The organism is Leeuwenhoekiella aequorea, assembly GCF_004104375.1.
Classification (GTDB): domain Bacteria; phylum Bacteroidota; class Bacteroidia; order Flavobacteriales; family Flavobacteriaceae; genus Leeuwenhoekiella; species Leeuwenhoekiella aequorea.
Genome location: NZ_QOVM01000005.1, coordinates 173,015 through 230,685, shown reverse-complemented (window position 1 = coordinate 230,685; position 57,671 = coordinate 173,015). Strand labels below are relative to the sequence as shown.

General features: G+C 36.5%; 50 protein-coding genes and 1 pseudogene (2 of these 51 running past the window's edge). 14 read left to right on the top strand and 37 right to left on the bottom strand.

Annotation, left to right across the window (positions count from 1 at the left end):
• The 4 genes in view from DSM00_RS12160 to DSM00_RS12145 are tightly spaced (at most 9 nt apart) and all read left to right on the top strand, a layout consistent with a single transcriptional unit that may run on beyond the window.
• Positions 1-3,316 carry the 3' portion of a VCBS repeat-containing protein gene (locus DSM00_RS12160; RefSeq protein ID WP_128758240.1) on the top strand. Its footprint begins 35 nt before the window's first position, so the window shows 3,316 of its 3,351 coding nt (coding positions 36-3,351); the start codon falls outside the window, past its left edge; its stop codon occupies positions 3,314-3,316.
• Positions 3,309-6,560 (top strand): VCBS repeat-containing protein, encoded by a 3,252-nt coding sequence (locus DSM00_RS12155; protein ID WP_128758239.1) that lies wholly within the window; start codon positions 3,309-3,311, stop codon positions 6,558-6,560. Before DSM00_RS12160 ends, DSM00_RS12155 begins: the two co-directional genes overlap by 8 nt.
• Positions 6,561-6,569: 9 nt before the next feature.
• Positions 6,570-7,919 (top strand): vanadium-dependent haloperoxidase, encoded by a 1,350-nt coding sequence (locus tag DSM00_RS12150; protein ID WP_128758238.1) that lies wholly within the window; start codon positions 6,570-6,572, stop codon positions 7,917-7,919.
• Between the two features lies 1 nt (position 7,920).
• A complete protein-coding gene (locus DSM00_RS12145; RefSeq protein WP_128758237.1) occupies positions 7,921-8,823 on the top strand; it encodes a GyrI-like domain-containing protein in 903 nt (300 codons plus the stop codon).
• Between the two features lie 25 nt (positions 8,824-8,848).
• Here DSM00_RS12145 and DSM00_RS12140 read toward each other — a convergent pair whose 3' ends face one another.
• From DSM00_RS12140 to DSM00_RS12125, 4 genes are all read right to left on the bottom strand, one after another.
• The gene (locus DSM00_RS12140; RefSeq protein ID WP_128758236.1) at positions 8,849-9,469 is read right to left on the bottom strand and encodes a MarC family protein; all 621 of its coding nucleotides are present in this window, start codon (positions 9,467-9,469) and stop codon (positions 8,849-8,851) included.
• Between the two features lie 110 nt (positions 9,470-9,579).
• Entirely contained in the window at positions 9,580-11,886 is a 2,307-nt protein-coding gene (locus DSM00_RS12135; protein ID WP_128758235.1) for a glycoside hydrolase family 65 protein, read from the bottom strand.
• A 4-nt stretch (positions 11,887-11,890) separates the two neighbouring features.
• Positions 11,891-12,547: a beta-phosphoglucomutase gene (gene pgmB / locus DSM00_RS12130; RefSeq protein ID WP_128758234.1), complete on the bottom strand. Its 657-nt coding sequence runs from the start codon at positions 12,545-12,547 to the stop codon at positions 11,891-11,893.
• A 6-nt stretch (positions 12,548-12,553) separates the two neighbouring features.
• Positions 12,554-13,597, bottom strand: coding sequence for a LacI family DNA-binding transcriptional regulator (locus DSM00_RS12125; protein ID WP_128758233.1), 1,044 nt, complete (start codon positions 13,595-13,597; stop codon positions 12,554-12,556).
• A 253-nt stretch (positions 13,598-13,850) separates the two neighbouring features.
• On the opposite strand from DSM00_RS12125, the gene DSM00_RS12120 reads away from it, so the two are divergent.
• From DSM00_RS12120 to DSM00_RS12110, 3 genes are read left to right on the top strand one after another with little or no spacing between them, the layout of a single operon-like run.
• Complete coding sequence (locus DSM00_RS12120; RefSeq protein WP_128758232.1) at positions 13,851-15,296, top strand: glycoside hydrolase family 32 protein; 1,446 nt, start codon at positions 13,851-13,853, stop codon at positions 15,294-15,296.
• 20 nt (positions 15,297-15,316) lie between these two features.
• A complete protein-coding gene (locus DSM00_RS12115; RefSeq protein ID WP_128758231.1) occupies positions 15,317-16,654 on the top strand; it encodes a sugar porter family MFS transporter in 1,338 nt (445 codons plus the stop codon).
• Between the two features lies 1 nt (position 16,655).
• On the top strand, positions 16,656-17,549 hold the full coding sequence (locus DSM00_RS12110) for a carbohydrate kinase family protein (RefSeq protein WP_128758230.1): 894 nt from the start codon (positions 16,656-16,658) through the stop codon (positions 17,547-17,549).
• Here DSM00_RS12110 and DSM00_RS12105 read toward each other — a convergent pair whose 3' ends face one another.
• The 5 genes from DSM00_RS12105 to DSM00_RS12085 form a co-directional block, all read right to left on the bottom strand.
• The gene (locus DSM00_RS12105) at positions 17,550-18,974 is read right to left on the bottom strand and encodes a pyridoxal phosphate-dependent decarboxylase family protein (RefSeq protein ID WP_128758229.1); all 1,425 of its coding nucleotides are present in this window, start codon (positions 18,972-18,974) and stop codon (positions 17,550-17,552) included.
• A 119-nt stretch (positions 18,975-19,093) separates the two neighbouring features.
• The gene (locus tag DSM00_RS12100) at positions 19,094-19,873 is read right to left on the bottom strand and encodes a hypothetical protein (RefSeq protein ID WP_128758228.1); all 780 of its coding nucleotides are present in this window, start codon (positions 19,871-19,873) and stop codon (positions 19,094-19,096) included.
• Positions 19,874-19,890: 17 nt separating this feature from the next.
• Positions 19,891-20,622, bottom strand: a complete 732-nt coding sequence (locus DSM00_RS12095; RefSeq protein ID WP_128758227.1) for an MIP/aquaporin family protein — start codon at positions 20,620-20,622, stop codon at positions 19,891-19,893.
• Between the two features lie 9 nt (positions 20,623-20,631).
• A complete protein-coding gene (gene glpK / locus DSM00_RS12090) occupies positions 20,632-22,125 on the bottom strand; it encodes a glycerol kinase GlpK (protein WP_128758226.1) in 1,494 nt (497 codons plus the stop codon).
• Positions 22,126-22,188: 63 nt separating this feature from the next.
• Positions 22,189-23,784: a glycerol-3-phosphate dehydrogenase/oxidase gene (locus tag DSM00_RS12085; protein WP_128758225.1), complete on the bottom strand. Its 1,596-nt coding sequence runs from the start codon at positions 23,782-23,784 to the stop codon at positions 22,189-22,191.
• A 196-nt stretch (positions 23,785-23,980) separates the two neighbouring features.
• Between DSM00_RS12085 and DSM00_RS12080 the strand changes: the two genes are divergently transcribed.
• Positions 23,981-24,733: a DeoR/GlpR family DNA-binding transcription regulator gene (locus tag DSM00_RS12080; RefSeq protein WP_128758224.1), complete on the top strand. Its 753-nt coding sequence runs from the start codon at positions 23,981-23,983 to the stop codon at positions 24,731-24,733.
• Here the strand turns inward: DSM00_RS12080 and DSM00_RS12075 are convergent.
• The gene (locus DSM00_RS12075) at positions 24,725-25,360 is read right to left on the bottom strand and encodes a copper homeostasis protein CutC (RefSeq protein WP_128758223.1); all 636 of its coding nucleotides are present in this window, start codon (positions 25,358-25,360) and stop codon (positions 24,725-24,727) included. The two genes, DSM00_RS12080 and DSM00_RS12075, sit on opposite strands and share 9 nt — an antisense overlap.
• Positions 25,361-25,363: 3 nt before the next feature.
• Positions 25,364-27,250, bottom strand: a complete 1,887-nt coding sequence (locus DSM00_RS12070) for a beta-N-acetylhexosaminidase (RefSeq protein WP_164916332.1) — start codon at positions 27,248-27,250, stop codon at positions 25,364-25,366.
• A 329-nt stretch (positions 27,251-27,579) separates the two neighbouring features.
• Between DSM00_RS12070 and DSM00_RS12065 the strand changes: the two genes are divergently transcribed.
• The 6 genes from DSM00_RS12065 (at position 27,580) to DSM00_RS12035 (ending at position 33,664) form a co-directional block, all read left to right on the top strand.
• Complete coding sequence (locus DSM00_RS12065; protein WP_128758222.1) at positions 27,580-28,761, top strand: hypothetical protein; 1,182 nt, start codon at positions 27,580-27,582, stop codon at positions 28,759-28,761.
• A gap of 29 nt (positions 28,762-28,790) precedes the next feature.
• Positions 28,791-29,675: a dienelactone hydrolase family protein gene (locus DSM00_RS12060; RefSeq protein WP_128758221.1), complete on the top strand. Its 885-nt coding sequence runs from the start codon at positions 28,791-28,793 to the stop codon at positions 29,673-29,675.
• 293 nt (positions 29,676-29,968) lie between these two features.
• Complete coding sequence (locus DSM00_RS12055; protein WP_128758220.1) at positions 29,969-30,262, top strand: EF-hand domain-containing protein; 294 nt, start codon at positions 29,969-29,971, stop codon at positions 30,260-30,262.
• 126 nt (positions 30,263-30,388) lie between these two features.
• Positions 30,389-31,375 (top strand): YHYH protein, encoded by a 987-nt coding sequence (locus DSM00_RS12050; protein ID WP_128758219.1) that lies wholly within the window; start codon positions 30,389-30,391, stop codon positions 31,373-31,375.
• A gap of 12 nt (positions 31,376-31,387) precedes the next feature.
• On the top strand, positions 31,388-32,002 hold the full coding sequence (locus DSM00_RS12045; protein ID WP_164916331.1) for a DUF6702 family protein: 615 nt from the start codon (positions 31,388-31,390) through the stop codon (positions 32,000-32,002).
• Between the two features lie 447 nt (positions 32,003-32,449).
• A complete protein-coding gene (locus DSM00_RS12035) occupies positions 32,450-33,664 on the top strand; it encodes a site-specific integrase (RefSeq protein ID WP_031427482.1) in 1,215 nt (404 codons plus the stop codon).
• Positions 33,665-33,776: 112 nt separating this feature from the next.
• Here the strand turns inward: DSM00_RS12035 and DSM00_RS12030 are convergent.
• The 26 genes and pseudogenes from DSM00_RS12030 to DSM00_RS11910 form a co-directional block, all read right to left on the bottom strand.
• Positions 33,777-34,562, bottom strand: a pseudogene (locus DSM00_RS12030) (M90 family metallopeptidase).
• Positions 34,563-34,576: 14 nt separating this feature from the next.
• On the bottom strand, positions 34,577-34,789 hold the full coding sequence (locus DSM00_RS12025; RefSeq protein ID WP_028376586.1) for a heavy-metal-associated domain-containing protein: 213 nt from the start codon (positions 34,787-34,789) through the stop codon (positions 34,577-34,579).
• A gap of 23 nt (positions 34,790-34,812) precedes the next feature.
• Positions 34,813-37,071, bottom strand: coding sequence for a heavy metal translocating P-type ATPase (locus DSM00_RS12020; protein ID WP_031427480.1), 2,259 nt, complete (start codon positions 37,069-37,071; stop codon positions 34,813-34,815).
• Between the two features lie 246 nt (positions 37,072-37,317).
• Positions 37,318-37,638 carry a four-helix bundle copper-binding protein gene (locus DSM00_RS12015; RefSeq protein WP_028376588.1) on the bottom strand — a complete coding sequence of 107 codons (321 nt, stop codon included), beginning with the start codon at positions 37,636-37,638 and terminating at the stop codon, positions 37,318-37,320.
• 143 nt (positions 37,639-37,781) lie between these two features.
• The gene (locus DSM00_RS12010; RefSeq protein WP_013073615.1) at positions 37,782-38,348 is read right to left on the bottom strand and encodes a helix-turn-helix domain-containing protein; all 567 of its coding nucleotides are present in this window, start codon (positions 38,346-38,348) and stop codon (positions 37,782-37,784) included.
• 253 nt (positions 38,349-38,601) lie between these two features.
• Positions 38,602-40,386 carry an efflux RND transporter periplasmic adaptor subunit gene (locus DSM00_RS12005; protein WP_013073617.1) on the bottom strand — a complete coding sequence of 595 codons (1,785 nt, stop codon included), beginning with the start codon at positions 40,384-40,386 and terminating at the stop codon, positions 38,602-38,604.
• Positions 40,387-40,454: 68 nt separating this feature from the next.
• Positions 40,455-40,934 (bottom strand): DUF305 domain-containing protein, encoded by a 480-nt coding sequence (locus DSM00_RS12000; RefSeq protein WP_013073618.1) that lies wholly within the window; start codon positions 40,932-40,934, stop codon positions 40,455-40,457.
• A 17-nt stretch (positions 40,935-40,951) separates the two neighbouring features.
• A complete protein-coding gene (locus tag DSM00_RS11995; RefSeq protein ID WP_028376590.1) occupies positions 40,952-41,665 on the bottom strand; it encodes a PepSY domain-containing protein in 714 nt (237 codons plus the stop codon).
• 2 nt (positions 41,666-41,667) lie between these two features.
• The gene (locus DSM00_RS11990) at positions 41,668-44,205 is read right to left on the bottom strand and encodes a heavy metal translocating P-type ATPase (protein WP_028376591.1); all 2,538 of its coding nucleotides are present in this window, start codon (positions 44,203-44,205) and stop codon (positions 41,668-41,670) included.
• 14 nt (positions 44,206-44,219) lie between these two features.
• Entirely contained in the window at positions 44,220-45,575 is a 1,356-nt protein-coding gene (locus tag DSM00_RS11985) for an APC family permease (RefSeq protein WP_013073621.1), read from the bottom strand.
• Between the two features lie 74 nt (positions 45,576-45,649).
• A complete protein-coding gene (locus tag DSM00_RS11980; RefSeq protein WP_013073622.1) occupies positions 45,650-45,943 on the bottom strand; it encodes a hypothetical protein in 294 nt (97 codons plus the stop codon).
• A gap of 157 nt (positions 45,944-46,100) precedes the next feature.
• Positions 46,101-46,643: a hypothetical protein gene (locus DSM00_RS11975; protein ID WP_013073623.1), complete on the bottom strand. Its 543-nt coding sequence runs from the start codon at positions 46,641-46,643 to the stop codon at positions 46,101-46,103.
• Positions 46,644-46,714: 71 nt separating this feature from the next.
• Positions 46,715-47,959, bottom strand: coding sequence for a hypothetical protein (locus DSM00_RS11970; protein ID WP_013073624.1), 1,245 nt, complete (start codon positions 47,957-47,959; stop codon positions 46,715-46,717).
• Between the two features lie 8 nt (positions 47,960-47,967).
• Positions 47,968-48,450, bottom strand: coding sequence for a YybH family protein (locus DSM00_RS11965; protein ID WP_013073625.1), 483 nt, complete (start codon positions 48,448-48,450; stop codon positions 47,968-47,970).
• A gap of 18 nt (positions 48,451-48,468) precedes the next feature.
• Positions 48,469-49,026, bottom strand: a complete 558-nt coding sequence (locus tag DSM00_RS11960; protein ID WP_013073626.1) for a potassium channel family protein — start codon at positions 49,024-49,026, stop codon at positions 48,469-48,471.
• Positions 49,027-49,283: 257 nt separating this feature from the next.
• Positions 49,284-49,880 carry a DUF4136 domain-containing protein gene (locus tag DSM00_RS11955; protein WP_013073627.1) on the bottom strand — a complete coding sequence of 199 codons (597 nt, stop codon included), beginning with the start codon at positions 49,878-49,880 and terminating at the stop codon, positions 49,284-49,286.
• A gap of 29 nt (positions 49,881-49,909) precedes the next feature.
• Complete coding sequence (locus DSM00_RS11950; protein ID WP_013073628.1) at positions 49,910-50,458, bottom strand: YceI family protein; 549 nt, start codon at positions 50,456-50,458, stop codon at positions 49,910-49,912.
• Entirely contained in the window at positions 50,451-51,977 is a 1,527-nt protein-coding gene (locus DSM00_RS11945) for an FMN-binding glutamate synthase family protein (RefSeq protein WP_028376592.1), read from the bottom strand. Before DSM00_RS11945 ends, DSM00_RS11950 begins: the two co-directional genes overlap by 8 nt.
• A 9-nt stretch (positions 51,978-51,986) precedes the next feature.
• Positions 51,987-52,661 carry a DUF2231 domain-containing protein gene (locus tag DSM00_RS11940; protein WP_013073630.1) on the bottom strand — a complete coding sequence of 225 codons (675 nt, stop codon included), beginning with the start codon at positions 52,659-52,661 and terminating at the stop codon, positions 51,987-51,989.
• A gap of 16 nt (positions 52,662-52,677) precedes the next feature.
• A complete protein-coding gene (locus DSM00_RS15570; protein ID WP_008610782.1) occupies positions 52,678-52,815 on the bottom strand; it encodes a hypothetical protein in 138 nt (45 codons plus the stop codon).
• A gap of 410 nt (positions 52,816-53,225) precedes the next feature.
• A complete protein-coding gene (locus DSM00_RS11935) occupies positions 53,226-53,657 on the bottom strand; it encodes a hypothetical protein (RefSeq protein WP_008610780.1) in 432 nt (143 codons plus the stop codon).
• Between the two features lie 56 nt (positions 53,658-53,713).
• Positions 53,714-54,274: a DUF3347 domain-containing protein gene (locus DSM00_RS11930; protein ID WP_128758217.1), complete on the bottom strand. Its 561-nt coding sequence runs from the start codon at positions 54,272-54,274 to the stop codon at positions 53,714-53,716.
• 23 nt (positions 54,275-54,297) lie between these two features.
• A complete protein-coding gene (locus tag DSM00_RS11925) occupies positions 54,298-54,750 on the bottom strand; it encodes a heme-binding domain-containing protein (protein ID WP_013073632.1) in 453 nt (150 codons plus the stop codon).
• A complete protein-coding gene (locus tag DSM00_RS11920; protein WP_013073633.1) occupies positions 54,751-55,338 on the bottom strand; it encodes a DUF3347 domain-containing protein in 588 nt (195 codons plus the stop codon).
• Between the two features lie 119 nt (positions 55,339-55,457).
• Positions 55,458-55,652, bottom strand: coding sequence for an SHOCT domain-containing protein (locus tag DSM00_RS11915; protein ID WP_013073634.1), 195 nt, complete (start codon positions 55,650-55,652; stop codon positions 55,458-55,460).
• An 18-nt stretch (positions 55,653-55,670) separates the two neighbouring features.
• Positions 55,671-57,671 carry the 3' portion of a multicopper oxidase domain-containing protein gene (locus tag DSM00_RS11910; protein WP_128758216.1) on the bottom strand. It continues 429 nt past the right edge of the window, so 2,001 of the gene's 2,430 nt are visible here — the last part of the coding sequence; the start codon falls outside the window, past its right edge; it ends in the stop codon at positions 55,671-55,673.

Sequence of the window (57,671 nt, the reverse complement as noted above, 5' to 3'; positions counted from 1 at the left end):
TTGTTTACTGGTTTGCTCTTGTAATTCAAAAGACAATGAGCAGAAAGATCGTCTTCCTGAAACTCCTAGGTTATTCAGTTTATTAGATCCTCAGGATACAGGTTTTGATTTTACAAATGCAATTACGAACAGTAAGGATTTCAACATTTTTAAATACCGCAATTTTTATAATGGTGGCGGGGTAGCAATAGGTGATATAAATAATGATGGCCTTGCAGATATTTATATGACTGCAAATATGGGCTCAAACAAACTTTTCCTAAATAAAGGAGATTTCAAATTTGAGGATATTACAGACAAAGCAGGAGTGGGCGGTAATAAACCGTGGTCTACCGGTGTAGTAATGGCAGATGTTAACGGTGATGGATTATTAGACATCTATGTAAGTAATGCCGGAAACATGAAAGGTGATAATCACGATAATGATTTATATATAAATAACGGGGATTCAACATTCACTGAAAAAGCGGCACAATATAATTTGGCAAAATCTGGGTTCTCTACACAAGCTACATTTTTTGACTATGATAAAGACGGAGATCTGGATGTATATATCTTAAATAATAGTAATGTACCCGTAAGTGGGTTAGGCTACGCAGAGCAGCGAGATACCCGTGCAGAAGACTGGGAGAACGTTCCGGATATTTTTAAGGGTGTGGGTGATTTACTTATGCGTAATGATGGAGACACTTTCACAAATGTAAGTGAGGAAGCCGGTATTTACGGCAGTCTCATAGGTTTTGGCTTGGGAGTTATGATTACAGATATAAACAATGACTTATGGCCAGATATCTACATCTCTAATGACTTTTATGAGCGGGATTACTTATACATAAATCAAAAAGATGGAACTTTTATAGAAGAAATTAAAAACTGGACCTCGCATTTATCACTTTCGGCTATGGGAGTTGATATGGCAGATATAAATAATGATGGTCTTCAGGATATTTTCATAACTGATATGCTTCCCGAACCAGAAGAGCGGGTAAAATCTGTAATGGAATTTGACAACTATAATGTGTACAAACTCAAACAAAGTAAAGACTTCTACCAGCAGTTTATTCAAAATACATTACAAGTAAATAACGGAAATGGTTCTTTTTCTGAAACTGCCTATTACAGTGGCGTAGACGCTACAGACTGGAGTTGGGCCGGTTTGCTTGTAGATCTTGATAATGATGGTTATCGAGATATATATGTTACTAATGGTATCAATCACGATCTTACAGATCTGGATTTTGTCGACTTTTTTGCTGATGAGATTATTCAAAATATGGCACTTACCGGTAAAAGGCAAGCAATTGATTCTATTATAAACAAAATGCCAAAAAAGCCATTATCTAATTACGCCTACAAAAACAACAAAGATCTTACCTTCAAAAACGCAGCATTAGAATGGGGTCTTGATACGCTAAGTATGTCTAATGGGAGTGCTTACGCCGATTTAGATAATGATGGTGATCTTGATCTTGTTGTTAACAATGTAAATATGAAATCATTTTTGTTTCGCAATAATGCTGAAAAGGAAACCGAAAATCATTTTATCAAACTGAAATTTAAAGGAGGAGAGAAAAATCCGTTTGCGATTGGAGCCTCGGTAAAGCTTTTTATTAAAGATCAAATCATTTTACAAGAATTATATCCTGTACGCGGTTTTCAGTCTTCGATGGAATATCCAATGACAATAGGAATTGGTGAGGCGACCCGTATAGATTCTATGCGCGTGTTGTGGCCTAATGATAAAACTCAGCTTTTTACTTCAGTCAAAGCCGATCAAACCCTACAATTAGATGAAGCTGAAGCCACCGAAGTTTTTATTCCGCAGAAAAATAAAAAGATTAAAACACTTCTTTCAGAACTCACAAGCAACTCTTTAATCTCAAGCCCAGAAAACACATACAACGATTTTGATTATGAGGGAATGATCTATAAAAAATTATCTGAAGAAGGTCCTGCTCTGGCTGTAGGCGATGTCAATAATGATGGTAATGAGGATATATTTTTAGGTGGCGCAAAGGGACAACCAGGAATTATTTATTTACATCAAGGAACAGGTAAGCTTGCAATTAAAAAGCAACCTGTTTTTGATCAAGATAATTATTATGAAGATACTGCTGCAAGCTTTCTTGATGCAGATGGAGATGGTGATTTAGATTTAATCGTAGCATCGGGAGGTAACGAAGTAGGCAGGAAAGAAGTGTTTAAACCACGTCTTTACCTTAATGATGGTAATGGCAATTTCAAAAAGTCTGAAAATGAGTTGCCTTCTGCTTTTCAAAATATGAGTGTAGTTGCTCCAGAAGATTTTGACGGGGATGGCGACATAGACGTTTTTATAGGTTCCCGAAGTGTCGTAGGTGTTTATGGTATAGATCCTACACATTTATTTTTAGAGAATGTAGGAGGTGGCAAATTTGTAAATGCCACAGAACGCCTTGCCTACGACACAAAAGATGCCGGTATGATTACTTCGGCAATCTGGCTCGATATAGATGGGGACAATAAAAAAGATTTGATCACCACTTCAGAATGGGGTAGTCCTATTCTATTTAAAAATTCTGGAAAAAGACTTTCTAGAATAACGAATAAATTGAGTGATCATACAGGATGGTGGAGTTCAATTAAAGCTGCAGACTTAGATAATGATGGGGATATGGACTTAATTCTGGGCAATGAAGGTCAAAACTTGCATTATCAACCTACAACAGATAGTCCGTTAGTGATGTATATAAACGACTTTGACAATAATGGTACGATCGAACAAATAACTACAATACGTAAAAACGGAAAAGATTTTCCTATTCACCAGAAAAAAGAAATCACTTCGCAAATGAGTTCGTTGAAAAAGCAAAACTTAAAAGCTTCAGATTATGCGCAACGTTCTATAGATGGTATTTTTTCTGCAGAGAGCCTTGAAAATTCGATTAAGAAAACGGTTTACTACTCACAATCTATGCTGGCAATCAATGATGGTAAAGGTAATTTCACTTTAAAACCCCTACCCTATCAAGTTCAATTATCTTGTGTTTGCGATATCATTACAGCAGATCTTAATAAAGATGGCCTAGCAGATCTAATAATGGCTGGCAATAATTTTGAATATAAACCACAATACTCACAGCTTGATGCAAATTATGGTAGTGTGTTGCTTAACAGTGGTGATGCTAATTACAAATGGCAAAACTATAATGATAGCGGTTTCTTTATAAAAGGCGAGGTAAAGCATCTTGCTAAGTTTAAAGATAAAGCAGGTAACAGTTTTATAATCGCAGCTATTAATAACGAAAAACCTAAGATTTTTAAAATTGATGAATAAATATATTCAAGCGCTTTTTTTGGTTTTTGTTTTAATTTCTTGTTCTAGAGAACCTGAATTATTTACAAATCCAGATATCGAGAAAGCAGGGATTAGTTTCAAAAATACGCTTACTCCTAATGAGGATATGAATATTCTTGATTACCTCTATTTTTATAATGGTGGTGGTGTTGCTGTAGGTGATATTAATAATGATGGTCTCCCAGATATTTATTTCTCCGGAAATCAGGTTAAAAATGAACTCTACCTTAATAAAGGTAATCTTCAATTTGAAAACATTACAGAGCAAGCCGGCGTAGCTGGTACAAGTGACTGGAATACATCTGCTATAATGGGCGATGTAAATGGTGATGGTTTCCTAGACATTTATGTTTGCGCAGTAGTAGGTCTTAATGGTCTAGATGGTCATAATGAACTATTCATTAATAATGGAGACAATACATTTACAGAATCTTCAGAAAAGTATGGCTTAGATTTAGATACCTTTTCATCATCTGCTGCATTTTTAGATTATGATCTTGATGGTGATCTTGATATTTACATATTAAATCACGCGGTACATACACAAAATTCTTTTGGCAAAGCCGAATTACGCTATGAACGCAATGCGCAAACCGGAGATAGACTAATGCGAAACGATGGAGGCTCATTTACCGATGTAAGCGAAGAAGCCGGTATTTATGGCGGAATAAATAGTTATGGTCTGGGTATCGCAGTTTCCGATTTTAATTTAGATGGCTACCCCGATATTTATGTAGGTAATGACTTTCACGAGGATGATTATTATTATTTAAATAATGGAGATGGTACCTTTACTGAAGATTTAAAAAGCCATTTTGGACATACTTCACGATTCTCAATGGGAAGTGATGTAGCCGATTTAAATCATGATGGATGGCCAGATCTTATTTCTCTAGATATGCTATCTGAAGATGAGCACGTTCTAAAATCTTCAGAAGGTGATGACAATATTCAAACTCAACGCCTACGCACAGATAAATATGGTTATCACTACCAGTTTACGCGTAATATGCTTTACATCAATCGTGAAGGAGGCAATTATCAAGAATCTGGACTATTGAGTGGTGTAGCTGCTACAGATTGGAGCTGGAGTGCACTTTTTGGGGATTTTAATCAAGATATGGAGCAAGACTTGTTTATTTCTAATGGTATTCCTAAACGTCCTAATGATCTAGATTACATAAAATTTGTATCAAGTGAGCAGATTCAGAATAAAATAAGCAATACCGGACTTATAGATCAAAAAGCGCTGGAGAAAATGCCTAGTGGAAAAACGCACAATTATATATTTGAAGGTACCTCAGAACTTGTATTTAAAGATCGATCTTCAAACTGGATTGCAAATGACACTCTTGCTTCTGGGGCTACAGCTTATGGTGATTTTGATAATGATGGTGATCTAGATTTAATTACAAATAACCTCAACAGTTCGCCAACACTATATGTAAATCAAACAAATAATAAAGGTAATTATTTAAAAGTAAGACTAAAATCAAATACAGCTAATCCTTTTGCCATAGGTGCAAAAGCTTATGTATACGCAGGTGGTATTAAACAGTTAAAAGAACTATATACTGTACGTGGATTTCAAGCTTCTTCAGAACCTATACTCCATTTTGGGTTTAAGGATATTGAAATGATAGATTCGGTACGTATCATTTGGCCAGACCGCACCACTCAATTATTGACAAATATTGAGGTTAATCAAATATTGTTAGTTCAGCAAGCAAACACAAGAGCATTTAATTATAAGACGCTTCTAAGTAAACAACGTCCTTTATTTTTAAAAGTAAATGACAGTACCAGCTTAGATTTTACTCATCGTGAAGATGCTTACTCCGATTTTGACAGGGAAAAACTTATTCCATATCAAGTAGGAGATCGTGGTCCTGCCGTTGCGATAGGTGATCTCAATGGAGATGGTAAGGATGATATTTTCTTTGGAGGTTCAAAATTTATCGCTTCTCAGATATTTATGCAAACTGATTCTTCATTTGTAAAATCAAAAATCCATACCATTCAAAACGACTCTATAAATGAAGAAGTCGCCGCTGTTATAGCAGATTTCAATAAAAACGGAGCTAATGATTTATTTACTGCTACGGCAGGAGGTGATTTTTCAAATAAATCAAAACCCTTGTTAGACGCTCTATATTTAAATAATAAATCAGAATTTATTAGGGCTAACCTACCTCAGCTTTTTGAAAACACTTCTGTTCTTGCTGTACACGATTATGATGCAGATGGAGATCTTGATGTGTTTGTAGGCTCTCAAAGTATAACAGGAAGTTTTGGTAAACTACCTACCTCGTATTTGCTAGAAAATAAAAACGGCAATTTTGCAATAGCGCAAGAGTTTAAAGAACTTGGTATGGTTACGTCTGCTATATGGGATGATTTTGATGGAGACAGTAAAAAAGACCTTATCGTCACTGGTGAATGGATGCATCCTATATTTCTTAAAAATACGGGCGATAAACTGGTTAAACAAGATAAGATAAAGGGTGATTTATATGGTTTATGGCAAAGTATTATAGCCTTTGATATTGATCACGATGGCGATACAGATTATGTATTAGGAAACTGGGGAGAAAACAGCAAATTTAAGGCTTCAGATGAATTTCCTATGTTGATGTATTACAGTGATTTTGATGCAAATGGTCAAACTGAAACACTAGTTGTTACAGAAAAAAATGAAAGCTATTATCCACTTTTAGGATTAGATGCATTAGCCTCACAGCTTGTAAGTTTACGTAAAAAATACAGTACCTATAAAAGTTTTGCTGGCCAAACTATCGAGGAAATTTTAAGTTATAATCAACTCAAATCCAGCAAAAAGCTCAAAGTAAATACACTCAAATCGGGATATTTACGTAACGATTCTGGCTCCTATACATTTGTTCCTTTTAATAGAGATTTTCAAGTCGCTCCTATAATGACTTTTTGTAAATTCGATTTTGACAATGATGGTGCAGATGAGATACTTGCTGCCGGTAATTACTTTGGAGTACAACCATTTCACGGAAGATTAGATAGTTTTACAGGAGCCTTAATCAAAGATGAAAAAACTATAATCACTGGAGATAAACTTGGATTAGATTTTGCTCAGAAATCAATAAGACATCTAAATACAATTCTATTTCAAAATAGAAATTATCTAATTGCGACACCTAATAACGGTAAAGTCCAGCTTTATCAAATAGGAAAATCTATTAAAAATTAGCTTTTAACTATGTACAAATACCCTACGATATTTTTTCTTTTAGCTCTTTCCATTTGGTCGTGCTCTAAAGATGAAAAACCAATTGTTATTACACCTAATGATTATAATAATGCTGTAGATAAAGTAACAGAAGTTATAATTCACGATATTTTTTCTCCTCCTGTTGCAAGTCGTATTTATGCGTATTCTAATATAGCTGCCTACGAAGTTTTGGTTCAGAAAAACAAAGATTATAAATCACTGGCAGGAAAACTCACAGATTTAAAACCAGCACCGCAAGCATCTGCTGATGCACCGGTTAACTATGATCTTGCTGCACTTATAGCCCAGATGGAAATAGCTAAGACTCTTATATTTTCTGAAGACAAGATAACTGCTCTAAGAGATAGTTTATATACGTCTTGGGAAAAACAAAATCCTACCGAACTTTCTGCATCAAAAGAATACGGATTAAAAGTTGCCGATCATATAAAGTCCTGGATGGATGGAGATATGTACAAACAAACCCGTACTATGCCTAAGTTTTCTGTAAATCCAGATAATCCATCTCGCTGGCAACCTACACCTCCTGCCTATATGGATGGTATAGAACCACACTGGATGAAAATAAGACCTTTTGTTATTGACTCTGCTTCACAGTTTAAACCACTACCTCCTCCTGAATTTTCTATGGAAAAAGATTCTGAGTTTTATAAACAGCTAATAGAAGTTTATGATGTGCGTAATGCAATGACTTCTGAAGGTGATGATTCTGAAAAGATAGCAATAGCTCAATTTTGGGATTGTAATCCATACGTATCTACTCATAAAGGTCACCTGATGTTTGCAACAAAAAAAATAACGCCTGGTGGTCATTGGATTGGTATTGTAAAAATTGCGACACAGAAAACAAATTCTAATTTAATGGAAACTGTGCACGCTTATACAAAAACCTCTATCGCTTTGTTTGATGGTTTTATAAGCTGCTGGGATGAGAAATACCGTAGTAATCTTATACGCCCAGAAACATTAATAAATCAATATATAGATGATAGCTGGGCACCGGTTTTACAAACGCCTCCATTTCCTGAATACAGTAGTGGTCATTCTGTAGTATCTGGTGCAGCTGCAGAGGTTCTTACCCAGATTTACGGAGATGATTTTAGCTTTGAAGATGATACCGAGGTTGCATATGGCTTACCCGTTCGCAATTTCACATCCTTTAGAACCGCATCAAGTGAAGCCGCGATGAGCAGACTTTATGGAGGTATTCATTACCGCGCCGCTATTGAAGAGGGACTTAAACAAGGCCGTCAAATAGGTGATTATATCGTTAAAAATCTAAATCTTAAAACAGATACTGCTCAAGCAGCTAATTAATATGAGAAAATTACTTTTTGTAGTTATCACTTTGCTAATCGTTGCACTCTGCTGGTATCTCTTTATAAAACCTAGCGATTTTACAGTAAATTTTAAAGTCAAAACAACTCCCGGAACAGTTATACAAACTGTAAAAATCTGGGATTATGAACTCGAAGACAGTAAAATTATTGCACAGTATGGGTTCGACGGACTCGTGCAGCAGCGTACTTTTCAAGATTCAGTAGTTAATTATACATATCGGTTTTATGAAATTAATGACTCCATTACAAAAGTAAGTGTGGGCATTAAAGATTTAAATAATAGTCTGTATAATAGAATTACATTGCCCTTTACGACTACAGATTTCAAAACAAAAAACGCGCAAGAGATAACATCTTTTTTTGAACTACTAACTACTCATTTAAGTCAGATTAATGTTGAGGTGACAGGCATCGAGGATTCTCCAGCTACCTACTGCGCTTATATTTCTTTGAAAGGTCTTCAGCGGGAGAAAGCGATGGGTATGATGAAGAATTATGGATATATAGGCGATATTCTTGCTGCTAATGATGTGACTTTTAACGGCTCTCCTATTGTAGAAATTACAGATTGGAATGTGGAAAATGATAGTATATCTTATAATTTTTGCTTTCCAATAATTCAGTCAGAAAATTTGCCGATTACTGATGAGATCAAATACAAAAAGTTATTCCCAAAAAAATCAATTCACGCTGTTTATAATGGTAATTATTTAACTTCAGATCGAGCGTGGTATGCAATACTTGCCTATGCACGTAAAAACAATCTGGATATAGAAAAGAAACCCATAGAGGTATTTTTTAACAACCCAAATATGGGTGGAAACGATTTAGATTGGAAAGCAGATATCTATTTACCAGTGGTAGAAAAATCTGCTCCTTGAAAATGTTTTAGGTATTTAAATTGATCTAATTTAGAAAATCAAACGTAAGCTTAAGGCCTTGTATAACCATCGTAGTTCCTATAATGGCGATTATAAGACCCATAATTTTCCCGATAACCGAGATGACATTATCTCCTATCTTAGCTGCAATAAAATCGCTAAGACTAAACGTTATATAAGTTAGCAAACACATTAATCCGAAAATCAAAATCACTAAGCCTATGTTTACGTAGGAAGTGTTTGATGTAAAGTTCATCGCTGTAACAATAGTTCCGGGACCAGCTAGAATAGGTATGGCAAGTGGAGATACTGCTATATTTTCATCAAAGTTAGTTTCCTTAAGATGTTTTACTCCAGATTTTCGAGACTGAAGCATATCAAAACCTACGAAGAAAATTAGTAATCCTCCAGTGATTTTAAATGCAGGAATCGTTATTCCAAAAATTTGGAAGATAAATTTTCCGAGTACTGTAAATACAGCAATTATTATGAATGCTACCAGAATACCTTTCTTGTTAACCCGTTGTTTTTCTTCTTTACTGGCACCTTCGGTCAAGGATAAGAAAATAGGAATGTTAGAAAGTGGATTCATTATAGCAAAAAAACCTGTAAACACCGATATACAATAGGTCAACGTTTCATCCATAATAAAGCAGTAATGATAATTAATATTTAAATATACATTTATAAAATTTTACAATATAAAAATCCCTATAACCGAAACGATTATAGGGATTTTAAGATAGTGATATTCAATTAAGCTTCAGTCGTCTGACCTGCTACAACTCTTATTTCTTTTCCATTTAATAATAGTGTCAAATCTGAACCTTTATCTAAACTAAACGTATGTTTTCCTTTAGATACAGATACCTTTAATATCTGACCTCTAAAATTAAGTTTGAAAGAAAAACCATCCCACGCACTTGGCATTTTGGGGTCAAAAGATAACATATCATTCTTAATACGCATACCTCCAAAACCTTCTACAACACTCATCCACGTACCGGCCATACTTGTAATATGTAAACCTTCGTGAACTTCTTTGTTGTAATCATCAAGGTCAAGACGAGATGTTCTCAAGTAAAACTCATAAGCTTGATCCATTTGGCCAAGTTTAGCAGCTTGTATGGCGTGAACGCACGGACTTAAAGAAGATTCGTGTACAGTAAACGGCTCGTAAAAATCAAAATGCTTTTTTAATTCTTCTTCTGTGAAGTGATCTTCAAAGACATAGAAACCTTGTAATGTATCCGCTTGCTTAATATATGGAGATCTAAGAATTCTATCCCAGCTCCATTTTTGATTAATAGGTCTTTCTGCTTTATCAAGATCTGCAACAGTTACTAATTCTTTATCTAAGAATCCGTCTTGCTGTAGGTAAATATCATTTTCTTCAGAAAAAGGTAAGTACATCTTTTCAGAAACTTCTAACCACATGTTTAATTCTTCTGTAGAAACTGAAGTCTTATCTGCAATACGCTTATAATCTGAATTGTAATCTTTAGCCACTTTCTTTACCTGCTCACTGGCGTATTTTAAACACCATTTAGCCAGATAATTTGTATAGAAGTTGTTATTTACGTTGTTCTCATATTCGTTAGGTCCCGTTACTCCTAAGATTACATATTGCTCTTTTTTATCTGACCAAGTTGCACGTTGTTTCCAGAATCGTGCCACTGCAATAATTACCTCTAACCCTTTCTCCGGAATGTAACTGTAATCACCTGTATAACGCACATAATTACTTATAGCAAAAATCATTGCTCCATTACGGTGAATTTCCTCAAAAGTAATTTCCCACTCATTATGGCATTCTTCGCCATTCATAGTAACCATAGGATACAATGCAGCACCATCTTTAAAACCTAGTTTTTGAGCATTCTCAATTGCTTTGTCTAGATGCTGGTAGCGATAGGTAAGTAGATTACGTGCCACTTCCTGATCTTTTGTAGCCATATAAAATGGTAAACAATACGCTTCTGTATCCCAATAGGTAGAACCTCCATATTTTTCACCAGTAAATCCTTTAGGTCCAATATTAAGACGCGCATCTTTACCTAAATACGTCTGATTTAACTGAAATATATTGAAACGAATACCTTGTTGTGCTTTTACATCCCCATCAATAACAATATCTGCCATAGACCAGATATCTGCCCAATCTTCTTTCTGCTTGTTTAATAAATTCCTAAAACTCTTATTTAATGCTATATCCAATACAGCATTAGCCGCGTTTTTCAAAGAATCTTTATCGTGATTTAATGAGGTTATATACCCTGCATACTTTTGAATAGCAAAGGTCTCCCCTTCACGAATATCTGTTTCATAAACGTGACCTATGTACGTTTCAGATTTATTTGTTTTTAAAGTAAGAGAAATTTCTTTGCCATCTACGGTAAATGTATTTGACATGGCAGTACACACGTGAAATAATGTTTTCATCGTATGCGCAGTTATAAATGCCTTATTTTCTTGCTCTTCTACACTTAGCGTATTCCAGAATTTATCATCCCAGTTTGTATCTTCATTTGTAATACCACTATCTAAATAAGGTTCGTAGCTTATACTAACATCCCTGTTTAATGGTGTTACTTCGTAATTAATAGCTCCAAGCTCATCGTGTTCTAAGCTTAAAAATCTTTTTGATTCAACTTTGAGTTTGGTTCCATTTTGAAGTTCGGCTTCAAAACTTCTACCTAACCAGCCTTCTTTCATATTAAGCTCTCTTCTAAAATCTTTTACAGATTTTACGGTATTCAGGTCAAGTGATTCACCATCAACTACAACTTTAATTCCTATCCAGCTTGGCGCATTAAGTACTTTAGCAAAATACTCAGGGTAGCCGTTTTTCCACCAGCCTACACGTGTTTTATCTGGATAGTATACACCCCCTATATAGCTTCCCTGAAACGTTTTTCCGCTATAGTCTTCTTCAAAATTTGCGCGTTGTCCCATCGCGCCATTACCTATACTAAATAAGCTTTCTGAAGATTTTACATGCTCTTTTTCAAATCCTTCTTCTAAAATCGCCCACGGTGCGGGTATGATATAATCTTGATTCATTTATTTAAGCGTTGATTAGTTGATCTAAAAAGTTTGTACTGATTTCTGTGAAATCTTTAAATATATAATCGGCTTCATGTAGCACACTTGCATCACCAATTCCTACACTTACCATGTCTACACTATTAGCAGCCTGTACCCCAGCGATAGAATCTTCAAAAACTATTATGTTTTTATAGTCAATCTCTAATTCCTCTGCTCCCATAGTAAACACCTCGGGGTCTGGTTTTGCTTTTTCTACGTGGTTACCATCTACGATAAAGTCAAACATATCAAAAAGTCCAACGCGTTTTAAGATGGGTTGTGCATTTTTGCTCGCAGATCCCAGAGCCATAGGTATATTTTTTTCCTTTAAATAGTTAAGCACGTCTAAAACTCCTGGTAAAATATCTTCTTTGGTCATTTTTTCAATATAACCCAGATATTCTGCGTTTTTAGATATTAGCCACCCATCTTTTTCTTCTTGAGTTGCTTTTCTCTTTCCTATTTCTAATAATATTTCTAATGAACGAACGCGGCTTACACCTTTAAATCGCTCATTTTGTTCTTCTGTAAATTCAAAACCCAAATCATTGGCTAGGGTTTTCCAGGCAAGATAATGGAAGCCTGCTGTATCTACGATCACTCCATCAAGATCGAATATAAATCCTTTTTTTTGCATTTTGTGCTATCGGTTTAATTTTCGGGTTGATTCTCTTTCTACCAGACTGGTATCTATATATGCGGTATCATACGGTGCTGTCTCACTATCTTCACGTTCTAATTTTTCAATTAAAATAGAAGCTGCTTTACGCCCCATCTCCTCTCCATGCTGACTTACAGCGGTTAGGCTTGGTATCATATTTTCAGACAATTGCCCATCTGTAAAACAAACTATAGAAACATCTTCAGGAATCCTTTTCCCTAATTTAGTAAGTACACGAGTTGCGTGTACTGCAAAAAATTCGTTAACAGTAAAAATCCCATCTAAGTCATTTTTAGTAACAAAATCTTCAATACGTTTCTTTGATTCTTCAGTTAGATCATCTATATTATCTAACTTCAATATAAGATTATCATTTGCGGCAATTCCATAATCATCAAGCGCGTCTAGATAACCTTCGGTACGCAAACGGCCTACACTAATATAATCTTCAGAAGTGATTATTCCAATTTTACGACATCCGGTGCGTATCATATGACTAACCCCTTTTTTAGCACCTGCTTTGTCATCAATAAGTACACGATCACAAGAAATACCCTCAACAACGCGGTCAAACATAACAACCGGCATACCTTGCTCTATTACTTCATTTAAATGATGATAATCTTCTTTAAGCATAGTTTCCTTAGAAATCGAAAGTATAAAACCATCTGTACTTCCATTTGCTAAAAGCTCCATGTTCTCTACTTCTTTATCAAAACCATTGTTTGACAAACAAATAATCACATTGTAATTGCGATCACGGGCTTCCTGCTCTATTCCACTAATAACAGTTGTAAAGAAATGATGTACAATCTGTGGTATAATTACTCCTATTGTATTTGTTCTTCTATTCTTTAAACTAAGTGCAATATTATTAGGCTTGTAGTTATATAATTTTGCGTATGCTTTTATCTTCTCACGTGTCTCTTCACTTATTTCGGGGCTATCTCGTAAGGCTTTTGAAACCGTAGAAATAGACACACCTAGTTCTTTTGCTATTAGTTTGAGAGTCAGTTTTCTTTTCATATCTTAAATCCTAATATAATTTATATTCGATTTTACCCAGTATCAATACTTAATTCTAAAATTTTTACAAAACTAACGAACTAAATCGATTAAGTTATACTTATATTTATTAATTTTCCAACGTTATAAATTACTTATGATTAATCTAAAACATCTAACATTGAAAGAGATAGCCATTTTTTCATTATTCATAGTCCTTATATCCTGTAAGGAAAATAACAAGTCAATAATAAAGCCTAAAGATACTACAGAGATGACATACAACGAAAATTTTCGCCCACAATATCATTATTCTCCAGAAGCACATTGGATGAATGATCCTAACGGACTTGTTTACCATAATGGAACGTATCATTTGTACTTTCAGTATCACCCGGAGTCTTCAATTTGGGGTCCTATGCATTGGGGCCACGCAACAAGTAAAAATTTAAAAGATTGGGAAAATGAACCTGTAGCATTGGCTCCAGATTCTCTAGGCTATATATTTTCAGGCAGTGCTGTAGTAGATTCTTTAAATTCATCTGGATTAGGCACTATAGAAAATCCACCATTAGTAGCCATGTTCACCTACCACGATCCTAAAGGAGCCGAAGCTAAAACCACAGATTATCAATATCAAGGTATTGCTTATAGTCTTGATAATGGCAAAACATTTACCAAGTATAAAAATAATCCTGTTGTTCCCAATACCGATAAATTGGTAGATTTTAGAGATCCTAAAGTCTTCTGGGATACGAGTACTCAAAAATGGATTTTAATATTAGTTGCCGGGGATTATGCGATGTTTTATAATTCAGATAATTTAATAGACTGGACGTATTTAAGCGAATTTGGTAGAGATCGTGGGGCTCACGGAGGCGTATGGGAATGTCCAGATTTATTTCCGCTAACGATTGCTGAAACGGGAGAAACAAAATGGATCCTGTTAATAAGTATAAATCCAGGCGCTCCCAATGGTGGATCTGGCACACAATATTTTGTAGGTGATTTTGACGGAAAAACATTTACATCAAATCAACAAGATGAAAAGTGGATCGATCTCGGTCGTGATAATTATGCAGGAATAACGTATAACAATTTACCGCAAGAAGAGCGCATTTTTATAGGTTGGATGAGTAATTGGGAGTATGGACAAGAAACTCCTACTGAAGCTTGGCGCAGTGCAATGACCCTCCCTCGTAAACTTGAATTACATAAAACAACTGATTATTTTCTATCAAACAACCCTCTACCCGAATTAACAGCGGGTCTAGATACTAGTTCTCCAGAAATTAAAAAAGAATCGGGTGTTACAAAGTTTACAGATCCTAACTTAAATCAATCAAAGATATCCTTCAAACTGCCAAAACCGCTCTCTAATTTTGAATTAAAGCTTAGCAACACCAAAGGTGAATTTCTTGCTATCAATTATAATGCAACTACAAAAGAATATAGTTTAGACCGCAGTAAAAGTGGGCAGGTTTCTTTTTCAGATAAATTTGCTTCTCCATTAATGAAAGCTCCGGCAATTTTTAAAGATAATACGGCTAGTGATTTTGCCATATATTTAGATTCCTCATCAATAGAATTTTTTGCAGATGGTGGCTCTAATGCACTCACAGCCCAGTTTTTTCCTAATGATGCTTTTACCAATTTTAGCTTAGCAACAAAAGATGAAATAAAGGAGTTAAGTATTATACACATCCCTTCTATCTGGTAATTAACAAAATATTTTAATCAATGAAAGCAGTTCAAAAATGGTCGATCACAGTTGCACTTGCCGGTTTTCTCTTTGGCTTTGATACCGTTGTTATTTCTGGTGCAAATTTACCTGTACGGGAATTATGGAATTTATCTCCATTATTTCACGGTCTATTCATTATGTCTATGGCACTATGGGGAACAGTCTTGGGTTCACTCACAGGAGGTATTCCTTGTGATCGTTTTGGAAGGAAAAAGACATTATTTTGGATTGGTATACTTTATTTAATATCAGCAATGGGCTCAGCGCTCTCTCATGATCCCTATCTATTTTCATTCTTTAGGTTTATTGGCGGTGTAGGCGTAGGTGCCTCTTCTGTAGCTGCTCCCACCTATATTTCTGAAATTTCTACTGCATCAAACAGAGGCAAACTTGTTGCTTTGTACCAGTTTAATATTGTCTTTGGAATTTTAATTGCATTCTTTTCAAATTACCTTCTAGAAGGTTTTCAAGGTTCTAATGACTGGAGATGGATGTTGGGGGTTGAAAGCATTCCTGCCATTTTATATATTTTGCTTGTGCTAGGTGTTCCAGAAAGTCCGCGATGGCTTTTACATAAACATAAAGCAGAAAAAGAAGCATTCACAATTTTAAATCGCGTTTATCCCAGTGCCGAAGCTCAACAAAAAATTGATCATATAAAGAACGAACTAGCTAAAACTTCAGATGAAGTTAAGCTGTTTACAAAGCGATTAAAAAAACCATTAATTCTCGCATTTCTAATTGCTTTTTTTAACCAGGTTTCTGGTATCAATTTTATACTGTACTATGCTCCCGAAATTTTAGTTAAAGCGGGATTAGCGACAGAAGATTCACTATTCAGTTCTATTTCAATAGGGGTTATAAATCTCTTATTTACATTTGTAGGTTTAGGTCTAATCGATAAATTAGGCAGACGCACACTTATGTTTATAGGATCGTTAGGCTATATCATAAGTCTCGCTAGTGTGGCGTGGTGCTTTTATACGAGTGCAAATTCAACACTTTTACTAGCATTTATTCTAATGTTTATTGCCTCTCACGCTATAGGACAAGGTGCTGTTATTTGGGTTTTTATTTCTGAAATTTTCCCGAATAAAGTACGCGCTTACGGTCAATCGTGGGGAACCGGAACACACTGGGTTTTTGCGGCTTTAATCACATTATTAACACCCGTATTTTTAGATGGAGAGGATGGGATTTTTAAAGACAATCCCTGGCCCATTTTTGCATTTTTTGCAGGCATGATGGTTCTGCAATTGCTATTTACAAAATTTATGATGCCTGAGACTAAAGGCATCTCACTCGAAGAATTAGAAGATAAATTATTAAACTAGAATGAAACAATCACTTACTGCAATAAGCTTTGGCGAAATTTTATGGGATGTATTTCCAGATGGAAAATCACTGGGAGGCGCTCCACTTAATTTATGTTTGAGAATGAAAAGTTTAGGTGCTTCTATGCGTATGATAAGCCGCCTTGGGACAGATGGCCTCGCAGAAGAAACACGTGCCGCAATTGATGAATTTAACCTCAACCAAGATCTTATTCAAGAAGATGATGAATTAGAAACAGGCAAGGTTCTGGTTTCCCTCAATGAGCAAGGAAGCGCTTCGTATAAAATTAAAAGTCCGGTCGCATGGGATAATATTAAACTTACACAGGCAAATCAAGAGGCTGTTGCGCATGCAGACTTGTTTATTTTTGGCTCACTCGCTGCTCGCAATAGCACTACACGCACTACACTAAAAGAATTGCTTCCGCAGACAAAATTTGCAATTTTTGATGTAAATCTTAGAGCACCACATTATAAACTAGAGCACCTGGTTCAGTTTATGAAACAAGCGCAAATGATCAAAATGAATGATGAAGAACTCATTGAAATTGCTGCTCATTTAGAGATAGAAAGTAAAGTGATGGAAGACCAGCTTGAGATAATAAGTAAGCTTACTAATACTAATATTATTTGCATTACCTGCGGCGATGCAGGAGCAGTTTTATATAAAGACGGTAGTTTACACACTCACGCTGGTTATAGTACTAAAGTTGTAGATACTGTAGGCGCAGGAGATTCCTTTCTAGCTGGTTTAATCTGCCAGTTATTTTTAGAAAAGAGTTCGCCAGACGATGCTTTAGCTTTTGCTTGCGCATTAGGTGCACTTGTAGCCGGTCAAAAAGGAGCAAATTCAAAAATTACTCCAGAAATTATCGCAGAGAAAATGGCGGAATAATTATTCCGCCATTTTTTCACATAATTCAATAGTTTCTAGAACGTGTGCTAAAGTAGTTCTTGGGTTAATTAAGCACATTCTTAAAACCGTTTGTTTGTTTAAGATAGTGGTTACCAGCATAGCTTCTCTGGATGAAACAACTTTTTCAGAAATTCTTGAATTTAATTTATCGAGTTCCTGCTCAGAAAGATTTTGATCTATCGGGTTGTATCTAAAATTGATAATCGCTAAAGTCGCGGGAGAAACAACTTCCCACTTTGGCGATTTACGTAATATACGCTCTACTTCTTCGCACAGATCAAAATTGTATTGTACCGCTTCTCGAAACGCTTTTAACCCAAACGTTTTTACACTCATATAAAATTTAAGTGCTCTAAAACGTCTGGTTAATTGTATGCCGTGATCATAGAAATTAATTTCAGAACTATTGCCTTCTATATCTTTTAAGTATTCTGGCTTTTCTGTAAATGTCCCACTCAACCATTTGTGATTACGCACGAGTAAACAACCCATTTCATAAGGTTGATAAAACCATTTATGCGGATCTACAGTAAGCGAGTCTGCTTTTTCAATACCTTTTAAAAGTTGCTTTCCGTTCTTTGCTAAAATTACTGCTCCACCGTAAGCACCATCTACGTGAAACCATAAATTTTCACTTTTTGCAATTGCCCCAAGGTCTTGAAGTTGATCTACAGTGCCCGTATTTGTTGTACCAGCAGAAGCCAATAAACAGAAAGGAACAAGACCTGCTAGTCTATCTTTATTGATTGCATTTTTTAGTTTGTTTAAACTAAACTTAAATTCTCCATCAGTAGGAATGATGCGTATTTGATCTTTTCTGAAACCTATTATGCGAATGGCTTTTATATTTGAAGAATGTGCCTGATCTGATAAATAAATAACTGCTTTAGAATAATCATCTCCGCATTTAATATTACGAGCAGTAACTAAAGCGGTTAAATTTGCCATCGAACCACCGCTGGTAAATATACCTCCTCCTTTTTTCTGAGGAAATCCATAAAGATTTAACAGCCAGTTAATGGTTAAAATCTCTAGCTCTGCCGCTGCAGGAGAGGCTACCCACCCTCCTGAAAAAACATTAAATCCCGTAGCTAGGGTATCTGCAATTGCACTTACATAATTACTAGGTCCTGGTACAAAGGAAAAGAATTTAGGATGGCTTAATAGGTTTGTATACGGCATTACTTTTTCCATCACGGTTTCCAGAACGCTATCTACCGCTGTGGCGTGTTCAGGAATATCTTCTCCTAAGAGAGAATCCATTTCTTTACGAGTTGCAAGCGATACCGGCTTTTTATCTTCTTGATTGAGGTGATGAGCAATGATCGAGTCAATAACTTTATAACCATAATCACGCATTTCTGCTTCAGTCAACTCTAATCGTGCCTCGGGCTTTGCTTTCATACTTTAATTTTTGGCAAAACTAGTTGTTTCTATTCCCACTAGAAAGTATCCCTTCAAAGAACCTGATAATTCTATTGTTTATCATGATTTTCAGTCAAAATAACGGTGCTAAGAACGCCTTAAAATAAGGTCAGGGCAACTTGTATTGCTCCATATTCCTGCTCTGGATTCCACATAGCAGTTGCTGAAGCCGGAATTATATAACTATTAAACACATTAATCTCTTTAGCATAAATAACACCCAAATTTGTCAAATTAGGCTTGTCACCATAAAAGTGTGCTTCACTTTCAAAGGAAAAAGCACCTCCTGCATATAAACTCAACGACCAATCTTTCTTTACTAAAACCGTATAACTGGCTTCTACATAATTTGAAAATGCATTGCGCAGTTGACCTGCACCATTTACATAAGTATCTCTACCTTGAACCAATGTACTCCAGGATAATTTTAGAGGAAGTTGGTCAAACTCATATCCAACGGTGACGTCTATAAAATGTGAAGTTGTACTTCTGTCATAATCAAATATTTTAGCTTCCGGAAAATCACTTGAATTATTAATATCCCATACAGAAACCGAAAAACCATTTACCGTATAGGAAACATAATAATCAAACTCTGAGTAGTACCCATTGAATCCGGCTCCACCCCAAAGACCTGCTTTAAACCGGCCATCTCTAGAAGTATAATTTATATCTGCGGCGGTCATAGGAGCGTCAGTTACTCGTAGTCCTTTCCACAAATGCATATTTTTTAGTTGTACATTAAAATCAAAAGGTTTGTAATCATTTGCCGTAGAATCTATAATTTCCAGTTCAGATGCACGTACGTCCTCCTGCGCTTCAAGCGATTGAAATGTACATATACATACCAACGCTACTATCGATTTAATGATTTTCATAATAAAATTCTGAGTGTTTACCCTAATATTAAAAACAGCAATGCCGCTATAACTGCACCAATAATTGGCCCCAAAACGGGTATCCAGGAATAACTCCAATTGCTATGCGTTTTTCCCTTTATAGGTAGCAATGCGTGTACAATACGCGGACCTAAATCCCGGGCCGGATTTATGGCATATCCTGTCGTTCCTCCCAGAGATAACCCAATTCCCCATACTACAAAAGCAACAGGAATAGCCCCTATAGAACCTAATCCCACTTTAGTTCCTGAGCCGTCGCTAATTTCAGCTTCTGAAAAATAGAATACACAAAAAACCAAAACGAATGTCCCAATGATTTCACTCATCATGTTCCTAAATGTATTCGGAATTGCCGGCGCTGTACAAAAAACCGCTCTCTTAACCGTAGGATCCTCAGTAGCGTCAAAGTGATCTTTATACATAACGTAAACCAGAGAAGACCCTATCATTGCGCCTATAAATTCTGCAGCAATATATGTGGGTACATCTGCCCAAGGAAACAAACCTCCTACTGCTAATCCTAGTGTAACTGCCGGATTTAAATGTGCTCCACTATAAGGGCCGGCTACTACTACACCAACGAATACAGCCAATCCCCAAGCTGTGGTGATTCCCATCCAACCGCTACCTTTACCGATTGTTTTATTAAGTATATCGTTTGCGACAATACCTCCGCCCAATAGTATTAATAAGGCTGTTCCTATAATTTCTGCTATAAATGGTGTCATATCGCGCTATTATAGTGTAGTCCAGTATTCTAGAGCTTTAATCGCTTTATACCATCCTTGGATTCCATCTTCTACTTTTGATTTATCATCTACAGGTTCAAAACGCTTATCTTCTTCCCACATTTCCTGAATCTGTTCTTTGCTGTCCCAGAAGCCTACTGCAAGTCCCGCAAGATAAGCTGCACCTAATGCTGTAGTTTCAATAATTTTAGGTCTGATTGTTACAGAATCTAAAACATCTGCCTGAAACTGCATAAGCGTATCATTTACAGACGCACCTCCATCTACTCGCAATTCTTTTATTTCAATATCAGAATCTGCGTGCATCGCTTTTAAAATATCCATTGTTTGGTAAGCGATAGATTCTATTGCTGCTCGAGCAATATGGGCATCAGTCGTTCCTCTGGTAACTCCAAATATTGTCCCTTTACCTTTTTGATTCCAATAAGGTGCTCCCATACCAGCAAAAGCAGGAATAAAATAAACTCCTTCTGTGGAATCTACTGAGGCAGCTAATTGTTCAACATCCTTAGATTTTTTAATAATTCCCAGACCGTCGCGCAACCACTGAATTACTGCTCCACCTATAAAAATGCTTCCTTCGAGAGCATATTCGGTTTTGCCATCTATACGCCACGCTACAGTAGTTAACAGGTTATTTTTTGAAATAATAGGTTTATCTCCTATGTTCATTAGCATAAAACATCCTGTACCATAAGTACTTTTAACCATACCTTTCTTTGTACACATTTGTCCAAAAAGTGCCGCCATTTGATCCCCCGCAATACCTGCTATCGGTATTTTAGAAGCAAAAACAGTAGTTTTTGTATGACCATAAATTTCACTAGAATCTTTTACTTCGGGCAACATACTTTTTGGTATTCCAAATAAATCTAAAAGCTCATCATCCCACTCCATGGTATTGATGTTAAATAAGAGTGTTCGGCTAGCGTTAGTCACATCAGTAACGTGTAATTCTCCTTTTGTAAATTTCCAGATAAGCCAGGTATCTATAGTTCCTAAAACTAAATCTCCTGCCTCTGCTCGTTCCCGAACGCCCTCAACATTATCAAGAATCCATTTTACCTTTGTACCTGAGAAGTAAGAATCGATTACAAGACCTGTTTTTTCCTGAATCATCTCAGATTTACCGCTTTCTTTAAGTTCGTCACAATAATCTGCAGTTCTTTTATCCTGCCATACAATCGCATTATAAACTGGCTCACCGGTTTTACGGTCCCATACGACAACCGTTTCCCGTTGATTAGTAATACCTATTCCTGCGATATTTTTTCCGTTTAAACCTTTAGACACAGTAGCTTCTGCTGCTACACCTGCTTGAGTAGACCATATTTCCTGAGGGTCGTGTTCTACCCAACCCGGTTGTGGAAAATGCTGATTAAACTCTTTTTGAGCTATTGAAACAATTTTCCCTTTCTTATCGAAAACGATTGCGCGTGAACTTGTAGTTCCTTGATCTAGTGATAAAATATACTGCTCCATACTACTGTGGTTTTATTGATTATCATCCCCTCACAAAAAGTAAGGGGAATAGGTTGTTAGTTATTATGCTGAAACCGGACTTGCATCAATGCAATACTGGCTTGCTAATTTTTTAAACTGTTGAATTTGATTTTGCTTCCAGACCTCGTCTTTATTTAACTCTTTTGCTAAAAGGTCAGCTACTTCTTCAGTCATACTTAAAGCTGCGTCTGCATCTAAAAATAAAGCCCTCACTCTTCTAGCTAAGACATCTTCTACTGTTCTCGCCATTTCATTACGTGCAGCAAATACTACTTCTGCTTTTGTAAAAGGCAAACGCGGATGTAATTTTTGACCTAATTCTGGATTGCTTGCGGTAAGTGCAGCTAATGCCTTTCGGTCTGTACCATAAATATATAAATGACTACTTCTGTCTTCGGTAGGTTTTGCTCCGTGAATTGCAAGGTCTTTAGTTTGGCAGGTTTTCTTAGGAAGCTTTTTTAAACTAATTGCTTTATTAATTGTATCCTGAGCCATACGGCGATAAGTGGTCCATTTTCCACCTGTAATAGTTAACAGACCAGATTCTGAAACAATAATTTTATGACTTCGTGATATTTCTTTTGTTTTTTCTGAATCATCTTTGGGTGCAGCAAGTGGACGTAAACCTGCAAAAATGCTACGTACATCAGAGCGTTTTACCGGCTTATCGAGATAATTATTGAATGTTTTAAGAATAAATTCTATCTCTTGTTCTTGTGCCTGTGGCTCTAAGCTATGATCATCAAGATTTGTATCTGTCGTACCTACAAGTACTTTATCGTGCCAAGGCACAGCAAACAGAACTCTTCCATCATCTGTCTTAGGAATCATAATCGCATCGTCACCCGGCAAGAAAGATTTATCAAAAACTAAATGCACACCTTGACTAGGCACAATTGATTTACGGGCATCTTTTTTCTGCATTTTTAAAATTTCATCAGAGAAAACCCCGGTTGCATTAATTACAAGATCACTTGCAAATGCATACTCTTTAGACGTTTCAGTATCCTGAGCATTTACTCCGGTTATCTTACCCGTAGGATCTTGAATGAGATCTGTAACCTTAAAATGATTAAGTAAAGTTGCTCCATTTTCAATAGCAGTTTGCGCCAGATTAATTGCCAATCGCGAGTCGTCAAATTGACCGTCTTTATAAACAACACCACCGTACAGTCCTTTTTTACGTAGTGTAGATAATCGCTCTACTGTTTTAGTTTTATTGATATGTGTAGATTTTCCCAAGCTTAATTTTCCTGCTAGAAAATCATATGCTTTCAAACCTATTGTATAGTAAATTCCTTCCCACCATCTGTAGTTAGGAATGACAAAACTTTGATTTTTTACCAAATGCGGTGCATTCTTTTCCAGAAGTCCACGCTCATGAAGTGCTTCACGTACAAGATCAATATTTCCTTGAGCTAAATACCGTACACCACCGTGAACTAATTTTGTACTTCTGCTTGAAGTACCTTTAGCATAATCAACTTGCTCTAACAATAAAGTTTTATATCCTCGAGTAACACTATCAACTGCAACTCCTAGTCCTGTTGCACCTCCACCTATTATAATTACATCCCATTTTGAAGTGTTGGGTAAAGAATTTACTAGGTGTTCGCGGTTAAAAATATTCTCCTCCATGATGTGTTACTATAATTAGTTCTCTCAAATATATAGATATTGAAATAAAACGAATGTGAATGAAAGTTAAAGTTTCGTTTAAATTGACTTAAAATTAATAAAACGAAATAAAACGAAAGCTAAACGAAGTTGTATACTTTACAAACGATCTATTATATTTGCTAGAATCTTGCTAAATATTGTGTATACTAGTATTATGGAGCGACACCAATTAATTTTAGATCATTTAAAAACCGAAAAACATATAAAAGTTGCAGCATTATGCGAACTTCTCGACGTATCTGCAGTAACTATTCGAAAAGATTTGAAACTTTTAGAAGATAAAGGGCTTTTATACAGAACACATGGCGGTGCCTCATTAGAAAACCCCTATATGAATGAGCGAGATGTATCTGAAAAAGCAACTATATCTGCTACCGAAAAATCAATGATTGCAGAGGCCGCTGCCTCACGTATTCAAGAAAATGACTCGATTATAATTGCAAGCGGTACAACCGTACAGCAACTAGGTAGCGCTATAAAACCAAAGGGAAAACTTAATGTAATTACCTCATCTCTGCTTGTAGCGATTGAGCTTATAAAACACAAAGACATAGACATTATACAACTAGGAGGAAATATAAGACACCGCTCTGCCTCTGTTACCGGTCATTATGCAGAGCATATCTTAAATCATATTTCATCTAACCAATTTTTTATGGGTGTTGATGGCATTGATTTAGATTATGGTTGCACGACCACAAATATTGAAGAAGCTATTCTCAATCAGAAAATGATGCAGGCTGCCCAAAAAACTATTATTTTGGCAGATTCTTCAAAATTTGGAAAACGCAGTTTAGCTAAGATTTGTAATCTTGATGATATAAGCGAGATTATTACCGATAAAGATCTTTCTTCTGCACTTGCAGATCGCATTCAAGAAATGGGAATCAAGCTTACTTTAGTTTAAAGCACCTACGATTAGTTTACCGTGATATGCTCTAGCCGCTAAGTGACTATGCAGTTTTGTAAGGTTATGCTTCGTAATTTTACCAGCGGGCATAATTTCTATTTTAGAACCAGCGATTTTAATCATTTGTGCTAATATGGGAATCCCATCTTCTGCAGTTTCGCGACCTCCAGAAGTTAGTACCGTATCAATTAATGAAAGCTTAAGTAAAGATTTAAGTGCAACCACCGGATCTTCGCATGCATCGATAGCTTTGTGTATTACAATTTTTAATGGTTGTGCATATTCTGAAAGCTCTTTTATAGCTTTTAGATTCAGTGTATTACCTTCATTTAATACACCAAAAACAATTCCCTCAACTTGAGCTGTTTTGCAATTAGCTATACTCGCTTTCATTTGCTCTATTTCCGCATCATTATATATAAAATCGCCGCTTCGTGGTCTAATCATAACACGAACAGGAATTTGTACCTGAGCCATTACTTCGTTAATAATTGAAGAGGACGGGGTTAATCCACCACATTCTAAGTTGACACAAAGCTCCAATCGATTAGCTCCTTTTAATGCTGCAGTTGCAGCTTCAGCCTTAGATGTAACGCAAGCTTCTTTCATATAGGATACGTGCATAAGCTAGTTTTTAGCTTTGGGATCTCTTAATGTTTCGGAAGTTATTTTACCTTGTAATTTTCCATTTTTAAAAAGGCCTGCACGTATAGTAGTTCCCGGCTTCAGCTCTAAAGGCTTACTATATAATTTTGATTTTGAGGTAGGAGTACTTCCATCTGTAGTGAAAAACAGTATCCCATCCCATTGCTTATGCAGGTTTACCCTATAATTTTTATGTTTCTCATCATACTTAGCATTAATTTCGATGTCAAAAATTGTTTTTGCATACGGCAAACCCATAGCTTCATAACGTTTAAACTGACCGGGAAGACGATTTTTAAAACTACTCCAGTTTTTATGTTCTTTACCACTCCATACCACTTCAGACAAAGCACTTACCCGCGGAAGCAACATATACCATCTACTAGCATTTGTGGGTAAATATTCGGTCCAAAGGTTAGCTTGTGCGCCTAAAATATAATCACGCTCTCTAGCGTTTAAAACCGCAGGTGTGGGATCATAAGAATACACCTTTTCTAAAGGAAGATAACCTCCTATACTCAAAGGCTCTTGCTCTACATCTCCTTGTGCGTGATCAAAGTAAAGATGAGAATTAGGACTCATAACCACCTGATGTCCACTTTTTGCTGCAGCGATACCGCCTTCTTCTCCGCGCCAGGACATCACAGCAGCATTAGGAGCGAGACCACCTTCTAAAATTTCATCCCAGCCTATAATTTGCCTTCCTTTATCATTTAGATACGACTCAATACGTTTAATGAAATAACTCTGCAGCTCGTGTTCATCTTTTAATCCTAGCGAATCCATTTTTGCCTGTACTCTTCTCGAATTTTTCCATTGATCTTTTGGAGCTTCATCTCCTCCTATATGAATATATTCTGATGGAAAAATATCGATTACCTCAGATAGTACATCTTCAAGAAAATTAAACGTGCTTTCTTCTACATTAAAAATATCTGGAAATACTCCCCAGGTAGTAACCGGTTTTACAGCTCTATTGGTATTTCCTAATTCTGGATAAGCAGCAATCGCAGCGGTTGCATGGCCAGGCATTTCTATTTCTGGAACAACTGTAATAAATAAACTTCTCGCATATTCTACGATCTCTCTGGCTTCTTCTTGAGTATAAAAACCTCCGTATCGTTTTCCGTCATATTTGTTAGATCCATAATGACCTAATAAAGTAGAATCTCGAAAAGCACCAACTTCTGTAAGACGCGGATATTTTTTAATTTCTAATCTCCATCCCTGGTCTTCGGTTAGATGCCAATGAAAGGTATTGAGTTTATGCAAAGCCATATTATCAAGGTACTTCTTTATAAACGACACAGAACTCACGTGCCTTCCCGTGTCTAAATGAAGTCCGCGCCACTTGTATTTAGGAACATCCTTTATATGAACTCCAGGAATCTTCCACTCAAAACCTCTTAGGATTTGATCGTGTTCAAATTCTACCGGCAACAGTTGTCTTATAGTTTGAACAGCATAAAATAAGCCTGCAGGATCTTTTGCAGTGATATTTACCTGATATCTTGCTACGTCGAGTTCATATCCTTCATTTCCTAATTGTGCTAATGAATCTAAGCGGAAAACCACGACTCCAGTCATATATTGATTAAATTCTGAAAGTGGTTTTATAGGAACTTTCATCCCACTTACGGTTCTGATACGAGACTGAAAATAATCTGCCACATCAACAGCACGGTAATTTGACGTGTCTACATAAAACTGGGTTCTTTCATTCAACTCGAAATCTCCATATTGAAACTCGTATTCTGAAGGACGCGGAATAAGAGGTATTTCATATTTCTGTGCGCTTGTTTCGCAGAAAACAAAGAAGGCGGCAAGAAGAAGAATCAAACTGAGTTTAAAAAATTGTCCTGTATGCATAGTATTTTTATTAGTGAACTTCAAATATGAAGAAACTGTAAACCAAAAAATAAGTGATATAGCCTACCAACTATTCACTTACTAAAATCATTCTTACAAATATGAGAATATGTGTTCTATTTTAAAAGATTGATCACTGTAAAAGAGAACGATTAAGCATTTAAAAAAATATCTAAGCAAATACTTATTGAGTAATTTGAATATATAACAACGCGTATTCAGTTCTTAATCAATTATTCAATCATTTAAGAATGGCTAATTCTACATAGTAAATAGTTAACATAATAGCATAAGTTATTTTGCTATTTTTGGCTCAAACTTTTCATTATATGCATTATAGAAAACACATTTTAGTTATAGCAATTTGCTTTCTTGTTGCCCTACCAAGCTCGGCACAAGATCAGGTATCTGCACAGATTATTAAGGAGCGTGACTCACTATTACTTAATCTTAATAAGCAATTAGAGGACAATGCAATAAAATTAAAATCACTTCAAGGTGAATTTTCAGACCTTAACCCTAACCGTACCAGCCAGCGTCTGGGGAGTTTAGATAGTATTATTTCTAAACAAGAAAATAGAATTACCCTTCTTGAAAACTCTAGAAAAATTCAGCTTAAGCTCAACGGTCAACTTGCTTTTACCGAGTTGATGAGTATTCACAGAGATATCAAACCTAGTAACTTACTCTTATCATCTCAAGAATTTTTCAGTAAAATAGCAGCGATAAACAATCCTACAAATTATTCGGCGTATCAAAGTTGGTTTAAAGAATATCAAGACTGGTATGAGCGTAAAAAAGGAAAAGACAACTGGTTAGATTTAATAAATAATAGTCTTACAGTACTTAACAAACCGGCGAGTAATGTACCGCTATATGGTTCGCTTTATCAAACATTTTCTACCGGAATCACCTCTGCAATAGAAATAGTAGGTGGTGCAAGTAGAGATCTAAGAGATAAAACACCTGCGATGCTTAACGTATTAAATACAGCCAGCCAGTTTAGCCAGCAACAAAGCATTATTGATAATGAATGGAGAAGTATAAATGATGAGTTGAATAAACTTGAGAATGAATACAACCGCCTTTTAGAAGAGCAGGCAACGTATTACGGGCTAAATATGGTTATGGTAAAGCAATATCAAAATGCTACACTAGATAGCGAGCGTGAGACTTTAAAGAATAATTTTAGAAGAGCCATAAATACAAAAATCGGGGCTATGGAAAAAGAGCACAATAAAGAGTGGCTCACCGAAGTAGAGCGTTTTATGGTAAAAACACAATCGCTACGTCAGCGTTTTGGGATGCTTACCTTACGAATGAAAAGCAATATTGCTAAGTACAACGAACTTATAGTACAATTTTCTAAAAATGAATTGCTTCCAGAAGAATTTCGTTCAAAAATTAAAGAATTACAAAGCAGTATAGACCAAGTAAATGCTAACTTTAATGCAGTCTTTAATCCTTCAAAATATATAGAAGATTCTGCTGTAATGTACATTACCCAATAAAAGTTATGTTTAACTAAATCCTGTTTGTTATGAGAATGCTGAAAAAAGAAGATATTAAACAAGAAGTATTTGATTTATACGACGCATATGCACATAACAAATTAGAGCGTAGACAATTTGTTGAAAAGCTTTCTATGTTTGCAGTAGGAAGTGTTACAGTTCCTGCATTATTAAGTTTTCTAATGCCAGATTATGAGAGCACTTTGCTCATAGATAAAAATGATCCTAATCTGGATTCAGAATTTATCACTTATGATTCGCCTAAAGGCGGAGGAGCTATCAAAGCATTACTCTCTAAACCGAAAGATGCAACTCAAAAACTTGGAGGTATTGTTGTCGTTCATGAAAATCGCGGTCTCAATCCTTATATTGAAGATACAGCCCGCAGAGCAGCACTAGATGGTTTTATTACTATTGCACCCGATGCATTGAGTCCGTTAGGAGGTTATCCTGGTAATGATGATGCGGGTCGTGAAATGCAACGTAAGCGTGATAGCGGTGAGATGCTTCAGGATTTTATTGCTGCCTATGAATATTTAAAAAATCATGAAGATTGCAATGGAAATGTAGGCGTGGTAGGATTTTGTTTTGGTGGTTCAATTTCAAATATGATGGCGGTAAACGTTCCTGATCTAGCGGCAGCGGTTCCGTTTTACGGAGGGCAACCTACTGAAGAAATCGACAACATCAACGCGCCATTATTACTACACTACGCCGGTTTAGATGAGCGCATTAATGGTGGGTGGCCAGAATATGAAGCTAAGCTTAAAGAATTTAATAAGGAATATGGCGTATTCTTTTATCCAGATGTTAATCACGGTTTTCACAATACAACGACTCCACGCTATGATAAGGAAGCTGCAGAACTTGCATGGAGCAGAACGATTGCTTTCTTTAAAGAGCATTTAAGCTAACAAATACATAATCATCAGTATAAAAAGACCAGCAAACTAGCGTTTGCTGATCTTTTTTTTGCAATCTCCCACAACTCAATAACCAGCATTACACATCTACAATTTCGTTTATCAACCAACAGTATCCCCATACAAACTTCAATTTTATAGTAAAAAACTAAATTGTATAAAAGTGCTTACCGAATGTTTTTTTGCAATCACTTAAAATCTCCTACCACCCGTTGAATGCCTGTTTTTCATACACATATATTGTCCATCTTTACTATCAAATAAGAAACTTTAAAAAAAATAATATGAAAAGTAACAACATCAAAAAAGCCGTATTAGTCATTTTATGCTGCATAGGTTCTGTAACATTATCTAACGCACAAGACCAAAAAAGAGAACGCAAAGAGCCACCTACATACGCTCAGCTTTTAAAAGACTTAGATAAAAACGAAGATGGTAAACTTTCTAAAGCAGAATTAAAAGGACCATTAAAAGAAGATTTTGATAAAATAGACACCGATAAAGACGGTTTTATTTCTGAAAAAGAATTTAAAAAAGCGCCTAAGCCTAAAGATAAAGGCCAGAGAGATCGCAAATAAATATTAAGAATTGTTTGATTAGTTTGATTTGATTAGAAATAAGCTTCGTAAGTAATTATGAAGCTTATTTTATTTGATAACCAATCATACCACACAAATATTTCAAATTTCTAAATACCTACACCTATGAAAATTAAATTATTCAGAATTCAAATGTTAGCGGCCGTATTAATTCTATCATTGACTTTCTGTTGCACATCTTGCTCTAGCGACGATAAATCAGACACGCAAGCCAGTACCGAAACTACACAAGATGTTGCGTTATCTAATTTTGTTACAGATGCAGTAACTATAACAATTGTACCCTGCACCTTATCTGATGGCTCTTCTACAAATTGCTACGAGATTGTGACCAGCAGCACCCCTACAGATCATCAAATGGGACCTTGGTGCCCTACATCAATTACAGATGATGCGAGCGCAGGTGGTATCTGGCTTGAAAATGGAGAAGTTTATGATGTGGATGGTGCCTTTATTCAAAATATGGCAACCCTTTACAACGATTCAAATTGGTTAATGTATAACGATCAAGGAGAGGTATATGTCACAAAAACCGAAGAAGACTGTTTAAATGCAGCTAATCCTAATGTAGGTGAAGAATATGAGAATTTTTGCGTAGAGTGCTTGCCTTCTTACATTACTGATGTCTCACAATCTTATTTAATTCCTATAAAACCAGTTCTACAAAATACTGCGACACTATTTTCTACGGGACCTGGTGGTCCGGGTAACAGCGCCCCTTCTACTCGAGGAATCGCACTGAATGGTATAGAATTTTCTGCACCGGCACCTACAGATAATATTTTAGACGCATACACCCTTGCGCCATTTGATGATGCCGGAGGTCATATTAATGCACATCAAGGGTATCATTATCACGCAGCAACGGGATTCAGCACAAAAGTGAATCAGTCTGACGGGCACGCGGCTTTAATAGGTTATGCACTTGACGGTATAGGAATTTACGAATTGGAAGATGGTGATGGAAATACAGCAACAGACCTCGATGATTTAAGAGGTCATAGTGACACGGTACGCGGTTACCACTACCACGTAGATGCTGCTGGATCTAATAACTTTATAAATGGGCTCAAAGGAGCTTATGCAATTTAATAAACTGTAATGATGAGAAAATTAATTCTTTGTTTATTCTTGATATTCGTGTCGATATCTGGTTTTGCACATCAAACAAATACCTCAAGTACGGTTCTAATCGAGAAAGATGATTTGAGCTGGATACTTCAGATAAGCGCCTCATTAACGGCATTTCAACAAGAGATTCAGTTACATTATGCTGAAACTCCTTATCAAACCCCAGAAGAGTTTAGAGCTCAGGTGTTACAACATATAAAAAAGAATTTTGAGTTGCTTTTGAATAAAAACATCTCAATAAAATTAACCGGAGGCACGGTTCAACTAGGACACGAAACAAAGGTGGTATTTGAAGTACACGGCCTTCCTAATACTATTGAGCAAGTAGACCTTACAAATACCATCTTTAAGGATATTTACAGAAATCAAAATTCATTATTTCTTTTTAAGCAGAATTTTATCAAGAAGAAATTCACTTTAAATGCTGAAAAAGATCATAAACTAACATTAGTAACAAGTGACAACGAATTTATAGAACAAATAACTGAAGAAGCTTCTGTTTTTCCTTCAGGTTACATTGCAGGCTTTATAGTGTTAGCGGGACTCATTTATTTTATCGGTCTGCAGTACAAAAGAAAGACACTATAGAAATCCCTAATAATCTGTAGTAAGAAAACCGACCTGACAAGTCGATTTTTGTTTGTAATTGTTTTACAAACTGTGGCTAGCACGCGCCAATCAGAATATATAAGTAGTAAGCATAAAAAAACCTCTTGATTTCACAAGAGGTTTTTTACTTTGTACAGGCGGAGAGACTCGAACTCTCACACCTTGCGGCACTAGATCCTAAGTCTAGCGTACATTTGCCCAAACAGCACCAAAGCCACTCATTTTCAATTGATTATATAATATGTCATTTTCTTTGATATCATCTAATATCAATTGATTTCAACATTTGTTGTACCTATGTTGTACCCAGAGAAACTAATAAATTTGTATCTTTAGGGAAACTTCTTGGTAAACTAAACATTCAAAATTGAATGTTGTACCTATGTTGTACCTGATTTGGCTTTCGTACGCAAAACTAGGTCAATTATGTCATCAAACGCTAAAATAGTTCTTCGCAAAAAGCCTAATAAAGAAGGCTTGTATCCTCTTGCCATACGTATTACAAAAAATCGTCGCTCAACATACCAATATATAGGTCACTACATTGAATTGGAAGATTGGGATGAAAAGAATATTCGGGTTAAGAAATCACACATAAATTTCAAAACCTTGAACAATTTGTTATCCTTGAAACTTTCTGAATTAAACAATGCTCTTATTACGCTTCAATCCGAACAAAAAGATGCTTCTGCCAATCAAATTAAGAAGGAAATATATTCCTCCGGTATCAATGCTTCATTCTTTGAATTAGCACAAGAACATCTTGACGATTTAGAAAGTACAGAAAAGCTAAATCGTTTATCTACTGATAAAGCGTGGTTGAGCTTTATTATAAAATATCACAATTCGAAACAATTGTCTTTTCAAGAAATTGATGAACGTTTTCTTAAAAAACTGATGTTAACTTTAAAAGTTAAGTACTCCCTGTCTGAAACCTCAATAATGAACATTTTGGTATTTGTAAGGCTATTATTTAACAGAGCAATTAAATACAAAATTGTAAGCAGAGAATTATATCCCTTCGGTGGCGATAAAATAAAAATCAAATTTCCTGAAACTACCAAAGTCGGACTAAATATTTTAGAGATTCAACAAATTGAAAATTTGATAAATCTCAAACCTTCTGAAATACATACTAGAAATGTTTGGCTTTTTAGTTTCAATTTTGCTGGTATGAGGGTTTCTGATGTTCTACGAACCAAATGGTCAGATATTTATGATAACAGGCTGCATTATAGAATGCATAAAAACGCAAAACTTCTATCATTAAAAATTCCTGAAAAAGTACTAAAGATTTTAGACCAATATAAAGATGATAAAAGAAGTGATGATGATTTTGTTTTCCCTGAATTGAAAAAGGCAGACCCTGAAAATGCGAAAGATTTATATAACAAGAGAAAAACTGCTACAAAGAGGTTTAATGACAATCTAAAATCAATCTCTAAAAAGGCTAAAATAAATAAGAAAATAACGATGCACATAGCACGGCATAGTTTTGGAAATATTGCTGGGGATGCCATTCATCCGTTGATGCTACAGAAATTATATCGCCATAGTGATTTGAAAACCACCTTGAACTATCAAGCCAATTTCATCCATAAAGAGGCAGATGATGCATTGGATAGTGTTATAAACTTTTGAGGAAATAAATAATTGAAGAGCGGATATTTTATTGCTATAAGTAGTTTAGCATATTCAAAATATCCGCTCTTTACGATTTTCAATTACAGATTTAATCTCTCCTAAATAGAAACTAATTTTTAATTGGATTTGCTAATTTTTGATTGAAGCATTTAACTAACATTTTATAAAGTTCTGGATGTTTCTTTTTGAGCAAATCTGGGCGCTCGAAGAAATATTCTGAAGCTACTGCAAAGAATTCTGCTTGGTTTGTACCACCATATTTTCTGATATCAGAATGGTTGTCGTTTATGGCTTCTATTTCCTTATGAATTAAATTCAGCCAAGGTATTGCATATTGATGTTCTAATAATCGCTATGGAACGCCATCTGTTCTATCATCCAGCTTATCAATAAGGTGTACAAATTCGTGTATGCCTGTATTGCTTTTATCTGTTGTGTTTCTAAAACCGTGATACAATGCTTTTTTAGATAAAATCATTTGTTTCTCAAAACGTCCGTTCCCGACTATCCCACCAATATTGCGCGAGTTATCCTTACTGCTAAATTGCATATCTTCATTAAAATTATCTGGGTATAAGAGGATTCCACTTAAATTAGTGTAATGCCATTCTTTAAAGCCGAAAACAGGAATTACCGCACTTGCTGCAATTAAAATTTTGTCTAATTCTTCCAATTCAAACTGCACGCCATCTATATAAACCTCACTTAAAAACTGCATCATTTTTTGTTGAAAAACAAGTTGCCTGCCTTTTGAAAGATTTTTATAATAAAGAACATTCTCCATTAATAATTTGTGCCAATGCTCTGGAAATGGCTTTACGCTATGCCGTTTCTCTTTTCGATAAAAATGAATAGCAAACAGAAGAATCACAACCAAAATTAAAATATAAACCATATTATAGCGAGGTATTAATCTACAGGTTCCGCTTTAAAGCCTACCTTTTGCAAGGTAGCCTTTACATCTTCTTCTGAAGCACCATCGCTTTCTATGGTTAAAATTTTATCAGGATTAGCGGTATCCACTTCCCAACTTTCGACACCTTCTTGCTTGTTTAAAAAAGGGGTCACTTTTGATACACAACCACCACAATTGATATTTGTTTTAAATTTTAAAGTTTTCATTGTATTTGAATTTATAATTAATATTAAAGTTTTACTCCTTTAAGCCTTAAACTATTTAGAACTACAGATACGCTACTGAAAGCCATTGCCATTCCCGCAATCATTGGGTCCAATAAAAATCCATTTACGGGATACAAAACGCCTGCTGCAATTGGAATACCAATAAGATTATAAATGAATGCCCAAAATAGATTCTGACGTATGCCCAACACGGTTCTTTTCGATAGTTCCAAAGCTTTGGGAATAGATTGCAAATCTGACGTTATCAATGTCATTTTCGCGACGTCCATTGCTATATCAGACCCTTTACCCATTGCTATACTTACATTGGCCTGTGCCAAAGCGTGCGAATCGTTGATACCATCGCCCACCATTGCGACTATCTTTCCATCAGCTTGCAATTTTTCAACAAAAGCTGCTTTCTGTGAAGGCATCACTTCTCCTTGGTAATTTGTTATTCCTACTTGTTTTGCGACAGCAGATGCGGTTTTATTGTTATCTCCAGTAAGCATATAGACTTCGATGCCTCTGTCTTGAAGTGTTTCTATAGCTTTTTTTGAAGTTTCTTTAATCTTGTCAGCAATGGCGAGTATCGCCAGCACTTGTTTTTCATTGCCAAAGAAAATGACCGTTTTAGCCTGCTCTTCGAGACTTTCTGCCGTTTGCATTAAGGAAGCGTCGATTTGAATATTCTTTTCAACCATTAGCTTATGGTTTCCAACATAGTATTTTGAACCATTTTCTGTTTGAGCTTTTACCCCCTTTCCTGTGATACTTTCGAAGGAAGCCATTTCAGTTTGTTCAACATTTTCATCTTTTAAGTGGTTGACTACAGCCCCTGCCAAGGGATGTTCTGACTGTGCTTCGATAGCCAAAAGAATTTCCTTGTAATCGTTCTGATTTTCAAGCTTGTCCTTCCAAAGTATGTCGGTTACCAAAGGTTTTCCTTCAGTAATCGTACCCGTTTTATCAAGGATTACTGCATTCACTTTATGGCCAAGCTCTAAACTTTCGGCATCCTTTATCAAAATATTATTTTCAGCGCCTTTACCGATACCCACCATAATGGCAGTAGGTGTGGCCAATCCCAATGCGCAAGGACAAGCGATAACCAACACGGCTACAGAAGTTAATAAGGCTTGTGAAAAACCATTATCGCCTCCAATTGATATCCATACAATAAAGGTAATAATGGAAATAGCCAACACAACGGGAACAAATATTCCAGCAATTTTATCGACCAGTTTCTGAACAGGCGCCTTGCTTCCTTGAGCTTCCTGAACCATTTTAATGATTTGTGATAGTAAGGTTTCTCCACCTACTTTTTCGGCAGTAAATTGAAAGCTCCCTTTTTGATTTACCGTGCCTGCAAATACTTTTTCATCAGTTGATTTTTCTACTGGAACAGGTTCTCCCGTAATCATACTTTCATCTACATACGAGCTTCCCTTGGAAACTTCTCCATCCACAGGAATCTTTTCTCCGGGACGCACCAAAATGGTCTGGCCAACTTGCACGGATGAAATAGGAATTTCCTTTTCTTCTCCATTCTCAATGATTTTAAGGGTTTTAGGCTGAAGACCCATTAATTTTTTGATGGCTGAAGACGTATTGGATTTTGCCTTTTCTTCCAATAGTTTCCCCAAGGAAATAAAGGTTATAATTACCGTAGCCGCTTCATAATAAACGTGAGGTTCAATACCACGACTCAACCAAGATTCTGGAAAAAAGGTATTGAATACACTAAAGATAAAAGCGATTCCTGTGCTCAAAGCTACCAAGGTATCCATATTTGCTTTACCGTGTTTGGCTTGCTTGAAAGCATTGATGAAAAAGCTACGACCGAACCAAAAAAGAATTGGAAAAGTTAACACCAAAGAAATCCACTTACCTGGTTCCCATTGCATAAAAAACATTCCTAATACAAAAATGGGTAGCGTAAGTATAGCCGACCAGATAGTACGGCTTTTTATGTCCTGATAATGTTTTTGCTGAAGTTCTTGTTGTACTTCCGAAGGATTTTCTGTATCTATAATAATATCATAGCCTACCTCGCGAAGTGCATTTTGAAGTTGATTAGGACTCAACGCTTTGTCGTATTCCACAAGAACAGAACTATTAGCGAAATTGACGCTGGCATCAAACACTCCTTCTGTGTGTTTTAAAACAGATTCAACGCTCGCTGCACACGATGCGCAGGTCATTCCCGTAACAGGAAATGATTCTTTTATTCCCTGTTTTTGCTTCTTTTCTTTGGTTTCAAATATGTTGATTGTCTCCATAATCGTATTCATCTTAATACATCACAAATTTTAGGATTTAAAGTTTTTAATATATTACGTTATATGCTGAATGAATTGTAGAATTTGCTTGTTAAGGGTCACCAATATGTAATTTTCCCAAGTTTCCGATACAAACAAGATAACTTATACCCGATTTTTTATAAAACAAAAGACTACAATGTGAGTTGTAGCCTTTCGGAATTTGAGGTTGTTGCACCTCACTATAATGAATTGAGATAAGTTGTATTATTTTAAATATTCGTTACAAGCTTCCTCACATTTTCTACAGGCATCTGCACATTCTTGACAGTGTTTGTGGTCGTGCTTGGCACATACATCAGCGCATTTTTTACAGATATCACGGCATTGTTCTACCATACCTCTAACATCTTTATAATTTGACGCAAGCAAATTTGCTGTTGCACTACAGATTGCAGCACAAGCCCTATCAGTTCTTATACAATCTACCATCATCTTGACGTTTTCTTCGCCAAGACAAGCATCTGCACAGTAATTACAATGTGCTACACAATTGTTTAAAGCTTCGATTAATTTTGAATTTTTCATAAATATATTAGAATTTAAATTGTTAAAAATAGTCCACTACTATAGCGGATATTACTAAAGACAATTTAATGTATGTAATATCGTTTTTTGTTATAAAATATGCCGAATGATTTGTAAAATTTTCGGATTAACAGAATTTAACATCATATTTTATCCAAATATTTACGATTCTGATTTGTGCTTTTTTTAAACTGTGTAGGTGTCATTCCTGTAACCTTTTTAAATTGATTGCTTAAGTATGCAACACTACTATAATGAAGTTTAAATGCTATTTCACTCAAGGTTAATTCATCGTAAACTATAAGTTCTTTAACACGTTCAATTTTCTGGTTTATGATGTACTGCTCGAACGTAATATTTTCTACCGACGAAAAAAGTGAACTTAAATATTTGTAGTCCAAGTGAAGTTCGCCTGTAACAATATCTGCCCATTTGAAATCGAGCTCCTCGGAAGAATGATGGATTTTATCTACAACCAATGTTTTCATTTGTTCAATAAGTTGACTTTTACGGTCGTCAATCAAACTAAAACCTGAATTTTGAAGCGCTTTGGAAAGACTATTTTTTGTGTTGGGACTTAACGATGAAACTAATTTAACCTCCCCCAATTTTATAGAAACATACAGTATTTTAAGTTGTTCCAAAATATTGGAAACTGCTGAGATACATCTTGGGCAGACCATATTTTTAATATGGATAGTCTCATTCATATAGTACTTGTTTCAAAATAATTTTAATCCAGATTTGTATAGAGAATAATAAACGGCAGCTGTTGCAGCAACTACAAAAATCAATACTATCACAACTAAAGCTATAATTTTATCTTTTTTTGGAATATCACTTTTAGGCTGATGTTTCTTTCTGTCATTTTTTCTTCTATTTCTTCTACTCTCACTCATCCTCGTTCTCCTTCAAAAAATCAAGATGACTAATTTAAACTACCCAATTAAGTATAGTTTTAAACTATTGTACGGTTTCTGTTACTTCACCACAGTTTAGCATTGCTTGTCCGTAGTAGGGATTTTGTATTTCTTTTTCCGTGCTCAACCAATATGCGCCTTCATTATTATTTGCCATTGGACAAAAATCTATGTAAATTTCTTGGTTGATGCCAAACGCTTTCATTGCATTTATGAGGTGTGCTGAAAGACTGATAAAATGATTTCTCTGGGTTTTAATATCGGATGTCTGGGCAATTTCATTTGAGGAAGCCTTCAATTCTTTTTCAAGTTGCGCCCAGTGGTTATTCGCATTTTTATCCTTTAGCAAAGCAAGGTCAACTTGTGTTAAACTTTTCTGTAAGGTCTGTGCGGCCGTTTTTGCTTTTTCACTTTGGTCGTTTGTCAATGCTGTTTTAAGCATAATATAATCATCAAAAACTGTTTTGAGCTGCTCTTGGAATTTGGAAGCTACATCCATACGCTTGGCGGCATCAACTGTGTTGTTTAAATTTTCCATTCCCAAATGCCCTTCGTGACCTGTCATTGTTTTACCACCTGATGCATTCATCATAGATTTTTTTCCTTGTAACTGTGCAGCGGCATCTACGGTAAATGTTCCGTTGGTTACCACTTCATCGCCGTTAGAAAGCCCTTCGATAATGGTATAGTTCTCACCATTTTTCGTTCCCAAAGTCACTTCTTGCATTTCAAAAACGGGTTCATTGGGATTGGTCTTTACGTACACCAATGAGCGCTCGCCTGTCCACATTACTGCCGTTGCAGGTATGCTTATCGCAATTTCCATAGTATTGCCTTTTGTCATTGCCACTTTTGCGGTTACGAACATTCCTGGTTTTAATAGATTTTCCTTATTGTTCAATGTGGCGCGCACTGAAACAGTTCTGGACTTTGTATTCAAAGTAGGGTCGATAAATGAAACTGATGCTTCAAATTCTTTATTGGGATAAGCGTTACTAGTGATTGTTACCTTTTGACCTTCCTTTAGTTGCGAGATTTGTCTTTCGTAGGCGTCAAACATTGCCCAAACAGTACCCAAATCACTTACTTTAACAATGGGCTGGCCTTGTTTTACATAGTCGCCTTCTTCTGCCATTTTTTGGGAAACGGTGCCTGAAACAGTTGCATAAATCGGAAAATTTTCCCGCACCTTGCCAGAACTTTCTATTTGGTCTATTTGGCTTTCAGAAAGTTTCCACAATTTTAATTTGTTTCGAACTGCTTTGTATAAACCTGGTTGTGATTCTTTCAGGTCAGAAGCAGTTAAAAGTTCTTGTTGGGCAGCAACGAGCGTTGGTGCATAAATCGTTGCCAACAACTGTCCTTTTCGTACTTCTTCGCCCGTGAAATTGACATTCAACTTTTCAATACGTCCTTCAAAATAGCTTGCCTGTACCGCATTGGCTTCTTCGTTGGCCATTATTTTTCCGGAAAGTGTTATTTTGTTATCGTCGGTTCCTGAAATATTTCCTACAATTGTAGTTTGGATATTCGCCAGTGCCATTGCATTGTCGCTCATTTTTATTTCGTTCATTGCAAGCCCTTCCGCACCAGTTTCGGCGGGAATTAAATCCATACCGCATATTGGGCAGTCGCCAGGTTCTGGTTGCATAATCTGTGGGTGCATTGAACAGGTCCACATTTGATGTTCTTCGGAGTGGTTAACGTCTTCGCTCAAATCTGTTACTTTCTTGCTGTTTACGGAACCTTCCGCAGAAGGGCCAAAAAAGACATAGCCCAAGACCAATCCTATGGCTAAAATTGCGGTATAAATGATGTATTTTTTCATAGTATATTTTTTTATTTCTTTATAAAACCCAACAGATTTTAAGACCAGTTAGGTTTTGGTAATTATTATTATTCTGCTTGCAAACGCTTTATCATTGCTTTCATTTCTCCAATTTCTTTACGTTGTGCTTTGATAATATCATCAGCCAGTTTGCGCACTTCAGGGTCTTTGATATCGGCTCTTTCACTTGTTAAAATTGCAATTGAGTGATGGGGAATCATTGCTTTCATCCACAGAATATCGCCAATGATTGGGCTTTGTGCCCTAACCAAACCAAGTGCGCCTAAAAATAGCACCAAGCTACCTAATAAAATAGCGATGTTCTTTTTCTTGTTTTGATACATTTTCCGCATAAAAAACCACATTATTACTGCCATTGCTGCAATACCCAAACAACTCATATAGAATCTGGTTAAACTAAAATATACGTGGTCTAACGCATAACTATTTAGATACATCGTGATGTACATTGCAATAAAAGATGCGACAAGCATCAAAATAAATTTTGTGTAATTGCCTTTGTTTGTGTGTTGATTTGAATTTTTCATTGTTTTAGAGTTTTTGGTTATGATTTAATTATTTTCTTTTTTAATTTTCTAATGGTTGGCGAGGAGGTGTACCACAGCAGGAATCCGCTTAACACCGTAATCAATCCCAAGAGCGAAAACGCCCTTAATACAATGGTATTGAAATTGTCGCGCGTGTCATAATCCATTGTGTGGGTCATCCATAAAAAGTCGAACCAACGCCACGCTCGATGCCTTACAGTCTGGAATTTTCCGTCTGTTACCGAAACATAAGCATTAAGAGCTTCATCGGTATCATATGAAATAACATAGGCTGGCAATAGCTTTTCCCGATATTCGTGATAGTCGTCCACTTCGGTTATTTTTTCGATGTTGGCGACTTTCAAACCATCTTTCATATAGTTTTTGGCAACAGACAAGGCCTCTTCTTCCGTAATATTTTTTTTTGCTTTCCCAGTTTTTGCACTGTACAATTTTTGATTGTTTATCCAGTAATAAGGCTCGTTGTTGATGTCCCTAATTTCGATACTTCCAATGCCTTCAGGATTGTTTATTTGTGAAGGACTTATTAAATCATCAAAGGCTTTGGGCACGTAATCTAAATTACAGAATTGGTCACCGTGAATGTCGTCTATGTTTGTCCAACTGAAATACATTCCGCTAATGGTCCAAAACAGGAACTGTACCCCCAAAAAGAGCCCCAAATATCTGTGGGTCTTTCGTATTTTTAGTGCGGTTTTCCTTTTCACCATCTTTAAAGTTTTAACGAACGTAACCGCAAAGCGTTCATAATAACGGAAACTGAACTAAAGCTCATTGCCAAAGCCGCTATCATTGGTGATAATAACAACCCGAAAATAGGGAACAAAACACCTGCTGCGATTGGGATTCCTAAAATGTTATATCCTAAAGCCCAAAATAGGTTTTGCTTGATGTTACGCATTACACCGTCGCTCAATTCCCGTGCCTTGACAATACCGTGCAAATCGCCTTTTACCAAGGTTATCATTGCACTTTCAATGGCAACATCTGTTCCTGTTCCCATTGCGATACCAACATCACTTTTTGCCAAGGCTGGCGCATCATTGATGCCGTCGCCTGCCATTGCTACAACTTTTCCGCTGTTCTGTAATTTTTCTACTTCCTGAAGTTTGTTTTCGGGCAACATTCCTGCTTTAAAATCAGCAAGATTTAATTCTTTTGCGACCGCTTGGGCAGTATCGTGATTGTCGCCAGTAAGCATTATTACTGCGATACCTTTGTCTTGAAGTGCTTTGATCGCTTTGGCGCTGGTCGCCTTTATTTTGTCGCCAATGACAACATATCCCACAACTTTTGAATCGATGGATAGGTATGAAACTGTTTTTCCTTGCTTTTGAAAACTTTGTGCTTCGGTTTCCATTTCCGAAGTTAATTCAGCCTTGGCGTATGCCATCATTTTGGAATTCCCTAAATCCACTTTTTTCCCGTTGATGTTTCCTTCAACACCTTTTCCGGTAACTGCGCTAAACTTTTCAGCGCTCAAAAACTCAACATTCTTTTCTTTACCATATTTTACAGTTGCTTCGGCAAGCGGATGCTCGCTTTTGCTGTTTAGGGAAACGATGTATTGAAGCACTTCTTTTTCTGAAAAATTAGTTCCGAAGGCTCCGACTTTTTCAACCGTTGGTTTGCCTTCTGTTATGGTTCCTGTTTTATCGATAATAAGTGTATCCACCTTGTCCATTTTTTCCAAAGCTTCGGCATTTTTTATGAGCACACCATTTTGTGCGCCCTTACCAACACCGACCATAATGGACATTGGTGTTGCCAAGCCCAAGGCACAGGGACAGGCGATAATCAATACTGCAATTGCATTTACAAAGGCATAAACATAGACGGGTTCCGGACCAAAAATAGCCCAAACCACAAATGTGATAATGGAAATAAGGACAACTATGGGTACAAAATATCCCGAGACGGTATCCGCCAATTTTTGGATTGGTGCACGACTGCGACTGGCATTATTGACCATTTGGATAATTTGGGACAGTAGGGTATCTGCACCCACCTTTTCGGCTTTCATCAAAAAAGATTGGTTGCCGTTGATGGTGCCACTGGTAACTTTGTCATTTGCCGCTTTGTTTACGGGAATAGGTTCGCCTGTAATCATAGATTCATCGACCGTTGTACTACCTTCGGAAATCACGCCATCAACTGGAATTTTTTCGCCTGGTTTCACCCGTAGGATATCGCCCAATTTAATGCTATCAATCGTAACCTCTTCTTCCTTGCCATCTTTGACTAGTATGGCCTTGTTTGGCGCGAGCTTTAGCAATTCCTTTATTGCTGAATTGGTTTTGCCGTGGGCACGTGCTTCCAAAACCTGACCCAAGAGCACCAAGGTCAAAATAATAGTGGATACTTCATAATATACGTGAACGGCACCAGATTCTGTTTTGAACTGTGCCGGGAAAAAATCGGGAAAAAGCATACCGAATACGCTGAATAACCACGCTGCGCCAGCACCAATGCCGATTAGGGTAAACATATTGAGGTTCCAGGTTTTGATGCTTTTATAGGCACGTTCAAAGAACATCCACGTAGCATAAAACACCACAGGAATTGAAAGTGCAAGCTGAATCCAGTTCCAGTTTTTTTGCTTCATTACCGTATATAACGGATTATTCGGAATCATATCGCTCATTGCGATTAAGAAAATAGGTAAGGTAAAGGCGACTGCAATCCAGAATTTCTTGAGTAATTTGTTATAGGTCTTTTCTTCGGCTGAACTATCTGCTTCCATTGGGACTAAGTCCATCCCACAGATTGGGCAGGCTCCAGGTTCATCTTTTACAATTTCCGGGTGCATTGGGCAAGTCCATTGTTCAGAAGTTTTTGCAGATAAATTTTGCTCTTCAACTAAATCCATTCCGCAGACAGGACAGTCTCCAGTTTTTTCATATGTTTTGTCTCCCTCACAATGCATCGGACAGTAAAAAGTGCCAGTTCCTTTACCTTTAGGTTTTTCATTTTTTGCTTTCGTACTTCGACTACGCTCAGCATCAACTCCGGCGGTATCGTTTTGATGATGTCGCTCTCCAGATTTGTGGATAGAATAAGTACCACCTTCTTTTTTAAGGGCATCTTGGAATTTCTCAATAGGAATATGTGATTCCATTTCAATGGTAGCTTCAGCTTTTGCTAAATTCACAGTAGCCTTTGAGACACCTTTCACTTTGGAAAGTGTTCCTTCTACGTGATTTCGACAACCATTGCAGGTCATTCCGTGTATTTTATAGGTGTGTTTCATAGTATCTGTTATTTTTACATTTTCATTTGTTCTTTTTCACTGTTTTCCATTCCCATATTCATATTTCCGTCTTTATCTGTATGCGATTTCATAAAAATAAATTGAGAAAGAAAAATGAGGGCAATACCAATTGCAGCAACTATTAGTACAAATGGGTCGTTTACATATTTTAAATAGATAAATGCTGCCAAAATAACAACATCCAACAGTATGGCAATTATTGGAATAATCGGGTTGAATTTTACTTCCTTTTTCAAATATTTAAAAAGTCCCCAATGAATAGCAATGTCCATTATCAAATAGAAAATAGCACCAATGGAAGCTATGCGAGTTAAATCGAACAAAACAGTCAAAAGTATCGCTAAAGAAACAGTAAAAATCAGCGAAGGATTTTTAAGTTGCTTCATTCTGTTCATATCAGGAACTTGTTTCATATTGCTTAACATACCCAACATTCGCGAGGCAGAATATACGCTGGCAATTACACCGGAAACTGTTGCAACAATGGCTAGTAAAATAGTTAGCGTTGAACCCCATTCGCCAAATAGAGGTTTTGCTGCTGCTGCGAGAGCATAATCTTTTGCTATTATAATTTCTTCAATACTCAATCCGCCAGCAACCGATAATGCCAAAACAACATAGATAACCGTACAAACGATTATTGATATAATTATGGAACGCCCTACATTTTTATGAGGATTTTTTATATCGCCACCTTGATTGGTAATGGTCGTAAATCCTTTGTATGCAAGGATAGACAAGGCCAATGCGGCAATAAATCCAAAACCTTCAGGCAGGGATTGGCCATTGGCAGCACTATAAGTACCTGTGATTGTGGGTAAACCAGAAATAACCAATCCTGATATAGCAAGAACTGCAATACCCACTACTTTAATAATTGCAGTAATGGTAGCGGTAGTCTCAATAATCTTGTTACCCGAAATATTGATGATATATGCAGCAACAATAAGCAATACACCCAATGCAGATGCATAACCTTCATATCCTTGCGGAAACAGTCGTAACGCATACGCCCCAAAAGTACCTGCCACTAAACTTTCTGAGACAACCATTGATACATACATCAGCAAAGAAAATGAACCAGCAAGTGTACCTGGTAAATAGGCCTTTGTCAAAAATTTAGCAACACCTCCAGAAGAAGGATAGGCGTTTGAAAATTTAACATACGAATAGGAGCTAAAGCCTACTACAACTGCGCCTGCGATAAAAGCAATAGGAAATAAATCGCCGACTAATTCGGCTATCTGCCCCATTAAAACAAAAATACCTGCACCAATCATTACGCCTGTACCTAAAGATACAGAGCCTAATAATGAGAGCTTTTGGGTATTTATTTTTAATGGTTTCATCTCGAAATTTCTATTTAATCTGATTACAATATTGGTTGCGGGTCACTTTTTATATGTTATATATATGTTTCAAATTACCTTAATTTTTTTCGGATTGCCTCAGAAATATTTTCAGAGTAAACCCCATAAGCATCCACCAATAAGCCTTTTATTCCATTTTTGGAAGAAATGGCATATAGTACACTATTGTCATCTGTGCTACTCATTCCTTCAAAACGATGCATCTCGTCCACCTCAAAATCTTCTGGATGGAATTTCAACTTTAGAGCATTACATTCCAGATGTTTCTCTTTCAAATTGAAATCAACAGTGTAGCCTTTAGCCTGTAAATGAGCCATAGTTTCAGAAAGTGTATCGTAGCTTTTCATATTATAATAGTGCCCGACTTGGGAAGGAGTTTTAACTAATCAACAATGAAAAATTTTCCATTCCCTTCCCACATCAGGACTTATTTTATGTTCTCTTGGCCTGTTTTAAATATCATAAATACTCTTATCATTCTTTTTGAATATAGAAAACACATAGTTATTCCAATTTCAGCACCAATTGTGCAAATTGCACATTTATTGTTTTATCCAAACCTTGCATTAAAGAATCTAACCCCGTATCTGAAACCAAAACCTGTCCCGTTGCACTTATCAGACAAGACATATTTATGCCCTGTTCTATATGGGTAATGGTTGCTTTAAACTGTGATTTATAGGTTTCCCCTTGATATAAAACATCAACCAGCCAATTAAAATTGATAGGGTCGTGCCGTTTTGATAAAAAATCAACGGATGGAATAGTACCTGTAAACCGAAGAATTGCAGGTGCTTCCCCTTCTTGTATAATGGCATTTAATTCAGGAAGGTCTGTTACTAAAGTTTTAAGGTCTAGAACACCATTTACTACTTTAGAATTGTAATCAAGATATAGTGCCAGACTATGGCTTTCTGCCTTGATAGTCTTACCGTCCACCAAAGTCATCATCTCAATATGGCCATCATCGGTTCTATATATTTTTTGAGCCGAAACCTCGAAATATGTTATTAAAAGAACTGCGAACATCAATAGTTTAGTTTTCATAATGTTTATTGTTGCTAATTGTTTTCTATATAAAGTAAGTATAACCATAATCCGCAATTGCCAATTTCAAATCAAACTGATTTTGCTATTTTTTCCATAATTGTAAGGTCTGTACCAAATTTGCAAATCGCATCGCAATGCATCCTCAATTCAGAAAACAAAATATACTTTATATGCATCTTGGAATTTTTGATTACAGGTCGATTCAATTGATGTATGACGTCTTTTTCACGATGGTTTGGAATGATGATATAAAAAACCTCATCGCCATCGGAAATGCTGAAATATAAATCGGACAGTCTTAAAATTCCTGAATAGATACTGGTGCTTTTTTCAACCTCAAAAGCGGCTACTATATTATTGGTTCCCTTTTCAAACCAAAGCACATCAATGAGTTTAATGGTGGTTTGGGTTTCCTTATCGCAAGGAAGCGCTGGAAATGTTTTCATTGAAATGAACGAAAAACTTTGACCGCCAAAAGATTTACTTTTATCGTTGCTGGCAGGTGTAACGTCAAAACCAAGTGAAATGCCGATTTTCAATAAATGGTATTGCATTTCGTCGTGAAGTTTCTCTTCCTGCTTTTCTTCCTGAATTTCCCTTTGCCGTTTTACGATGTTTTTTTCAAATTTGACCCGTTCGGCCTCACTTAAATATTCGTCGTTACCTATGAGCATTTTTTGGGTGCCAATCTCGAAACACAATCCTGCAATTGCGCCTAAATCGTTTGACAGTTCCGTTTTGTTTTTAGTATTGGTTTCTATCAAGATTTCCCTGATTTTCAGATACTCCGTCCAACTTCCCAATTTCTTTTTATCCTTGAACAGAAAATTAAACCCATTTAGTATGGCCGTATTAAATGGTGGAAACCAAGTGGGATGCAAAAAATATAAAATACTTGCTACCGCTGGGCCGAGGCCTTTTACTTTGAGTGCATCCAACTTTACGATTTCCCTTACGACCTGTTCTTCCGTTTTGGCATTAATACAGTTTTCCAAAAATTGACCAAAAGCTATTTTATTGTCCTGATTTTCATAGATATCAGGAATGCGCAGTTTCGGCTTCCAATAAAAAGGATGCGCCACACCCGCAAAAACTTGCTTTTGCTCTGCAATGCTGCCCAACACAAATTCCAGACTGCTTTCCTTAAAATCGTTTGGGAAGGTTTTGTTTTTAATGTCCTCAATCACCTGCAAAACGCCTCTACGGATGGTTCTAAACGCCTTCAATCTCTGGTCATTGTCAACAAACCAAGTATTGTAAACACTTTCCGAGTCGGTTTTATATTGATGGATTATTTGAGGAAAATTGCTCATTGTTGCTGTTATTTCGTGTTTCTTGAAGAGGTATGTGTTTTGATGATTTTCCATTCGCCACCCATCTTTTTTAGGATAGACGTTGCCACGCCTTTTTTGCGAATCGTTCGTGTTTCACCTTTTTCATTTGGGTTAAGCACTATGGTATAAATGTAGGTTTCAGTAGTAAAAGCATAGGGCGCATCTACTTTGGCATCGATTTCATAATCAGAAAAGGTAAAACTTTTAAATTCGCCTAATTCTGGTCCAAGATGATGCTCAATGTAATGTGCATACGTGCCTTCGACTCCACCGGATTCAAATACTTCAGAATCTTCTGCAAATAAATTGAACGTGCCTTCAGTTGTCAAATTTTGAATGGCATCCTTGTAGGTTTTCATCACAGCAATAACCGCTTCCGTATCCGTCTTTGCTTTTGTTTCCTGTGCGTTGGATAAGCTGAAAGTAGCAATGAGAATTGTTACGAGTGCAATTGTTTTAATTGTTTTCATAATTTTAGTTTTTAAAGGTTATTTATTATCAACGTGTATTCTATTAATATTTGCAATGCCAAAGACAAGTACCAAAAAGCTCAAGAAAATTTCCATCATTACCAGCGTTTTTCCCGCAATTGAAATTGGTACAATATCGCCATATCCAACCGAGGAAAAAGTTATCAAGCTGAAATAGATAAATTCAAAAAATTGCAAGAAGAATGAACCATTGAGCGAAGTACTCTCTTTGAAATTTTCAGAATTCAAAATATATAACGCGTGATAATCAGTCGTGAATGAAAAAACAATCAAAACAATCAACACCGCAAATAAAGTTAGGACGTGCGCAAGCTGATGGCTTTCGCCTATTATTTTAGCCAATTGTATGAACGTAAGCCGAACGATAAAAATGGTCTTGATTAGAGCCAAAGCCACAATTAAAATAGGTCGCCATAGGCCATTATCATCTGCTTGTGCCCAAAATATATAACTCAGTGATATAGCGATAACCGCCGTTGCGGTAAGCAATACTTTTTTAAAGAGCTGTCCATAAAACCCATTGCCGTTTGATATATCATTTATAGTTTCTTTCACTATTGATTTTTTTAATACATTAATATTAGTTATATCATTGCAACACCAATAAATAAGTATTGATGCCTTGAAAGGATAGATGAAACTCTAGTGGCCACTCCATAAAAATATACATCCTGAAAATCCAGTATTTACAATAAGATTTTCTTTCACAAAATTTCTAGTGCCTAACAAGGGGGGACTAAAACCAACCATCAACATTGACCCTTCCCTAATTAGGGCTTTTTTTCTTGATATCTTTTTATATCATTTTAAGCTCAGTTTTTTACAGTATTCCCATATTGATATTTTGCAAATATTTTTGCCACCGCCTCCTTAATTTCCTTTTGCTTGTCGGTGGTATTTGCGTGCAGCACATCTGGCGCAAATCCTTGCCAGACTAATTGACGGCGTTTCATATCTATAAGTTCTATGACAACGCCACCTTCTTTGTGTTCTTGAGATGATTGGTAACCGCCATAATATCCATAACCGTAAGACCCGAAATGACCATAACCGTGACCATAAGAAGGAAAATAAGGGTAGCCACCACCTGTGTTTATATCTCTTGTCTGTACAACGATACGGGAATCTACCAATAAATCAGGATTGCTCTTATTCAAGACGTAGCCTTTATTTTCCATTTGTTCCTGAATGGCGCCTTTTAACCGTTTCTTTATCAATGTGTTGAAAAATAACGGTTCGTTTTCCTTGTCGCTGTCCATTTGAAAATCATCGGACCAGTAAAAGGTTTTGTAGGTTCCAAACTGTGCTTCTTGGTCATAATCGGTAACGATGGCCGAAGAAGTGACCGAACAACTTACTGCGGTAATGCTTATTAAAAGGCAGACTGCCAATTTTATTAATGTTCTCATAATCCATTTATTTAATTCAACAATCTATTTTATTTCTTCGTAAGTATTGCATCCACACTCAAGTCGTGCTTGTCATTAACTTTTATAAATACCAAACTTGGGCGTTCCAAATTATAATCGGTAATCAATAAAGACCAAGAAGCTGTTAATTGAATTGTATCTTCTGAAACAAGTTTCAACTCAATAGGAATGGTTATTTCCCGAGTAACTCCGGCAAGGGTGAAATCTCCCTTTGCGTTGAGCGTTTGTGTCGCTTTTTCTTCAAAATTAAAATCGTCCATAAATTTTCCTTCAAAAACAACATTGGGTTTTTTTTCCGCTTTTACCAGATCATACATATGTCCATCCCGTTTTTCATTATCTGTCTTTATGGATTTTACAGGAACCGAAAAGGTCAACGTGCCGTCCTTAAAACCTATGGTGCCCTGTAAATCATCAGATTTGCCGATATAGGAATTAAGTGGCATTTTTGCCTTAAAGGATGCGGTTCCTTCCTTTACTATATAATTTTGGGCCTTTATAGATACATTGCTTGAAAACAACAGTATTATTAACAAATAAATTAAGTTTTTACCCATTACTTTTTATTTTTCGACCATTCAATCCATTTGAGTATAACTCTTGATATGTCTTGGTCTCATTCTCATTGATTCGGCGGACAATATACTTTTTGTCGATACCCTTTCTATTTTCAATACCCATTGATTTTAGCAGTTCCTTAAAACCTTCGATGGTATTTTTATGATAGTTGGCAACTTTGGTTTTTTTATCTTTTACAACAATGGATGCAACTCGGGAAGGCACCATTGTGGTAATTCCCGTAGGGCAGGTATCCAAATTGCATTTTAGCGATTGCACACAGCCCAAGGCAAACATCATCCCTCTTGCGCTATAACAGGCATCTGCGCCGAGCGCCATCATTCTATAGATATCAAAAGCGGATATAATTTTACCAGCTGCCATTACTTTAATTTCATCTCGCAACCCATACTTTTTAAGAATGCCGTTTGCGAAATGGATGGCTTCAATTATTGGCATACCGGCCCAATGTAAGGATTCCATATGGGCAGCACCAGAGCCACCTTCGGCACCGTCAATGGCTATAAAGTCTGGGCAATTTTGCTTTTCGGCAAAGGTTTGAACCATTCTTTCAAACTCATCTTGTTGACCAATGCACAGCTTTATTCCCACAGGTTTTCCTTTAGAGAGTTTTCTCAATTTTCTAATGAAGCGTAGCATTTCAACGTCATTGTCGAATGCCGAATGAAAGGCTGGGGAATGAATTTCCGTTCCCTGCTCCACATCCCTGAATTTGGCAATTTCCTTTGTGTTCTTCTTTGCCGGCAAAATTGCCCCAAAGCCAGGTTTGGCACCTTGCGATATTTTTATTTCAATCATTTTCACTACATCGTTGGTTGCGATATCGGCGAATTTTTTGGCGTCAAAATTTCCTTCTGCATCACGACATCCAAAATAGCCTGTTCCAAACTGAAAGATAATATCTGCACCGTATTCTTGATGATAGGGTGTAAAGCCACCTTCGCCGGTGTTTTGAGCAAAACCTGCTATTTTCGCACCACCGTTAAAAGCAAGGGTAGCATTTTTGCTTATGGAACCAAAACTCATTCCCGCAAGGTTGAGAATGCTGGCAGAGTAAGGTTTTAAGCAGTGGGAACTTCCTATAAGAACTCTAAAGTCGTCATTGATTTGTTTTGCAGGATATGTGGAATGGGTAAACCACTCGCGCCCCACTTTGTCATACGGAATCTGTGTTCCAAAAGGTTGATTTATAAGCGCATCGGCAGCTCTTTTATAGACAATTTCCTTTTGAATTAAAGTAAAGGGTTGCCCTTCGGTACGGTTGAGCAATAATGTTTCCTGAATAACGTGGCGTTGCTCCTCAAGAAGATTTGTGATTCTACCAAGCAAAGGGTAGGTTCTCCTAATATTATTTGATTCTTGAAAATAGTCCACAAGACCGAGAACGAGTAAAGGAAGGATAATCAATCCAATCCACCACAAATGGGGATGCCAAAATACCATAACGATATATGCAGCAACTAAAAATATAGCGGTTATAATAAATCCTTTTCTCATTTTTCAGTATTAATGTGAATGTTCATCACTTTCTCCGTGACCTTCTTCGTTTTCGTTACCAAGATATTTCCCCTGTGGGCCAACTCCTTCAATATGCACGAGCTGTGAACCATAGTGTCCTGCCTGTGCTACTGAATATCCTGCAAAAGCCATAACTACAAATACCCCAATTTCAAAACCTCGCTTTAATTTGTACCAGAAGAGGCTTACTATTTTTAATAGGGCTGCCAAAGCACTTGCCCATAAAGTCCAATCTGCATATTTGTCGTGCAGTTCCAAGACCTTTTTTGCGGTTTCTGTAAGTCCTTCGGTATGTGGGTGCACCAGTGTACCTGCTACGTAAGCTCCGATAAATCCGAATCCTACTGTTAGTAAAATGACCCAATCCAGTGTGCGATTTAAAACGAACAGCTGGATGAGCTGTAACAAAACTGCCAATAAAAGCAGTACAATCGGGAAGTGTACAACTAATGGATGCAGATTAGGGAAATCGTCCAAACCGGCTTCAGTATGGTCTTGTGAGACAGAAATTGGACTGCTTGTTTCAAAAATAGAAAGTGATTTCTCATCCTTGATGTCGGTTTTAGTTTCAGAAACAATAAAATTACTATCAGCAAATACCGTCGAAAAACCTCCAAACAAGGCTAACATCAATACGGTGAAAATTATTTTTTTAGATTTCATTTTATATAGTTTTAAATTAATCACCTGTTAATTGCAAGATCAATACACCTATCACAATAATGGCTATAATGGCATAAATGGTATAATTGAACCATTTTTTGAAGCCACTTCTCTTTTGTTTGGTTTCGCTACCGGTTTTACAACAATCTTTCATCTGTTGATATTTATTTATTTTTAATTATCAGATGTAATTGGCCAATCAACATTTCGCTTGTTATCAACTTTTTTGTATGGCTCATTTCATACTATTTTATTTGTGCCTAATTAAGAGAAAGGGCTTCACTAACCAACCAAAAGTATGTGCCCTCTCTCTTATTAGGACTTAAATTTTTGCCTGACCTGGGAAGGAATTAACACTAACCATCAACATTGTTTTCCTTCCCACGACAGGACTTAATGACTACCCAAGATATCCCAGACATCTTATTTACTTCTGTTAACTAATAAACCAGAGCAACAAAAGATGCTTAGGGAAGGGATTACCTATTGAATAGTCTTTTGTATTTTGCCATATTTAAACTTCCTACTACCATATTATCGGTTTCTTACTTTGTTTATTTACACTCAATTATTTCCTTTTGCAATTAGGCTGTCCAATTCCATATACTTTTCTTTCATTAGGCTTAACGCAAAAGCTCCAGCAGAAGCTGTAAAGACTGAAAAGTCTAATGCTCCTTTTATTCCAGTGGAAAATGTCATTGAAAGCGCAAATAGTAGCAGTAAAAATCCACTCCATTTTGCGAACAATTCTGTTTTAAATCCAATTATCAAGAAGAATGCAAAAATAATTTCAGCTGCGGTTGCAATAATTCCGATTGTTGAAATTAATGAGTCCGGAATCCAAGGATTTATCTGTTGTGTGTAGTTAAGAAAATTATCCCAATTCCCCCACACAGAAACATCTTTGTTCCACAATCCAAATCTATCAGCTACTGCCGATAAAAATCCGATTGATATTGCAAGTCGCAAAAAGAGTTTGATTATTTTAGTCCTCATCTTTGATTATTGTTGGTTGCTTAATTCTCTTGATTTTGGTCAAAAGGATTACAACTTTACTGAATTGTCTTTTGAACTTTCCCACATTTAAGCATTTTGCTGCCATAGTAGGGGTTTTTTACTTCATTACTTGTACTTAACCAAGCACTTCCTTTATCGTACATTGGGCAAAATTGTTCATATAACGTGCTTTTTGTACCCGTAATAGCTACCATATCAGTAATATCCTTACTTAACGTTTTAAAGTGCTCGCGTTGGTGGTCTATCGCACTTTCAGAAATATGTTCTGCGTGCTCGGTGGCATCTTCAATAATATCGGCCAACTCTTTCTGTTCTTCTTTGGAATAACTTTTTGTGTCAAAAGCCTTTAGTGAGGCCATTAATTTAGTTCCCGCCTGTGCCGCTTTTTTTGTATCATCGCCAACCAATGCATCTTTCAGCATAAAATAATCAGCAAGAACTGCTTCTGCATTTGGATTCATCTTATCCATTTTCATCGAACTGTGGTCCATTTTCATATCACCGTGATCGTGGTTCATTTTTTCTTTTTCCTGGGCGTTGGTAAAAGAAACTGCTAACAATAGCATTACTGCTATACTCATTTTTAAATTTTTCATTTTTATTATTTTTAAATTATTGTTTATAAACTATCTTTTAATTGTGTGATAAAATTGATTAATTCTTCTGCCTCCGCTTCAGAAAACTTAGCATCTTTATGTATCAAAGTGTAAGAATCCAAAGGCATTTCTCCGCTTTCTATCTGTTTGATAATTGATCGAAGTTTACTTGATTTTCTTCGGCTTGAAAGCGAATCCCATTCGTTAAAATTAAGTTCGGCCTTGCCTTCTTTAATGTGGTCTTCCAAAAACCAAGCAGCGGGTTGAATCTTATTATACCAAGGATATTGCGTATTGTTACTGTGACAATCATAGCAGGATACCTGTAATTTTTTCTGAATAGTTTCAGGAACATTATGTACCAACATAAAATCAGTTTCGGGAACCGTATAACTTTGATTGCGTTCCGTGGGAATAAATTGAATCCCCACAAACCCTACCAGTGCTATTATTGCTATGATTTTTAAAATTTTCATTTAATTGATTTCCTTTTGCATTTCACCACAGGTCAACATTTTACTTCCATAATAAGGATTCTTAACGTCCTTGCTCATACTTAACCAATTACTACCTCCATCATACATTGGGCAGAATAGTTGATACAAGGTGTTTTCTGTACCGGTTATAGCAACCATATCTGTTACATCCTTACTTATGATTTTAAAATGTTCTCGCTGGTGTGCTATATCACTTTCTGAAATATGTTCTGCGTGTTCTGTGGCATCTTCCATAATATCCTTGAGTTCCTGTTGCTCACTATCTGAATAGCTGGATGCATCAAAATTTCCAAAAGTACTTGCAAGCGTTGCTCCCAATTCTTTTGCCTTATCATTGTCATCGCCTACAAGTGCATCTTTCAAGTTGAAATAATCTTTCAGGATTGCTTCTGCTTTTGCGTCTTGGTTGTCACTCATTGCCATATCATCTTTGTCATCCATAGACTCTTGGTACATCTCATTGCTCATAGGTGCAGCTGGTTCATCTTTTTTTCCGTCCTTACAGGATATAGCCGTAAGGGTTAAGGTCATTACTAAAATACCGACGGTCATTTTTAATTTTTTCATTTTAATTTCGATTTTAATAGTTAATATTTGATTTTAATTTATTGTTATACCTGTTTACACAGCTTAATTTTTTTTTACATAGTGCTATGTCTAACAGATTTTTGGATTGCTTCTTTTTTTTATTTCTTTGAGCCTATAGCCTGCTTAATTTCTTCATACTCCTCTTTGGTTATCTCTCCTTTAGCGTACCTTTCATCAAGGACATCCATAGCCTTTGAACTTTTAGTCCGCTTTATTTTCTTTCCTCCTGCATAGATGAAAACACCTAGAATAATAACACCGAAAATGGTTAAGAAATCCCAATTGTAGTCCATCGTTTTATTTTTTAGTCATTAAAATCTTAGTGATAATCCTCCACCTGCACCAAAACGGTTATCATAACTTCCCATCAATGAGAAATTTTTGGATAAAAGATATTCAACACCCGTACTCCAAGTAATCTCTTTTTTGAAATTATCTCCTTGAGGCAGGTCATCTACCCACCCAAAATCTGCTTGGTACTCGTACATCCCAAAAACAATAGTTCTAGGGAAAATGGTAATAGCACGGCTTAAGCTAATCTGCGGGCGTAGCTTACTATCCATCCTCACATCCAACGTAAATAAGTAGGGCGTAAGGTATCGTATCCCTGCTATAGCTGTTGTTGTTATTTCTTCAAGGCTATCCTCCATTTCGTTCTCGACATTTACACCGCCAAAAACGGTTAGATAATCATAGAGGTATCTATCGTAGGCAGCTTCAACCTCCATATTCCTGTTCCAACCATATTCGCCCCTCAAACTGAATTGGTTTCGGATATTTGAAGATATAAGGTTCAAAGTGGTCATATGTGATGCGGCATCTATCATTCCGTAGGAATAGAACTGGTCGGTCTCGTCAATAAGTTTAGATACGGGATATTCCTTCAACCTTGGATCCCTAGGGGTATCATAACTTACAATACGCGCCATACCTCCCATCATATGGTATAGAATATGACAATGGAAAAACCAATCGCCATATTCATCACCATAAAATTCAATGGTAACTTGTTTCATTGGTGGAACATTGACTGTGTGTTTTAAGGGTGAGTATTCCCCATTTTCGTTAATGACCCTAAAAAAATGACCGTGTAGGTGCATTGGGTGGTGCATCATAGTCAGGTTATTGAAGGTAATCCTAGTTACTTCGTCTCCCTTGATCTTTATTTTATCTGCTTCAGATAGAGGAACACCATTCATACTCCAGATATAGCGTTGCATATTCCCGGTAAGGTTTAATAGGATTTCGGTTACGGGCACATCGGGATCATAGCTGGTCTTTTCTGCCGACTTCAAGTAGTCATAGTTGTATTGCGAAAACATATCCATTCCCTGCATGCCATCTGCTTCGTCCATTACTTCCCGTCCGGCAGTCGGGTTCGTCTTGTTCATATCCTTCAATTGAGAGGCCTCTTTCATTTCGGAATCCTTTTTTGTGTCCATCCCGGCCATTTTGGAATGGTCCATCTGCATTGAGTCCTTTTTCATATCCATTTGCATTTCGTCCATTTTATGCTTCTCCATATCCTTCATATTGGACTTGTCCATATTCATTGTGCCCATATCCATATCTTTCATTCCTTCCATCTGCATATTATCGTCCATTTGCATTCCCCATTTTTCTTTCATCTCGTAACGCTCATCTTTGCCTGGTCGGAACTTTAAAGCGGGTGCACCCATTTTCATTTTCATTTTGGCCATTTGTTGCATCATCCCTATTTTATCAGGTTTGGATACATCGGGTGCAGCAACAATAGGTCCTTGGCCTAGGTATGCCGTTGCGGTACCAGAGCCGTCTTGGGCCATAATTTTATATTCCAGTTTGCCGTTCTCCGGTATGGTTACGATAAAATCATAGGTTTCAGCGACCCCTATAAATGTCTTGTTATGCTTAACCGGTACTACATCTTTACCGTCTGCCGAGACAAGCAAAGGGTCAGGGCCGCCAAAGGCCATCCAGAACGAAGTAGAAGCAGAGCCGTCTATAATGCGAAGGCGCACTTTTTCGCCAGGTTTAAACTCGGGGTACTCCACTTTTTCTTCTCCATTAATTAAGAACGCTGGGTAATACACATCTGCCACATCTGCACTTTCCATACGCTGTCTCCAAAAATTTAATTGCGCCCCAAATGCGCCCCTTGCAATTACTTGGTTAAGCGGCGTAGCTGTTCCTTTTCTTATATTGTACCATTCTGTACCTCGCTTTAAAAACCGAAGTACATCCCGCGGTTTTTCGTTGGTCCAGTCAGATAGTACCAAAACCTGCTCTTTATCATACTCCAAGGTTTTTTCTTTGGGCTGTATTACAATTGA

Bases quoted from the DNA above. Each gene is read 5' to 3' on its own strand.
- DSM00_RS12155 (WP_128758239.1), top strand. From the start codon at position 3,309: ATGAATAAATATATTCAAGCGCTTTTTTTGGTTTTTGTTTTAATTTCT.
- DSM00_RS12150 (WP_128758238.1), top strand. From the start codon at position 6,570: ATGTACAAATACCCTACGATATTTTTTCTTTTAGCTCTTTCCATTTGG.
- DSM00_RS12145 (WP_128758237.1), top strand. From the start codon at position 7,921: ATGAGAAAATTACTTTTTGTAGTTATCACTTTGCTAATCGTTGCACTC.
- DSM00_RS12140 (WP_128758236.1), bottom strand. From the start codon at position 9,469: ATGGATGAAACGTTGACCTATTGTATATCGGTGTTTACAGGTTTTTTT.
- DSM00_RS12135 (WP_128758235.1), bottom strand. From the start codon at position 11,886: ATGAATCAAGATTATATCATACCCGCACCGTGGGCGATTTTAGAAGAA.
- pgmB (WP_128758234.1), bottom strand. From the start codon at position 12,547: ATGCAAAAAAAAGGATTTATATTCGATCTTGATGGAGTGATCGTAGAT.
- DSM00_RS12125 (WP_128758233.1), bottom strand. From the start codon at position 13,597: ATGAAAAGAAAACTGACTCTCAAACTAATAGCAAAAGAACTAGGTGTG.
- DSM00_RS12120 (WP_128758232.1), top strand. From the start codon at position 13,851: ATGACATACAACGAAAATTTTCGCCCACAATATCATTATTCTCCAGAA.
- DSM00_RS12115 (WP_128758231.1), top strand. From the start codon at position 15,317: ATGAAAGCAGTTCAAAAATGGTCGATCACAGTTGCACTTGCCGGTTTT.
- DSM00_RS12110 (WP_128758230.1), top strand. From the start codon at position 16,656: ATGAAACAATCACTTACTGCAATAAGCTTTGGCGAAATTTTATGGGAT.
- DSM00_RS12105 (WP_128758229.1), bottom strand. From the start codon at position 18,974: ATGAAAGCAAAGCCCGAGGCACGATTAGAGTTGACTGAAGCAGAAATG.
- DSM00_RS12100 (WP_128758228.1), bottom strand. From the start codon at position 19,873: ATGAAAATCATTAAATCGATAGTAGCGTTGGTATGTATATGTACATTT.
- DSM00_RS12095 (WP_128758227.1), bottom strand. From the start codon at position 20,622: ATGACACCATTTATAGCAGAAATTATAGGAACAGCCTTATTAATACTA.
- glpK (WP_128758226.1), bottom strand. From the start codon at position 22,125: ATGGAGCAGTATATTTTATCACTAGATCAAGGAACTACAAGTTCACGC.
- DSM00_RS12085 (WP_128758225.1), bottom strand. From the start codon at position 23,784: ATGGAGGAGAATATTTTTAACCGCGAACACCTAGTAAATTCTTTACCC.
- DSM00_RS12080 (WP_128758224.1), top strand. From the start codon at position 23,981: ATGGAGCGACACCAATTAATTTTAGATCATTTAAAAACCGAAAAACAT.
- DSM00_RS12075 (WP_128758223.1), bottom strand. From the start codon at position 25,360: ATGCACGTATCCTATATGAAAGAAGCTTGCGTTACATCTAAGGCTGAA.
- DSM00_RS12070 (WP_164916332.1), bottom strand. From the start codon at position 27,250: ATGCATACAGGACAATTTTTTAAACTCAGTTTGATTCTTCTTCTTGCC.
- DSM00_RS12065 (WP_128758222.1), top strand. From the start codon at position 27,580: ATGCATTATAGAAAACACATTTTAGTTATAGCAATTTGCTTTCTTGTT.
- DSM00_RS12060 (WP_128758221.1), top strand. From the start codon at position 28,791: ATGAGAATGCTGAAAAAAGAAGATATTAAACAAGAAGTATTTGATTTA.
- DSM00_RS12055 (WP_128758220.1), top strand. From the start codon at position 29,969: ATGAAAAGTAACAACATCAAAAAAGCCGTATTAGTCATTTTATGCTGC.
- DSM00_RS12050 (WP_128758219.1), top strand. From the start codon at position 30,389: ATGAAAATTAAATTATTCAGAATTCAAATGTTAGCGGCCGTATTAATT.
- DSM00_RS12045 (WP_164916331.1), top strand. From the start codon at position 31,388: ATGAGAAAATTAATTCTTTGTTTATTCTTGATATTCGTGTCGATATCT.
- DSM00_RS12035 (WP_031427482.1), top strand. From the start codon at position 32,450: ATGTCATCAAACGCTAAAATAGTTCTTCGCAAAAAGCCTAATAAAGAA.
- DSM00_RS12025 (WP_028376586.1), bottom strand. From the start codon at position 34,789: ATGAAAACTTTAAAATTTAAAACAAATATCAATTGTGGTGGTTGTGTA.
- DSM00_RS12020 (WP_031427480.1), bottom strand. From the start codon at position 37,071: ATGGAGACAATCAACATATTTGAAACCAAAGAAAAGAAGCAAAAACAG.
- DSM00_RS12015 (WP_028376588.1), bottom strand. From the start codon at position 37,638: ATGAAAAATTCAAAATTAATCGAAGCTTTAAACAATTGTGTAGCACAT.
- DSM00_RS12010 (WP_013073615.1), bottom strand. From the start codon at position 38,348: ATGAATGAGACTATCCATATTAAAAATATGGTCTGCCCAAGATGTATC.
- DSM00_RS12005 (WP_013073617.1), bottom strand. From the start codon at position 40,386: ATGAAAAAATACATCATTTATACCGCAATTTTAGCCATAGGATTGGTC.
- DSM00_RS12000 (WP_013073618.1), bottom strand. From the start codon at position 40,934: ATGAAAAATTCAAATCAACACACAAACAAAGGCAATTACACAAAATTT.
- DSM00_RS11995 (WP_028376590.1), bottom strand. From the start codon at position 41,665: ATGGTGAAAAGGAAAACCGCACTAAAAATACGAAAGACCCACAGATAT.
- DSM00_RS11990 (WP_028376591.1), bottom strand. From the start codon at position 44,205: ATGAAACACACCTATAAAATACACGGAATGACCTGCAATGGTTGTCGA.
- DSM00_RS11985 (WP_013073621.1), bottom strand. From the start codon at position 45,575: ATGAAACCATTAAAAATAAATACCCAAAAGCTCTCATTATTAGGCTCT.
- DSM00_RS11980 (WP_013073622.1), bottom strand. From the start codon at position 45,943: ATGAAAAGCTACGATACACTTTCTGAAACTATGGCTCATTTACAGGCT.
- DSM00_RS11975 (WP_013073623.1), bottom strand. From the start codon at position 46,643: ATGAAAACTAAACTATTGATGTTCGCAGTTCTTTTAATAACATATTTC.
- DSM00_RS11970 (WP_013073624.1), bottom strand. From the start codon at position 47,959: ATGAGCAATTTTCCTCAAATAATCCATCAATATAAAACCGACTCGGAA.
- DSM00_RS11965 (WP_013073625.1), bottom strand. From the start codon at position 48,450: ATGAAAACAATTAAAACAATTGCACTCGTAACAATTCTCATTGCTACT.
- DSM00_RS11955 (WP_013073627.1), bottom strand. From the start codon at position 49,880: ATGAGAACATTAATAAAATTGGCAGTCTGCCTTTTAATAAGCATTACC.
- DSM00_RS11950 (WP_013073628.1), bottom strand. From the start codon at position 50,458: ATGGGTAAAAACTTAATTTATTTGTTAATAATACTGTTGTTTTCAAGC.
- DSM00_RS11945 (WP_028376592.1), bottom strand. From the start codon at position 51,977: ATGAGAAAAGGATTTATTATAACCGCTATATTTTTAGTTGCTGCATAT.
- DSM00_RS11940 (WP_013073630.1), bottom strand. From the start codon at position 52,661: ATGAAATCTAAAAAAATAATTTTCACCGTATTGATGTTAGCCTTGTTT.
- DSM00_RS15570 (WP_008610782.1), bottom strand. From the start codon at position 52,815: ATGAAAGATTGTTGTAAAACCGGTAGCGAAACCAAACAAAAGAGAAGT.
- DSM00_RS11935 (WP_008610780.1), bottom strand. From the start codon at position 53,657: ATGAGGACTAAAATAATCAAACTCTTTTTGCGACTTGCAATATCAATC.
- DSM00_RS11930 (WP_128758217.1), bottom strand. From the start codon at position 54,274: ATGAAAAATTTAAAAATGAGTATAGCAGTAATGCTATTGTTAGCAGTT.
- DSM00_RS11925 (WP_013073632.1), bottom strand. From the start codon at position 54,750: ATGAAAATTTTAAAAATCATAGCAATAATAGCACTGGTAGGGTTTGTG.
- DSM00_RS11920 (WP_013073633.1), bottom strand. From the start codon at position 55,338: ATGAAAAAATTAAAAATGACCGTCGGTATTTTAGTAATGACCTTAACC.
- DSM00_RS11915 (WP_013073634.1), bottom strand. From the start codon at position 55,652: ATGGACTACAATTGGGATTTCTTAACCATTTTCGGTGTTATTATTCTA.